Source organism: Actinoplanes siamensis (genome assembly GCF_016862395.1).
Classification (GTDB): Bacteria; Actinomycetota; Actinomycetes; order Mycobacteriales; family Micromonosporaceae; genus Actinoplanes; species Actinoplanes siamensis.
This window is the reverse complement of the sequence record NZ_BOMW01000052.1, coordinates 1-55380: the sequence shown is the minus strand read 5'-3', so window position 1 is coordinate 55380 and position 55380 is coordinate 1. Positions and strand designations below refer to the sequence as shown.

Sequence of the window (55380 nt, the reverse complement as noted above, 5' to 3'; positions counted from 1 at the left end):
GGCTGGGTTCGAGCACGTCCCGGCCGCCCAGGAACGGCTGGAGCGCCTTGGGCACGCGCACCGACCCGTCCGGCTGCTGGTGGTTCTCCAGGATCGGGATCAGCCAGCGGGTGGTGGCCAGCGTGCCGTTCAGCGTGGCCGCGGTCTGCGGCTTGCCGTTCTCGTCCCGGTACCGGATGTTGAGCCGCCGGGCCTGGAACGTGGTGGTGTTCGACGTCGAGGTCACCTCGCGATACCGCCCCTGCGACGGCACCCACGCCTCGCAGTCGAACTTGCGCACCGCGCTGCTCCCGAGGTCACCGGCGGCCACGTCGATCACCCGGTACGGAATCTCGACCTTGGCCAGCATCTCCTCCTCCATCGCGAGCAGGCGCTGGTGCTCCGCCTCGGCGTCCTCCGGCCGGACGAACGAGAACATCTCCACCTTGTCGAACTGGTGGACCCGCAGGATGCCGCGCACGTCCTTGCCGTGCGAGCCGGCCTCGCGCCGGTAGCAGGACGACCAGCCGGCGTACCGCCGCGGCTGCTCCAGATCGATGATCTCGTTCGAGTGGTACGCGGCCAGCGCCACCTCCGACGTGCCGACCAGGTAGAGATCGTCGGCCTCCAGCCGGTAGACCTCGCTGGCGTGGGCGCCGAGATAGCCGGTGCCCTCCATCGACTCCGGCCGGACCAGGGTCGGCGTGATCGACGGGATGAAGCCGTGCTCGACCGCCTGCTGGATGGCCAGCTGCAGCATGCCGAGCTGGAGCAGCGCGCCGACCCCGGTCAGGAAGTAGAACCGCGAGCCGGACACCTTGGCGCCCCGCTCGGTGTCGATCGCGCGCAGCGCCTCGCCGATTTCCAGGTGATCCTTCGCGTTCGCGATCTCGGGGATCGTCCCGACCTCACGCAGCACCACGAAGTCGTCCTCGCCGCCGGGCGGCGCGCCCTGCACCACGTTCGGCACGGCCAGGTGCGCGCGCTTGAGCGCCTGCTCGGCCTCGCCCGCCGCGGCCTCGGCGGCCTTCACCTCGGCGGCCAGCTCCTTGGTGCGCGCGAGCAGGGCGGCCCGCTCGTCCCCGGACGCCTTCGCGACCTCCTTGCCGATGGACCGCTGCTCGGCCCGGACCGTCTCGAACCGCTGCACGGCGGAACGGCGCTCCTCGTCGGCGCGCAGCAGATCGTCCACCAGCTCGGTGGACTCGCCGCGCAGTCGCTGGCTGGCGCGGATCAGCTCGGGGTCGTCACGAAGCAGACGCAGGTCAATCACGGTTGTGGAGCCTACCGGTATCAGCGTGCCTCATCGGAGGGGTATATCCCGGTTGTCGGGAGTGAAAACGAACGGCTCGGCCGGTGTGATGCTCAGCTCGAGCGGCTCCGCCATCTCCGGATCGGCCGGCTCCGCAGGTTTCGCCGGCCGCTCCCGGGCCGAGCCGGACAGCCAGAGCGCGATCATCGCGGCGGCCACCCCGGCCAGCGCGCACCACAGGCCACGCCCCAGCGCCACCCGCAGGTGCTCGGCGTCCACCTCGATCGTGTAGAAGCGGGAGATCAGCCGGCTCTGCTCGCCGAGCAGCTGGATCATGGCCAGGAGGAGTGCGAACAGCACCCCACCGGCGCTCAGGCCGGAGAGTCGCGCGTACCGCCGGCCGGCCCGCGGCCCGGAGACCGCCAGCACCACCGTGACGGCCAGCACGAGCAGTCCGCCCACATACGCCGCGCCGCCGCCCCCGAGGTCGAACAGGTCGGCCGGCAGCATCTTGGTCTCGCCCACCTCGTCGGCCCCGTAGACCAGACCGTCGACCGTGGTCACCTGCCACTCCGAGATCAGCGACACGAACGCGGCCACCCCACCGAGCCCGGCGATCAGCGGGGCGACCCGGCGATCCGTCCACAGATCGCGGAGGAATCCACGCGACTGACCGAACTCGACCACGGACCCCGACCCCGTCTCCGACATGCGACCCATCATGGCCCTTGGGTCGTCGGCGCATCCACCGAGCCCCGGATGGGCTAGCGTTTTGTCCATGCCTATTCGTTCTGCCACGGCCCGTTGGGAAGGGAACCTCACCGAGGGTTCCGGCACGGTAAAGACTGGTAAGGGTGGCCTGCAGGGGAACTACTCCTTCAAGTCACGTTTCGAGGAGGGCGAGGGGACCAACCCCGAGGAGCTCATCGCGGCCGCGCACTCCGGCTGCTTCTCGATGGCGTTCTCGAAGGGTCTCGCCGACGCGGGCTTCACGCCCACCTCGGTCGAGACCGTCGCCAAGGTGCACATGGACAAGACCGACGCCGGTTTCGGCGTCTCCCGGATCGACCTCGAGACCGTCGGGGAGGTGCCCGGCATCGACGAGGCCACGTTCCAGAAGATCGCGGCCGACGCCAAGGAGAACTGTCCGATCTCGCGTCTGCTCAGCCCGGGCGCGGCGATCAGCCTCTCCGCCAAGCTGGCCTGATCCGCTTTTCCGCTAGTTCTCCCGTGCCCCGGCGTGGTCCGTCCTTTCCGCGCCGGGGCGCGGTTGGCGGGCGGCCCGCGCCGGTGGCCTTCCTGGTCTCCGGCGCGGTCCGTTCTTTCCGTGGTCTGTTCTTGCCGCGGGCGGCGGTCCGCTCTTTCCGCGCCTCGGTTGCTCTGCCGGCGGATCACGCCCGGCGGCACAATGGTCGGTGTGTCGGTGGAGATGAGTCGGGAGCGCTTCGAAGAACTCGTCGGTGACGCCCTCGACGAGGTCCCGGTCGAACTGCTGTCCCTGATGAACAACGTGGTGTTCCTCGTCGAGGACGCCCCGCCGGACGGCGGCGACGACCTGCTCGGCGTCTACGAGGGCACGGCGCTGACCGACCGCGGCTGGGACTACGCCGGCGTCCTGCCCGACCGGATCACCATCTACCGGCTGCCCACGCTGCGCATCTGCGACTCCGAGGACGACGTGGTCGAGGAGGTGGCGATCACCGTGGTGCACGAGATCGCCCATCACTTCGGCATCGACGACAAACGCCTGCACGACCTCGGCTGGGCCTGACCCGATTCAAAACCCCGCTGTCGTACGCCCGGTCCGGCCCCAGCTGCGCCTCGCGGTCCTGGAAGGACTTCTCAAGCCCGACCGCGCCGTCTCGGCCAGCTCCCAGGAGCGTCTCGCGGTCCTGGGGGCGGGGTTCAGCCGGCTTGGCCGGCGCGGAGGCGGGCCAGCCACGCGGCGGAGTCGGCGAAGTCGGCGTCGGACAAGCCGGCCGGGGCCTGGACCGGGGACTCCGGCTGGAGCCGGTGCCGCGCGTAACTGCCCAGGAACCGGACCTCGGCGCAGATCCGGCGCAGCCCCTGCAACGCCTCGCCCAGGCGGGCCTCGGCGACGTGCCCGGTGCAGTCGAGGAAGAAGAAATACGTCCCGAGTTGCTCCCCGGTCGGCCGGGACTCGATCCGGGACAGGTTGACGCCGCGCGTCGCGAGCTCGGTGAGCACCGCCAGCAGCGCGCCGACCTGGTCGTGCCGGATCGACACGGCCAGCGAGGTGACGTCGTCCCCGGTCGGCGACGGGGGCGGCGCGGGTCGGGTGAGCAGCGCGAAGCGGGTCACCGCCTCGGCCCGGTCGGCCACCTTCTCGGCCAGCACGGTGAGCCGGTTGCGGGAGACGCCGATCGGGGCGCACAGGGCCGCGTCGTACTCCCCGGCCGCCGCGCTGATCGCCGCCGCCGCGTTGGACAGGACGTCGACCACTACCGCGTCCGGCACGTTGGCCTGCAGCCAGTGCCGGCACTGCGCGGAGGCCTGCGGGTGCGCCGCGATGGTCCGCAACTCGGCGAGCGGCTTCGACGTGTCGGCCGCCAGCAGGAACTCGACAGGCAGCAGCACCTCCCGCGCGATCATCAGCGGGCCGCCGGTGACCAACTCGTCCAGCGTGACCGGAATCGCACCGCCGACCGAGTTCTCCAGCGGCACCAGGGCGGCGTCGGCCTCGCCGGACCGCACGGCCTCGAGCGCCTCGGGCACGCTGCGGGACGGGGTGCGCAGCCCCTGCTCGGCGGCCGGGATGGTGCGCAGGGCTGCCTCGGTGAAGGTGCCTTCCGGGCCGAGGTAGGTGAAGCGGGTGGGCGGCGTACCGGGCATTCCGACAGTCTAGGCACGGACAACACCGCTCGGTCCGGTTGCGTCACGCCGGGTGCGGCGCGCGCAGGCACGGGCGACGCAGGCGGGTGCGGCGCGCGCAGGCACGGGCGGGCGCGGAGCGCGCAGGTGCGGGCGGGGTGCGGGGCGTGCAGGCGGGCGCGGGGCGCGGAAGGCGCGGGGCGTGCAGACGGGTGCGGAGCGCGGAGACCTCAGAAGCCGCAGGCGAGCACGCGAATACCGGCCGGAGAACTGGCCTGCACCGTGGCGTTGCAGACGTCGGACCCCGCCGCGACGAGCGCGAGCGTGCTCCCCTGCCCGGTGGCCACCACCATCAGGGGCTCCTGCTGGTCCGCGTTCGTCCCGGCCAGCTTCACCGTGGTGAACGACCACGTGCCGGAGCAGTACGGCCCGCCCTGTACCTGCAGCGTCTTACTCGGAATGCCGGGCTTGCCCTTGATCAGCGTGAGGATCTCCGCCCCGGTGGGCCGGCCGGTGCACTTCGGCGCGTGCGCCGGGGTCGGCGTGGGCGACTTGGTGAGCGGGGCCTGGGTGGAGGTCGGCGCCGTCGTCGTCGGGTACGCGAACGTGGGCGGATACGCATATGTCGGCGGGGCGTACGTCGTCCCCGGGCCGGGGATGCCGGGGGAGAACGGCACATACGTCGGCGGCGGCAGTGCGACCGAGGGCTGTGCGTCGACCGCGGACGGCGGCGGGGCGCTCACCGGCAGCGACGCGGGCGGTGCCGGCGGCGACCCGCAGGCCGCCGTGAGCGCCGTCAGCAGCAGCGCGCCCACGGCCAGGGGGAGGTGGCGGCTGTGCGGGGACACCGGCCAATCGTAGGAGCCGAGCCCGCACCGTGCCAGATCGTCAGCCCGCGATTCGGTGGCCGGCCGCGGTCAGCGTGTTGACCGCCTCGGTCAGGCGCACCGTCGGGACCAGCAGGTAGTCCGTGTCGTAGGTGGAGAACGTGACGATGTTGACCCGGGCGTCGGCGAGTGGCCCGACCAGTGAGGCGAGCACCCCGGTCATCGCCGTGGTCAGGCCGGCCACGCGCAGACATCGCCACGCGGTGTCGGCCTCGGCGTCGGCCGGCGCCCGGCCGGACGGGCAGATGATCGAGATCTCGTCGAGGCCCCAGGTCACCGAGATGACGCTCTTGTCGTCCGGACCCGTGGTCAGGGAGGGGGGCAGGGACGACCCGGCCGACAGGCGGCACACCGCGTACTCCCCTGGTAACAGGTCTAGATCGAGCATGACGGCAGACTACGTTACGGATCGGTAACACCCAATGGTTACCTGATGCGGCGAACACCACACCGCCACGGAGAAACCGGACGTCAGTAGTGCACCGGGGAGAGAAAGGTCAGCGATCCGGCCACCCGCTCGCCCGCCAGCAGCGGCGTGGAGATCGCGTCGACCGTCACCGGCGGCCGGTCGTTGCCCGGCACGACCCGCATCAGACCGCGGGCCAGGCGCTCGCTGCGGACCGCGAGCAACGGCGGGATCTTGTCCGCCTCCGGGTCCTCCAGCGGGCCGGCGCCGGCCGTGAAGTCGACAAGCTCCAGCGTCGTGGTCAGCCGCTTGCCGATCGCGTCGACCGGCTTGCCCAGCCCGAGCAACTCGCTGCAGGACGGCGAGACGGCCATGATCGCACCGCCCGCGTCGACGATCAGGCAGGGCTCGTCGGCCACCGACACGGTGCCCGCCCAACGCTCGATGCTGGTGACGAACTCGGCCTCGGCCGGTGTGCGTGCCTGGGGGACGAACGCTCCCGAGAGGGAGAGCTCAACATGCGCCACCCGCTCCTCCTCGCTTCTGTCGCGTCGAGCGGGGCGCCCCGGAGGCCGGGGCGCCGCCCTCGACGGCGTCGCAAGGAACGTTACCGGCGGGTCGGCCGCTTGTCAGCGGCCGTCTGTCCGTTGCTGTACCACCGGTAGTCGCCGGCCGGCCGGTACGGTGCGTTCGACCAGGTGGCGGGATTCTCGGCGACAGCTGAGAGTTTGCTCGCGGTGGCCGCGGAGATGCGGGCCCCGCCGGCGAGCAGCAGCCGGTCGAGCTCCTTGTCGGTGGCGACCAGACAGTCCTTCGGCAGGCCGTGCACGCTGATCACGCCGGAGCCGACGAAGGTCAGGACCGGGGTGACCGGCACGTTCAGCCCGACCGCGGCGGACAGCGCCTTGGCGGCACGGCGGGCGTCGCGGCGGGCCTCGGCCACGTACTGCGGGCGCTTGCCGTTGATCTGAACGACGTCCCCGGCGATCAGCACACGGGAGCGGCCGTGATCGGCCACGGTCACCGCGTACACGCCACCGGGGCCGATGGCGAGGAACCCGGCCCGCTCGTCGGCGGGGTCGGGCTCGTAGTACGACTGGGAGAGGTCCGTCCGCGGCCAGTCCACGATGTGCCAGGCCGAACCGAGACGGTCGAGCCGGGTGAGGGCACGGGCGCCGGCCGCCTCCATGCGGCGGGCGTCCCGGTCGGCACGGCGGCGACGGGCCCACTCGACCGGCGTCAGACGGGGCTCCAGGGTCTGAGGCGGCGTCGTATGGCCGACCGGCGTGAGTGCCCGGTTGGACGGGGCGGGCAGAGCGGGGCGGGCGGGGAAGACAGTCACTGCGACCTCCGGCAAAAGGTCTATCGGGCTGGCTCTCTGTTTCCAACTACCGTACGTGCTCAAGTCCTCACGGAGAAGGGCGACGGAGTGGAAAGAAAGAGAAAGAAGTGTGGATGAATACCGCATTCACGGACAACGTCTTCTTGCGGATGGTGCATCTCGGCACCTGCGGTCGGCGGTTTCGTCGCACCCTGCCAAGTTATCGCCGTCCTCTGATCGGTGCATGCTCGTCTCAGGATCTAGATCAGAACGTGACCGGGCGATAGCGTTCGGTACGGGCTAACGTCGGACTGGTGTACGTCGACAGTGAAGTCAGCCGCCTCCGCACCGTTCTGCTGCACCGCCCCGCAAAAGAGCTGGCCAGGCTCACTCCGCGGAACAGCGGCTCGCTGCTGTTCGACGGCATCCCCTGGGTCGGCCGGGCGCAGGACGAGCATGATCAGTTCGCCGAGGCGCTGCGTTCCCGAGGTGTCGAGGTTCTCCATCTCGACCGCCTGCTCGCCGAGACGCTCGCCGTCCCGGCGGCCCGCGAGGAGCTGACCGCCGGGGTCCTCGCCGACGCCCGGCTGGGTGACGGACTGCGCGCCGGGGTGGCGGACTACCTCGCCGACCAGACGCCCGAGCGGCTCGCCGAGGTGCTCGTCGCGGGCCTCTCCCACGAGGAGGTCAAGCCGGGCGGCGGCAGCCTGGTCTACGAGATGCTGCAGCCCAACGACTTCGTGATCGACCCGCTGCCGAACCTGCTCTTCACCCGGGACTCGTCGGTCTGGGTGCGCGACCGGGTCGCGGTGACCAGCCTGGCGATGCCGGCCCGGCGCCGGGAGACCACGCTCACCCACGCGATCTACCGCTTCCATCCGCGCTTCTCGGGGACCGAGCTGTTGTACGAGCCGGCGCTGGAGCACGTGGAGGGCGGCGACGTCCTCGTGCTGGCCCCCGACGTGCTGGCGATCGGCGTCGGCGAGCGCACCACCCCGGCCGGCGCCGAGCGGCTGGCCCGCCGGGTGCTGGCGGCCGGCCTGGCGCACACCGTGCTCGCCGTGCCGATCGCCCAGGAGCGGGCCACCATGCACCTGGACACGGTCTGCACGATGGTCGACACCGACGCGGTGGTGATGTATCCGTACGTGGCCGACAACCTGCAGGCGTGGACCATGGCCACCGATTCGGCCGGCGAGCTGGCCGTCCGCCCGCTCCGCCCGTTCCTGGAGGCCGCGGCCGAGGCGATGGGCATCGACCGGCTGCGTGTCATCGACACCGGCCTGGACCCGGTCACCGCCGAACGGGAGCAGTGGGACGACGGCAACAACACCCTGGCCATCGCCCCACGTCTCTGTGTCGCCTATGAGCGGAACGTGGAGACCAACGCGCAGCTGGAGCACGCCGGCATCGAGGTGGTCCGGATCCCGGGCTCGGAGCTGGGCAGCGGCCGCGGCGGCCCGCGCTGCATGAGCTGCCCGGTGGTCCGGGACCCGCTGCCGGCCTGAGCCCGGGACGGGGCTCAGCGAAGGTTCGGCCGGCAGCCGGTCACACCCTGCTCAGCGCAGCGTCAGCTGGCGACCGGTCACGCCCACTCAGCGCAGCGTCAGCTGGCGACCGATCAGGCCCTGCTTCGCCCGGCGTCCGGCGGTGTCGAGCGGCTCGGTGATCGCCAGCGTGTCCTGGTAACGCTTGGCGAAATCGGACAGCGGGGCCTCCCAGTCGCTCGCCTCCGGCTCGCCCGGGACGTCCCAGACCGGGACCAGCAGGCCGTGCGCGCGGAACATCCCGGCGAACTTGGTGTCCTCGCGCAGCACCAGCTCGCCGGCGGCGGAGAGCCGGGCCAGCGCGTCCAGCGCCCGGTCCTCGGTGTCGCCGAGCACCCAGCGGACGTGACCCTTGTCCGGCGTGATCCGGCACCAGTAGGCCGCCCTCGCCGAGGTCAGGCGCACGGTCGGGTAGATCGAGGCGTTCGCCCGCTCCAGCGACGCCTTGACGCTGGCATCCTGCAGCTGGTCGTTGTCCAGCCAGTACTCGAAGCCGTCCTGCATGGTGATCTCGAGTGGGCCGTCGACCAGCACGTCCTGCAGGCGCGGGCCTTCGCCGGGCAGCGCCGGCACCGAGACCGGGTCGCCGGGGGCGGTGCGCAGCGCGGAGAGGATCGCGACGGCCAGGTCGCGCGAGACGTCACCGGACTGCACGTGCCGCTGGAGACCGATGAAGACCTGCCCGTCCTGACGCGACATGGCCGGCCAGGCCATCGGCAGGACCGTGGAGAGGGTCACGGGGCGGTTCCCGTACTCCTCGATGATCTCGGGTTTCAGGGTCAGCGGCGCGGAGGCGGCCGGGACCAGCTCGCGCAGCGCGACCCACTCGGGTTCGTCGGCGAGACCCTCGAACGGGCGGGCGACGAAGATGTCGCGCACCTTGGCCTTGGGCTCGGACTGGGATTTACGACGCTTGCTCACGAGGGACCAGCGTAGGGGGTGGCCCCCGGATTGCCGTGACGCGGGCCACCCCAGGCGCGGCGCAGGCGGACCTCGACGTCCGCGTGCCGTCACCCTCCCGCGGCCGCAGCGGGACGGCCCTAGGCCCGGCGCAGGCGGACCTCGGCGACCGTGCCGCCACCCTCGCGCGGCCGCAGCGATACCCAACCGTGCTGGCGCTCCACCATCCGCCGGACCAGGTAGAGGCCCAGGCCGGCGCCCGGGTGCTGGTGCCGGTCGCCGCCGTCGGCCTGCCAGTAGCGCTCGAACGCCCGCTCCACGTGCTCGGGCGCGATCCCGGCGCCCCGGTCGGAGACGCGGAAGCGCAGCGTGTCGTCGTCGATGCCGGCGCAGAGTTCGACGACGCTGTCCGGCGGGGAGTACTTCTCCGCGTTCGTGGTCAGCTCGGTGAGGATGGTGGCGATGGACTCGCGGTTCCCGTACGCCTCGGGCAGGTCACCCGGCAGGTGCGCGAGCTTGAGCCGGCGCCGCAGGTCCGCGGGCAGCTCGCCGACCGCCTCGCGGAGCGCCTCCACCAGGTCGAACGGCCCCGCCGGAGCGGACCCGAGCACCCCGTCGCTGGCTGCCGAGAGCAACCGGTCGACCAGCCGGGCCAGCTCGCCGGCGCGATTGCCGATCACCCGGACGGCCTCCTTGCGGCCGGCCTCGCCGAGCGTCTCCCAGTGGTTGGTGAGCGTGTCCGCGTACCCTTTGATCACGGTGACCGGGGTGCGCAGCTCGTGGCTGGTGACCGCCACCCAGAGATCGCGGTCGGCCTGCGCCGGCGCGGCCACCGGGTGCACCGGCAGCCCGTCGCCCAGCCCGTAGAGCCGGCCGATCTGACCGGCCAGCAGCTCCAGCACCGCGTGGTGCTCGGCGCCCGGCTCACCGGCGTCGGCCCCGAAGTAGACGTGCAACGAGCCGGCGAACGTGTCCCCGGCCTCGCACCGGGCGCCCAGCATGTGCCGCAGGTCGCCACCCTCGATCTGCCTGGCGAACTCGTCGTTCACCGAGTCGAGCAGGACCAGCAGGGTGCGACCCGTGCTCTCCAGGCGGCGCTCCACCCGGCGGCCGATGGCCGGCTCGCACACCCCGGTGGCCGCGATGATCCGGCCGTGGCCGCCGGCGTACTCCGCGAAGCCGGCGCCGCGGGCGCCGAGCACCTCCTGGGCCAGCCGGACCAGCTGCTGGAGCACGGGCAGGCCGGACTCACCGGCGTTGACGCGGTCGAGGACCGCGATCTGACCCCGGGTCAGCGCTGGGTAGTCGGGACCGTCCGGCATGTCTGCGAGTCTGCCTCGCCCTTCACGTTTGGTGCATCTGTGTCACCGGTCACATTGTGGCCAGGCGATCGAGGACGAACCGGGGCCGGTCCGTGATCACGCCGTCCACCTGGTGTCCCAGCACCAGCTCCAGGTCGTCCGGTTCGTTCACGGTCCAGACGTACGTCCGGTGGCCGGCTTCCCGCATCGCGGACAGCAGGGCGGGACGGCTGCGGACCAGATCGACGCCGGGCCCGGCGATCCGCGAGCCGAACGGCAGCCGCCCCTTGCCGACCATCGGAGGCAGCAGCTCCAGCAGATAGACGGTGGGCACGCCGGGCGCCTGGGCGCGGATGCGGCGCAGCGCGAGCGCCGCGAAGGACATCACCGTCACCTGTACGGCGTCGTCCGGTTTCGGCTCGGCCAACCCGAACCGGCGGAGCATCTTCACCAGCCGGCGCTCCACCTCGGCGCCGTACCTCGAAGGGTGTTTGGTCTCGATCAGCAGGCGTACCGGCCGGCCGCATTCCCGCACCGCCGCCAGCAGCCGCTCCAGGGTGAGCAGCCGGCTCAGGTCGGGCAGCTCCTCGTCGGCCGGATAGCCCGGGTGCCAGGAGCCGTAGTTGAACTCGTCGAGTTGGGCCAGCGTGCGCCGGCTGACCAGCCCCTTGCCGTTGCTGGTCCGGCTCAGGCGGCGGTCGTGGAAACAGACCAGGTGCCCGTCGCGGGTGAGCCGGACATCGCACTCCAGGCCGTCGACGCCCTCCTCCAGGGCGCGGAAGTACGCCCCGAGCGTGTGCTCGGGCAGCGCGTCCGCGCCCCCGCGGTGCGCGAAGACGAGGGGCCGGTACCCGGTCACAACACCCGGGCCGGCTGCCCGTCCTCGCTGACCATCTCCCGGCCGGCCGCCGCCCACGACTTCATCCCGCCGTCGAGGTTGCGCACGTTGTCCCAGCCGTTGTTCATCAGGTAGTTCACCACCTGGGCGGAGCGCCCGCCGGCCCGGCAGAGCACCACGACCTCGCCGTCGGTGGGCACCTCGGCCATCCGGGCCGGCACCTCCATCATCGGAAGGTGGTGGGCGCCGGGCGCGTGGCCGGCGGTCCACTCGTCCGGCTCGCGGACGTCGAGAAGGTAGGCATCGGAGTCGACCTGATCCGGGGTCACGCTGGGTATCTGAGGTCCGAACACGGGCACCAGCCTACGACTCCGGGCGGGTCAGGACTTCTCGACCGGGTTGGCCGCCATCCACTCCGCCATCTTGTCCGCGGACATCGCCTGGAACAGCGCCAGCGCCTTCTCCCGGTCGGAGACCACCACGGACTGCCCGGCGATCGTCTCGCTGCCCTTGTTCGGGCTGGTCAGGAACGTCAGGTTGTCCCCGCGCAGGCTGCGGAACTGCAGCACCATGTCCTTGAGCGAGAAGTCCTGGTCGACCGTGACGGCCTTGGCCACCGCGTCGAGGAACGAGTCCAGTTTGCCGGGGTTGGTCAGCGTGCCGCTGCTCGACGCCTTGTCCATCAGCGCCTTGAGGAAGTCCTGCTGGTGCTGCATACGGGCGAAGTCGCCGCGGGAGAACTGCTTGCGCTGGCGCACCCAGTCCAGGGCCTGGGCGCCGTCCATGTGCATCATGCCCTTCTTGAACACCCGGTACGGCCGGTGGATCGAGGTGACCGTCTGCTCCACCTTCAGGTCGACGCCGCCGAGCGCGTCGGTGACCTCCTTGAAGCCGCCGAAGTCGATGGCCATCACGTGGTCGATGTGCACGTCCGTCAGGCACTCGACGGTGTGCACCGCGCGGGGCAGGCCGCCGAAGGCGAACGATGCGTTGATTTTCGCCCGGGAGCCGTCGCTGCACGCCGCGTCGTTGCTGCGCGGCACGACCACCCACAGGTCACGCGGGATCGAGACGATCTGCGCGCTCTTGTGGTCGGCCGGCACGTGCATGATCATCAACGTGTCCGCGCGCCAGGCGTTGGCCTCGTCGTCCTTGGTGTCCGGATCCCGCGAGTCGCTGCCGACCAGCAGGATGTTGAACGCGCCCTCGACCGTCTTGGCCGGGCGGTCGGCGGAGAGGCCGGAGAACGCGTTCGTGCGCTTGAGATCGTTGTCGATCCCGCTCACGTAGTTGACCGCGAAGATGCCCCCGATCAGAGCGAGCACCAGCACCGCGGCGCCGGCGACCAGGGCGATGCGCCCCCAGCGCGGCCGGATCCGGGGGCGGCCCGGGTAGGTGTGACCCCGGTCGCCCGGTCCCACGGGACGGGGACGGCCCGGCCCGTGCGGCGGGACGGAGGGCCGTCCGGAGGAGTTGCCGCTGGGAGAGATGGTCGCAGACATGCGAACCACATTAGGTCGGAATGACCGTTGATCCCGCCCAGTGCGGCGGTTCGGCACGAACGTGGGAGTTCTTCACCCCGCTGCCCGGACCGGCACGGCGACCGCGCCGGCCCGGCAGCGGGGATCGATCAGTGTGCGCCGTGCCCGGTCAGCGACCGGACCTCGAGCTCGGCGTACTTCTCGGCGTCGTTCTCCTTGCTGAGCACGGTGCCCAGCCAGCCGAAGAAGAAGCCCAGCGGGATCGAGATGATGCCCGGGTTGGACAGCGGGAACCAGTGCCAGTCCTCGTCCGGGAACATCGCGGTGGCCGAACCGGACACCACGGGCGAGAAGAACACCAGCACCACCGCGCTGAGCAGGCCGCCGTAGATCGACCACAGCGCGCCCGAGGTGTTGAACCGGCGCCAGAACAGGCTGTACAGGATGGCCGGCAGGTTCGCCGAGGCCGCCACCGCGAAGGCGAGCGCGACCAGGAACGCCACGTTCAGGCTCTGCGCGAAGATCGACAGCGCGATCGCGATCGCCCCGATCACCAGCGCCGCCACCCGGGCTACGTTCACCTCGTCGCGCTCGGACGCGTTGCCCTTCTTGATCACGTTGGCGTAGAAGTCGTGCGCGGTGCTCGACGACGACGCCAGGGTCAGACCGGCCACCACCGCCAGGATGGTGGCGAACGCGACAGCCGCGATGATCGCCAGCAGCACCGCGCCGCCGGTGTCCCCGCCCAGGTAGTCGATGCCCAGCTTCTGCGCCAGCTGCGGGGCCGCGGTGTTGCCGGCCTTGTCCTGCGCGGTGATCTCCTTGCCGCCCACCAGGGCCGCCGCGCCGAAGCCGAGGGCCAGGGTGAACAGGTAGAAGACGCCGATGATGCCGATCGCCCAGAGCACGCTCTTGCGGGCGATCCGAGCCGTCGGAACGGTGTAGAACCGGGTCAGGATGTGCGGCAGGCCGGCCGTGCCGAGCACCAGCGCGAGACCGAGCGACAGCAGGTCCATCTTGCTGTAGAACGTCTTCGTCGCGTCCCCGGCGGTCTCCACGCCGTACCGCAGGCCCGGTTCGAGGAAGGCGGCGCCCTTGCCGGACCGCGCGGCGGCGTCACCCAGCAGCGTCGACAGGTTGAACTTGTAGTGCGCGAGTACCATGATCGTCATCACCAGGGCGCCGGTCATCAGCATGAACGCCTTGACGATCTGGACGTACGTGGTGCCCTTCATGCCGCCGACCACCACGTAGACGATCATCAGCGCGCCGACCAGGATGATCGTGAACACCTTCGCCGTGGACGCGTCCATGCCCAGGAACTTCTCGTCCGCGGTGATGCCGAGCAGCAGCGAGACCAGCGCGCCGGCGCCGACCATCTGCGCGATCAGGTAGAAGATCGACACCACCACGGTGGAGACCGACGCGGCGGTGCGGACCGGGCGCTGGCGCATCCGGAACGCCAGCACGTCGGCCATCGTGTAGCGGCCCGAGTTGCGCAGGAACTCGGCGACCAGCAGCAGCGCCACCAGCCAGGCGACCAGGAAGCCGATCGAGTAGAGGAAGCCGTCGTAGCCGTAGAGGGCGATCAGGCCGGCGATGCCGAGGAACGACGCGGCGGACATGTAGTCGCCGCCGATCGCCATGCCGTTCTGGAAGCCGGAGAACTGCCGGCCGCCGGCGTAGAAGTCGGTGGCGGTCTTGGTCTGCCGGCTGGCCCAGATCGTGATGCCGAGCGTGATGGCCACGAAGATCAGGAAGAGCGTGATGGTCAGCGTCCGTGAGGTGTCGGACGAGGCCTCTGCGGCGAGCTGCATCAGACCGTCCTCCCCTCGTCCGCGCCGGCCGTGGCCCGGCCCTCGATGTCCTGGTAGATGTCGTCGGCGACGGGGTCCACCTGGCGCGCCGCGAACCGCGCGTAGTACCAGGCGATCAGGAACGTCGAGACGAACTGCAGCAGGCCGAAGAGCAGGGCGACGTTGATGTTGCCGATCAGCTTGACCGCCATGAAGTCCCGCGCGTACGCGGAGAGCAGGACGTACAGGGCGTACCAGAGGATGAACGCGATAGTCGTCGGGAAGATGAACTTGCGAAGGGTCTGGCGCAGTCGACCGAATTCCTCGGAGTTCTGCACCTCGAGATATCTCTCGGGGGTGGCCGGCACGGTGTCACCACCTTCGTTGGCGGGGCGGACTTCTCCGGCACGGTACGAAGGAAAGCCGCCCGCCCCGGGTCACCGGTCGGGGTCTGCGCTGAGTGGCGGTCTGACTGCGCTCAGCGGTCGAGTCCGGCGTAACGGCCCCGGAAGTGCACCAGCGGTTCGGTGGCCGTATCCAACCGGACCGATTCGATGATCGCCTCCACCAGCAGCGCCCAGCCACACGGCCGCTGCGACGAGAGGGTGCAGCCGGCCCATGCCCCGGCGTGCGCGGGCACCGGGCCGTACGGCGTCTCGCGCCAGTCCCCGGAGGCGAACAGCCCACCCGGCGCCGGCATCAGCCCGGCGAACCGGTCGGCCAGCTGCCGGTCGGCCGGCGTCAGCGGGGTCACCGCGAACCGCCCGGCCACCGAGACCGCGTCCCAGAAGTCGCTCTCCTCGTCGATCAGTCCCAGCACCCGTCCCGGGTCGCCGTCGGCCACCAGTGTGGACGAGACGGTCAGCCCGGCCGGTCCGGGCGCGGTCCAGAGCGTGACCGGCGCGGCCAGCCGCCCGCGCAGCCGGCGCACCGGGGACTTGTCCTCGTCGGGGACGGCGAACGGATCGGTGGAGTGGATGGTCATCCGCTTATTGTCCCGATTGCGGATCCTGTACGTCGCTAACGGCTCCAATTGATCAACAGCTATGTTTTTTTGGGGACCTCCGGCGGAAGGGGACGCGCATGCCCCAGGTGGTGTTACGGCCGGGCGACGTCGTTCACGTCGGGGCCGAGGCGAGCGTGCAGTTCTCCGGTGACCGGGCGCTGACCTTCCGGGTCATCCGGGTCGACCCGCGGGTCACCTACGACGGCTGGATCTGGCTGGACGGCTACGTCGTCGGTCCGGCCGGCAACGCGCTGCAGCGGCGGCGGATCTTCGTGCGGCAGGACGGGTTGCGGCCGATCCGGGTCAACCACGTGCCGGCGCCTCGCAACGGCGGTCCGCGGTCGGCCAACCGGCCCTGACCAGCGGGGTGACCGCCCGCCCCGCCCGGCCAGCGGTCCGCCGATCACCCGCGCCCCCCGGTCCGCCGAGCCGGCCGGGGCGGCGGCCCCGGGGGGCGAGACCGGGTCGTCCAGGACCAGCAGGCGCTGAGGCGCCGGGTGTTCCGCGGCGAAAGGGGGTGACGCGGAACACCCGGGCCGGATCAGCCGACCCGCTCGATGACCGCTCGGCGGATCAGGAACTTGCCGGGTTCGCGGACCTGTTCGAAGGCGGCGTTGTTGAGCAGGACGCAGCTGCCCGAGGTGGTCTGCACGGTCACCGTGATGCTCTTGTTGTTGTCCAGGTTCGTCACCTTGAGCCGGGTGCCGACCGGGAACGTCCCGCTGGAGGCGAACGGGTCGCCGGCCTCGCCGGAGAGGGTCACTGTAGAGCCCTTGCAGACGACCTCGCCGGCGCCGGTCCCGTTGTTGTTCGCGGGCGCGGTGGTCGCGGGAGCCGTCGTGGGCTTTCGGGCCGGCGCCGTCGTGGGCTTCCGGGCCGGCGCGGCCGGCGGCGCGGCGATGTTCGCGGTGCAGCCGGCCTGCTGGCGCTGCACGTTGATCAGGTCCACCACGGCCTGCCGGTTCGCCAGGATCGTGTCGGTCTGCGCGTTGGGGTGCGCCCGTTGGTCGGCCATGAAGGAGACGGTGTCGCGCAGCGACTGGTCCAGGCCGTCGCAGGTGGTGGAGGCGCTGCTCATCCCGGTGCCGACGGCCAGCGCGCCACCGGCGAGCGCGGCGATCGCCACCCCGATCGCGACCTTGCGGTTGCGCCCGGTGAGTCCGCTGCCCGGCCGCTTGTACGCACTGCTCCGTGATCTCCGCATGCCCGTCACTACGTGTGCGGGTTTCCGGGGAGTTGAAGCGGTTACCTTAAAGATCCTTAATTCACGACCGCAGCGACTCGGGCGCGTGCAGGCGCAGCATGGTGGCCCCCACGTCGGCCGGCACCCGGCGGCTGGTCAGCAGCGACACCACCACCATGACCAGGAACGCCAGCGGCACGGTCCAGGCCGCCGGCTGCACGACGAACCCGGCGAGCCCGCTCGGCAGATCCGCCCCGAGCACCGTGACCAGCACCGCCAGCACCGCCGACCCGCCGCCGGCCAGGATCCCGGCGGTCGCGCCGGCGTCGGTCAGCCCGCGCCACCAGATGCCGAGCACCAGCAGCGGGCAGAAGCTCGACGCGGCCACCGCGAACGCCAGACCGACCACCCGGGAGACGTCCATGTCGGACACGAACATCGCCATGGCGATCGGCACGGCCGCCGCCAGCACCGTGGCCAGCCGGAAGTCCCGCACCGACCCGGACCGCCCGGAGCGCAGCACATCCGTGAAGATCACCCCGGCCACGCTGGTCAGCAGGCCTGACGAGGTGGACAGGAACGCCGCCAGCGCGCCCGCGGTGACCAGCGCGCCGAGCAGTCGGCCGAGATGCCCGCCGCCGAGCGCGGCCTCCGGGAGCAGCAGCACCACCGCGTCGGTGCGCCCGGTCATCAGCAGCTGCGGCGTGTAGATCCGGCCGAGCACCCCGTAGAGGGTCGGCAACAGGTAGAACAGTCCGACCATGGCCAGCACCACGAGCGTGGTCCGGCGGGCCGAGGCGCCGTCCGGGTTCGTGTAGAACCGCACCAGCACGTGCGGCAGCCCCATGGTGCCCAGAAAGGTCGCCAGGATCAGCGAGTACGTGCCGAACAGGCCGCTCTCCCCGCCGGCCTGCAGCCAGTCCGCGCCGAACCTGGCGTCGACGGTGCTCACCCGTGGCACCGGGTCGCCGGCCGCGAAGCGCACCGTCTCACCGGCGGCCACCGGGCCGATCCCGTCCAGCACCGCGTCGCGCTCGATCACCACGCTGGTCGCCGTGGGGAAGACCGCGCCGGCCGGCGGGGTGACCGCGGGGCGGCCGTCGGACTGCCACTGCAGGATCAGGAAGACGATCGGCACGGCCAGCGCCGTCAACTTGAGCCAGTACTGGAACGCCTGCACGAAGGTGATCGCCCGCATCCCGCCGAACGCCACGTTGCCGGTCACCACCACGCCGATCAGCAGGGCGCCCCAGGCGTACGACCCGCCGGTGACCGTGGCGAACGTCAGCCCCGCGCCCTGCAGCTGGGGCAGCAGGTAGAGAGAGCCGATGAACAGCACGAACGCGGTGGCCAGCCGGCGCAACCGGGTGGACCGCAGGCGCACCTCGCAGAAGTCCGGCAGGGTGAACGCGCCCGAGCGGCGCAGCGGCGCGGCCACGAAGAGCAGCAGGGCCAGGTAGCCCGCGGCGAACCCCACCGGGTACCAGAGCACCTCGACGCCGTACCGCAGGACCAGGCCGGCCACGCCGAGAAAGGACGCCGCGGACAGGTATTCGCCGCTGATCGCGGCGGCGTTCCAGGATGGACTGACGCTGCGCGAGGCGACCAGGAAGTCCGAGGTGGTGCGGGCGAACCGGAGGCCGTAGGCGCCGATCGCGGCGGTCACCAGCAGCACCACGGCCAGACCCGGCACGAGGTACGGATTCACCGCTCCGGCCTGCGGATCACGGCTGTGAAGTCCTGCTCGTTGCGTTCCGCCCAGTGCACGTAGGCGGCGCCGACCAGCACCAGGAACGGGAACGACAGCACCCCGAGCAGCAGCCACGGCAGGTTCATCCCGAAGACGCGCGCGTGGCCGACCGCGGGCGCGACCGCGAACAGCAGCGGCAGCGCCCCGAGCCCGGCCGCGACCACCAGCGACAACCGCAGCGCGAGCGCCAGCTGCGCGCGGACCAGGCCTTTCACCAGCGCCTCGCCGACCGGGGTCTGCTCGGTGAGGTCGGTGCGCGCCGGATCGGCCGGGCGACGCCGGGCCGCGGCGTCGCCCAGCACCACCCTGGTGCGCGGGGGCGGCGGTTCGTCGGCCATGTCCGGCAGTCTCGCCGCCCCCGGGAGAATGTCAATAGCCGAACCGCGATGCCTCGCACTGGTACAGGTTGACCGGCCTCGGGCGGTCGCCGATCAGGTCCCGGGCGGTCGCCCGCCCCAGGTTCCACTCCCGCCACTCGTTCCCGCCCATGCCGAGGCTTATCGTGTTCAGCACGCAGAACCGGTCGTCCGGGTCGTCGATCCCGGTCAGCGCCGGCACCGCGTCCGGGGACAACCCGGACAGGTAGCGGACGTCGACCCGGTCCGCCGGGCGGTCCAGCTGGTTGCGGGCGATCCGCAGGTCCGGGTTCGCCACGGCCAGGCCGATCAGGGCCAGCACGCCCACCGCGATCGCCGCCCGGGGCAGCCACGGCGCGCGGATCCGGATCCCGGCGGCGAGCACCATCAGCAGGACCACCCCGAACCACAACTCGCAGCAGGCGACCAGCAGACGCAGCCGGGTCAGCCCGTAGGTGTCGATGTAAACCTGCATCCGGACCAGCGCCGACGCCACGATGACCAGGGTCAGCAGGGTGAGCGCGCCGAGGACGCAGCGGAACACCGCGCGGTCGCCGGGCGCCTCCCGGGGCGCCCAGCGGGCCGCGCCGGCGAGCACCACCAGGGTCAGGCCGATGACGAAGCAGAGCTGCCAGAAGCCGCCGCGGGCGTATTCGGCGTAGGTCAGTCCGGCCGTGGTCAGCACGTGCCGCTCGCCGCCGAACAGCACGGCGAGCTGCACCGTGACGAACGCGGCGAACAGCAGCGTGAGCAGGCCGAGCGGCACCGCCCACTCCAGGCGGCTGACCTTGCCGCCCTCGGTCTGATCCAGATCGGCCAGGTGCGGCGGCGCGACGCGCAGGTAGAGGGCGCCGGCCAGCACCGGGGTGGCGAGCACGGCCAGGAAGATCCAGCGGAACGCGCTGCCCACTCCGATCTCCGGGATCAGGCTCTCGGACAGCCTCGCGAACGCCGGATCGGCCGAGGCGAACAGCAGCCCGAAGACCGCCAGCAGGACGACCGAGGCCGCCGCGGTGCCGGCGATCCGGATCGGCGCCGGGCCGTCGCCGCTCTTGCGCCGGATCCGGGTCAGGCCGCGGCCCAGCCAGGGCAGGGCATACAGAACCGCGAAGAAACTGATGGCGTACGTCGTGAGCACGGCGCGCATGGAGCGGCCGCCTCCCAGCGCCAGCGCGGACGTCAGCGCGGCGGTCGCCACGCACAGGGCGAAGAGCCAGCCGGCCGCGCGGAACGTGCCCACGCCGAGCAGCGCGATCGTGGCGGCGCCCCAGGCGTACTGGTCCCAGCGTGTCCCCGGGGCCGGCCGGGTGACCAGCGGCGGAGGGCCACCGGTCACGGGGCGGGCGACGAGCAGGGCGATAGCCGCGGCCACCACGCTGACCAGCCAGCCGACGCCGGGCCGGTCCAGCGGCAGGCTTTCCGCGATCACCAGCACGGCGCCCACGAGCGCGGCGACGGTGGGCGTCGAGGCCGGCCGGCCCGGCCCGGGCAGGCGTCCGTTCCACGCCCGGAGATCCGGCCAGGGGCCGTACAACGGGCCGTTTATGACGAATTGTCCCTGTCGAGGAGCTGGGGGTGCCGTGGGCATGGCGTCTCTCGCCTTCTTTGCCGTTTACAGAGGGAGGCGTACGTGGATGTGGCAGCCGCGCCGGTCGGCCGGCTCGACCACCGCGATCGTTCCGTCGTGGAGCTGCACCACCCAGCGGGCGATCGCCAGGCCCAGGCCGGTGCCGCCGCCGGTGGGGCGCTCGCCCCGGGTGAAGCGCTCGAAGACCCGCTCCCGGTCCGCTGCCGGGATGCCGTCGCCCTCGTCGGTGACCGCGATCAGCACCTGCCCGTCGCGGCGCTCGGCGCGCAAGCTGACCAGCCCGCCGGACGGGCTGTGCCGGGTCGCGTTGTCCAGCAGGTTCGCGAGCACCTGGTGCAGCCGCTCCCGGTCGCCGGGCAGCACCAGAGCCGGCGCGGCGACCTCGAAGCGCACGTCCTGGCCGATGCCGTCGGCGTTGACCCTCGCCTCCCGGACCACCTCGTCCAGGAACTCCGGCACATCGATCAGATCGCGGCGCATCGGCACCACGCCGGCGTCCAACCGGGACAGATCCAGCAGGTCACCGACCAGCCGGCTGAGCCGCTCCGTCTGCGCCAGGGCGGTGCGCATGGTCTCCGGGTCGGTGTCGGCCACCCCGTCGACGATGTTCTCCAGCAGGCCCCGCAGAGCGGTGATCGGCGTACGCAACTCGTGCGAGACGTTGGCGATCAGCTCCCGCCGCTGCCGGTCCGCGGCGGCCAGGTCCGCGGCCATCTGATTGAAGGCCTCGGCGAGCTCGCCCACCTCGTCCTGGGAGCGGGTGCGGATCCGGCGGGTGTAGTCGCCGCGGGCCATCGCCCGCGCCGCGACCGTCATCTCGCGCAGCGGAATCGTCGCCCCGTGTGCCATCACCTGCAGTGTGACCAGGCCCAGCGCGGCGGCGATGCCGATCCACAGGACATCCACCCGATAGAAGTCGATGCTCCACAGGAACACCAGCAGGCCCACCCCGCCGGCCAGGCCGAGGGCCAGCGACAGCTTCGCCTTGATCGAGCGCACCGGGTCGAGCGGCCGGGGCAGCCACCGGAACAGCCTGGCGGCCACGTCGTGCGCCACCTGTGGGAGATGGGCGGTCATCTGCCGACTTCCAGGGCGTATCCCACGCCGTGCACCGTGCGGATCAGGTCCGCGCCCAGCTTGCGGCGCAGGCCCTTGATGTGGCTGTCCACGGTGCGGGTGCCGGACGCGTCGGCCCAGCCCCAGACCTCTGCCAGCAGCCGTTCCCGGGGCAGCACCGACCGGGGCGTCCGGGCGAGGTGCACGAGCAGGTCGAACTCGGTCGGGGTGAGGTGTCGCTCGGTCCCGGCCCGGAGCACCCGCCGCTCGGCCTGGTTGATCTCCAGGTCCCCGAGCCGCAGTGTCGGCGGGCCCGCCTTCGGCGCCGCCGCCACCCTGTGCACGCGGCGCAGCAGGGCGTGCACCCGGGCGGCCAGCTCCCGCATGGAGAACGGCTTGGCCATGTAGTCGTCGGCGCCCACCGCGAGGCCGACCAGCAGGTCGGTCTCCTCGCCGCGGGCGGTCAGCATCAGCACCGGGGTGGGCCGTTCGGCCTGGATGCGGCGGCAGACCTCGAGCCCGTCGAAGCCCGGCAGCATGACGTCGAGCACCACCACGTCCGGCGGGTTGCGCCGGGCGGCCTCGACCGCGCTGGGCCCGTCCCCGGCGATCTGCACCAGGAAGCCCTCCGCACGCAGCCGTGCGGCCACCGCGTCGGCGATGGCCCGCTCGTCCTCGACCACGAGAACTCGCCGCTCGGCTGTCGTCTCCATCCCCGCCACCCCCTTCCGCCGGCCGACCGTACCCGCGGCGCCGGCCGGTGCGCCCCCGTGACTCACCGGCCGTGTCGCGTGGCCAGCAGCTTATTGATCGGTCGGGGAGGGCTGGGGGCGGAGTTGTGAACGATCTGTGGAGATGACACCGGGGCGCGGTCCCCGACCGAACCCGGCAGCGCCGGCCCGCGCCGCGCCGGCCCGCGCCGGCCCGCCCACGTTGCGCCGTGCCGCACCGGCCCGCCCACGTTGCGCCGCGCCGCACCGGCCCGCCCACGTTGCGCCGCGCCGGCCCGCGCCGTGCCGCACCGCCTTGCGCCGCGCCGCCTTGCTTCGTGCAGCGCCGCGCGGGCCCCGCGCCGCTGTGCCTCGCGCCTCGCGCCACCCGCGCCCCCGCGCCGCCCCGCCCCGCGCGCCCCCGCGCCGCCCCGCCCCGCGCGCCCCCGCGCCGCCCCGCGCCGCGCGCCCCCGCGCCGCCCCGCCCCGCGCGGCCCAGGCCGCACCGGGAGCGAGGCGGGCACCGCCCGCGCCGGGTGGGCCCCGTGGTGCCTGGTGTGATCAGTAAGGGACATCACCACAAGGGTCCGAGGCGAGCCGCCCGCCGGCGTGACCGCCCGTCACCGTTGGCGGCGGCGCCACGGCGTCACAGCAGCCCAGGTGAAAGCCCGATGCAGGCTTAAGACGGGCTTGTGGTCAGCCCCCACCAGCCTGTGGATAACTCTGTGGGAAAGCCTGTGAGGCTGTGGATAGCCGTGTGGATTAGCGGTTCCAATCGTGCTTGGCGGCGCGAATCAGACGATCTTTCAGCTCCCGGGTGTGCCGGCGGCTGACCGGAAGCTCCACGCCGTCGACGGCTACCACATAACCCGAACCGGTCAGCCGCAGCTCGGTCACCAGGCGCAGCTGAACCAGGTAGGAACGGTGGATCCGGACAAAACCGGCGTTCGCCCAGCGCTCGGCAAGCGTCGCCAGCGACACCCGCACCAGGTGGGAGGCATCCGCGGTGTGCAGCCGGGCATAGTCCCCCTGTGCCTCCACCCACCGGACCGAGGACCGCGGCAGCATCCTGGTGGTGCCGGCCAGCTCGACCGGAATGGCCTGCTCGTCGGGGGTCATCGCCGGCGCGGGGGCGGACCGCGACCCGGCCACCCGGCGCAACGACTCGCCGAGGCGCTCGGCCCGTACCGGTTTCCGCACGTAGTCGGTGACACCCAGGTCGAACGCGTCCACCGCGCCGTCGTCGTAGGCGGTGACGAACACGATCGCCGGCGGATGGGCGAACCGGCGCAGTATCCGCGCCAGCTCCATGCCGTCCAGCCCCGGCATCCGGATGTCCAGGAAGACCGCGTCCACCTCGGTGTCGCGCAGCACCCGCAACGCCTCTGTCGCGTCGCCGGCCCGGTGCACGTGCGTCACCCGCCCGTCCGCGTTCAGCAGGTAGGCCAACTCGTCGAGCGCGGGCGGCTCGTCGTCCACAGCGAGCACGACGAGGCTCATGCGCACCTCCCCGCGATCGGACCGGCGCAGCGGGCCCGGCCAGGATCGCCGATGCGCGGCCAGGCCGGGAGAGTGGGCGTCATGCCCGCACCTGGGGATGGAATTTCGGGACTCGCATGCTCACCTTCGTTCCGGCGCCGGGCGCCGTCTCCACGACCAGGCCGTGGTGGTCGCCGAAGACCGAACGCAGGCGCTCGTCCACATTGACCAGGCCGACGTGCTGGCCGTCCTCGGACTCGGCGCCGTCGCGGCCGAAGACCTCCGGGTCGATGCCGACGCCGTCGTCCTCCACCGAGATGTGGCACTCGGCGCCGGCGTCACGTGCTTCGATGCTCACCATACCGACGCCCGGCTTGCGCGACAGGCCGTGCCGGACCGCGTTCTCCACCAGCGGCTGCAGGCACAGGAACGGCAGGCCGACCGGCAGCACCTCGGGCGCGATCTGCAGTCTGACCTGTAGCCGGTCGCCGAACCTGGCCCGCTCGATGGTCAGGTAGCGATCGATCGAGCGCAGTTCCTCGGCGAGCGTGGTGAACTCGCCGTGCGCCCGGAACGAGTACCTGGTGAACTCGGCGAACTCCAGGATCAGCTCGCGCGCCCGCTCCGGGTCGGTACGCACGAACGAGGCGATCGCGGTCAGCGCGTTGTAGATGAAGTGCGGGCTGATCTGCGCCCGCAACGCGCGCACCTCGGCCCGGGCCAGCCGCTCCCGGGACGAGTCGAGCTCGGCCAGCGCGACCTGCGACCCGGCCCACCGGGCGGCCTCCAGCGTGGCCTGCACCAGACCCGGCGCCGGTGGGCTGTCCGCGACCGCGACCAGGGCGGCCACCGGACCGTCCGGGCCCGGCCGGCCCGCGCAGGAGCCGCCGTTACCCGTCCGCGCCGCCGGGGAGCCGGCCGCACCGGGGCGGCCCGCCGCCGAGCCGGTGGGAGCGCCGATCGGGCCGGGCAGCGGCGCCACCACCGCGCCGCGGACCACGCAGTCGACCCGGTCGCACGGCAGGTCGGAGGCGGTCAGGACGATCGATCGGCCGGCGCTGAGCGCGCGTTGCGCGGCAGCCGTCAACTGCTCGGTGTGGTGGGCGCCGCGACCGTCGTACGCCAAGCAGGTGTCGCCGTCGGTGACGCTCAGGCCCACCGCGCCCACCAGCGTGCGCAGATGTCTCGCGGCCTTGGCCGCGGTGCCCGGGGTGAGCCCGGCCCGCAGCGGCTCGGCGGCCAGCGAGGCGGTGTGCAGCACCTCCCAGGTGGCCCGCTGCATGGTCGTCGCGATGCCGCGCCGGGCCCGCAGCCGCAGCACGGCCACGACGGCGGCGGCGAGCGCCGCCAGCACGGCGACGACCGCGAGCACACTTCCGATCTGCCCGGCCACGGCACAGATCCTGACGGGTCCGGGCCCGTGGCGCCATGCCACATCGCCGTCCTGTGGACAACGCCGGCCGCCCGGCAAGAAACATATGGACAGCCGGGAATCCGGATGATCGGCGCAGATGGCCGCCGCAACCACCAAGCTGGTCGGCATCGACGTCCGCGCCGGGGCCGGACCCGTCGCCTAAGGCTTGTCGGAGGGCGGGTTCAGGATCATCTGCGGCCCGGTTCCGCGGGCGGCGAGCCGGTCCCGCGGGTTGATCAGGTGGCAGCGCTGCAGCGACAGGCAGCCGCACCCGATGCAGCCGGTCAGCTGGTCGCGCAGCCGCTCCATCATGGCGATCCGCTCGTCCAGCCGGTGCCGCCAGCGGCTGGACAGCCGGGACCAGTCGGCCTTGGTGGGTGTCCGGTTCTCCGGGAGCTCGGCGAGCGCCTCCCGGATCTCGTCGAGCGACACGCCGACCTGCTGGGCGATTTTGATGAACGCGATCCGGCGCAGGTCGGCTCGTTCGTATCGCCGCTGGTTTCCCCCGGTCCGGGCGGCGTGCAGCAGGCCCTCCCGCTCGTAATAGCGCAGCGCCGACGGCGCCACCCCGCTGCGAGCGGCCATCTCGCCGATCGTCAGCGTCTCCACCAGGCCTCCCGCGGGCTTGAGTTGAAGTGCACTTCAAGTTGCAGCCTATCCGACATGACCACCGCGCGGCGTCGCCTCACCGGTGACGAGAACCACGCGCCGAGGCGTATTCCACTGTGGACGTGCTTCGAGTGGACGCCGACGAGCCGGACCGGGACAGGTTCCCGCTCTCCAAGGCGTACTACGCGGTGCTGGCCGACCAGGGGTTCATCCCCGAGGACTGGCTCGACCGGCTGGGCCGGTGGAACAGCCGGCTCGGCACGCATCCGGACCGGGTGCTCATCCCGGCGTCGAGATCGGCACCGGGTCGCTCGGGCACGGCCGGGGCTGGCCCGGACGGCGGCAGGCTGCGGGTGCTCCGGCGGGGTGGTCCCTGCTACTGGCGGTCGGGCCGATGCTCGCCGCGACCGAGGGGCTGGACGTCACCGTGGTGGGGTACACCAACACGCCGCGGCCGCTGGACGTCGAGGGGCTGCGGCTGCTCACCGGGGGCCGAGGTGATCGTGGCCGGGCCGTACCTCGCGGGAACGTCGGCGAGGCGCTGCGCGGCATCCCGCACCGGGCGTTGCACCTGGGCGTGGGGCGGGCGGAGGTGCGCGGCTACGGGACCTGGGAGGATCATGCCCGGGCGCACGGCCCGGAGGCGGAGGGCCTGCGCCGCTCGCTGAACGAACTCCTAGGCGGCGCCCAGGAACACCTCGCGCAGCGTCGACTCGAAGTGCCACACCGACTCGGTGTCCGGGAACCTCATCCGGAACCGCTCGCGTACCCCGTCCACCGCGGTGGCGGCCATCTCCAGAGCCGGGCGGCTCAGGTCGGGCCGCCAGGTGACGTTGCTCAGATGCCGCAGGTTCGCGTTCAGGTGCAGGCTCAGCCGGTGCAGCAGCGGCGTCTCCCGGATCACCACGAGGCGGCGGCGGGTCAGCAGGAACAGGTGGTCACCGGCGAGCGGCGCCTGCGGCCGCGTGCAGCGGGCCACCAGGAGAGGCTCCTCGTCGGCGTCGACGCAACGCTCCACGATCGGCTGGTGCCGGCTGGGGATGACCACGAACGTACGCGAAATCACGTCCATGACATGTTTAACGGGCTGTGAACTGCGGAGGCAGCGGCTTGAGCTGCTGAATAAGGAATTACAGCGGCCGGGCTGCCATAGTGTCCCCATGCAGTGGCGAGTCAAGCCGGTCCTGCCGGTGACCAAGCTGATGGGCGCCGTGGCCGTGGTGGTGCTGGCGGTGGCGTTCGCCGGCCGGGACCCGGTTCGGTGGGCGCTCGCCGTGCTGGTCGGCTGCGGGCTGGCGGTGTGGGCGCTGCGCGACGTGCTGGTGCCGGTCCGCCTGACGGCGGACCACGAGGGCGTCACGGTGGTCAGCGGCTTCGCCCGGCGGCGGCATCTGCGCTGGTCGGAGATCGAGCGGGTACGTGTGGACCGCACCGTGCGCCGTGGTCTGCGCAGCGAACTGCTGGAGATCGACGCCGGGGATGCCATCTACCTCTTCGGCGCGCACGAGCTCGGCGCTCTCCCGGAGGACGTCGTCACCCACTTGGCCGACCTCCGAACCTGAAGTCCAGCCCCCGACTGCCAGCCGCTGGCCCCCGGATGTCCCTCAGGAGCCTGGCCTCACCCCTGGTTGCCGGCCGCCAGCTCCGGGCCGGCGTTCACAGGTCCCTGCGGGCTCGGCGACATGCGAGCTGCCGGCGTTCGGCCGTTACGGGAGGATCTGGGCGGTCCGCCAGACCGACAGGGCGATCAACGCGGCCAGCAGCAGCGTGCAGCCGACCGCCTGCTTGACCGTCCGGTGCGGCAGCCGGGCGTAGGCCAGGATCACCGTGGTGGCCGCGCCGACCGCGAGACCGCCGAGGTGGCCGGCCTTGGAGATCTGCGGGACCCCGAAGGTGAAGATCAGGTTGGTGATCAGCAGCGGCATCAGCGAGCTGGTGTCCAGCATGAGCCGCCGGTTGACGATGATGACCGCGATGATCAGGCCGAAGGTGGCCGTGGAGGCGCCGGCCGACGGCTGGTTGGGCGCCTGCAGCAGGTAGCACGCGACGTTGCCGCCGAGACCGGCCAGGAAGTACAGCGTGAGGAAGCGCACCGGCCCGAACCGGGACTCCAGATAGCTGCCGATCTGCAACAGCAGGGTCATGTTGAGCAGCAGGTGCACCACGCCGTAGTGCAGGAACATCGCGGTGACCAGCCGGTACCACTCGCCGTCGGCGACACCGTGGACGGTGCCGTCCGGATACACCGCCCAGCCGATCACCTCGCCCGCGTCGGTCACCGGGGTGCCCGAACCCAGCAGGCCGAGGAAACCGCCGGCGCCGGCGATGGCGCGCGGCCCGCCGAGGATCACCGACGCCACCATCACCAGGACGTTGATCCCGATGATGGTGCGCACGGCGTATCCCGCACGGCCAGCGGTGAGGCTCCCGCCGAAGGCGTTGCGCGCTCGCCGCTGGCTCCTGCGGCCGTCCTTGACGCAGTCGGGGCACTGGTAGCCGACGACCGCGTCGTTCATGCACTTGGGGCAGATCGGCCTCTCGCACCGGCTGCACCGGAGCAAGGTCTCCGTGTCCGGATGGCGGTAGCACACCGGCGTGGTGGAGGGGGCCTCACTCATGGCACCAAAGGTACCGTGAGCGCTCAGGAACGCTCGATTTCCACCCGCTCCACGACGACGTCCTCGCGGGGACGGTCGCCGGGGCCGGTGGGGGTGTTCGCGATCGAGTCCACGACCTTCGCCGACTGCTCGTCCGCGACCTGGCCGAAGATGGTGTGCCGACGGTTCAGGTGCGGGGTCGGGCCGACCGTGATGAAGAACTGCGACCCGTTGGTGCCGGGGCCGGCGTTCGCCATGGCCAGCAGGTACGGCCGGTCGAAGGCGAGCTCCGGGTGGAACTCGTCGGCGAACTGGTAGCCCGGGCCGCCCCGGCCGGTGCCGGTCGGGTCACCCAGCTGGATCATGAAGCCGGCGATGACCCGGTGCGAGATGGTGCCGTCGTAGTACGGCCCGCTGCCCGGCTGGCCGGTGCGCGGGTCGGTGTACGCCTTGGTGCCCTCGGCCAGCTCCACGAAGTTCCGGACGGTCGCCGGGGCGTGGTCCGGGAACAGCTGGAGCCGGATCGGACCGTGGTTGGTGTGCAGGGTGGCGTAAATCGTCTCGGCCACGGGTACTCCCCTCTGCGGTGATGGAAGACATTCTCGTCAAGTCGGATCCTCCCCCATGTGTCTGATCCGGCCGCGCGGGGGTACCCGAGAAGGCAACATGAGCTGGGAGAAACCACAGGAGGTGGGCACTGGTGTTCGCAACGATGCGCCGTAAGCGCCGGACCGCGCGGATGCGCAACGAGCTCGGCCAGAGCATGGATCACTTCAAGCGCGCCGCTTCGATCGCCGCGCAGGAGACCAGCGCGACAGTCGGGCCCCGGTTCAACGCCGCGGTCGAGCGTGTCCAGCCGGCCGCCGAGAAGGCGAAGGGCGCGGCGACGCAGAGCTGGGACAGCGCGCTGGCCACGCTGACCCCGCTGGTCGCCGCCGCCACCGACAATGTGCGGAAGGCCGGCAAGACCAGCAAGAAGACCACCAAGAAGGAGCTCAGGGAACAGCGCAAGCAGGCCGAGAGGCTGCAGCGCCGGGCGGAGAAGGCGATGAGCCGCAAGCAGCGCCGCGGCCGGGGCGGCAAGCTCGCCGGGTACGCGCTCCTGGGCACCGCCGTGGGGGTCGGCGCCGCCTGGTACGCCAAGCGCCGCAATCAGGCGCAGTGGGAGGAGTACGACGCCGCGCCCGACACGTCCCCGGTCGCCGCCGCGGACGACGCCGCCTTCGAGCCGCTGGAGCCGACCGTCTACACGACGTCCAACGGCACCTCCACCGAGCAGGCCGGGAAGATCGACCCGGCGAAGTGACGACAGCCGCTCAGCGCCGGCCGGCCAGCTCCCGATCGAGGAGCGGGCCGGCCGGCAGCAGCGCGACCAGCTCGGCCGGCACGGTGACCGGTTCCACGCCGGCGTAGCCGAGCCGGGGCAGCAGGTCGCGGCTCGACAGTGGACAGGCCCGGCCGTCGTCGGTGACGACGTGGGTCACTCCGCTCGTCGCGGTCACCACCGCGCCACGGCCCCGGGGGACCGGGGTCACGCCGGGTGGGAGCGCCGGGTCGAGCCGTACGCTCGCCGGGCCGTCGGCCGGGCGGGTGACGCACGCCCGTACCGCGAAATCGGCGAGCCCGGCCGGCGGCGGACCCGGCGGCGAGAAGAGATCCGGGCCGGCCGGAACAGCGTCGATCCAGGCCGCGGCGACCAGCGCGGGGGAGCGGCCGAACCACTGGACGGCCCGTTCCGCCGGGAGCCGGCGCCGCGCCCCGCCGCCGACCAGGAAGGTGCGGCCCGTCGGGTCGTGGACCAGCAGCGCGCGTTCCCCGGCCGGCGCACCGGGCGGCGCCGCGCCCACCAGCAGCGAGGTCCGCGCCGCGCGGTCGGTGCAGACCGTCCAGGCGTCCCGGATCAGGTTCTCCGCGGGCGGCAGCGCGTCCGGCGCGCCCGGGATGCCGAGCGTCGCGCCCAACGGCACCCGCGCCAGCCTCGCCTGTGACACCGGTTTGACCTCGGGTTGCTCGCCGGCGGCCAGCAGCAGGCCGGAGGTGTAGTTGAGCACCGGGTGCAGGCGCCGGTCCGTCTCCAGGAAGACGTACCGCGCGCCGGATCGCCGGTCGAGCAGGATCACGGACGGATCGGTGGGGTCGGCGAGACCGCCGCCGGTGACCATCCGGTACGCCGCGAGGCCGCCCGCCACCAGCGCGGCGACCAGCGCACCGGTCAGCACGGCGGCCCCGGCGCGGCGCAGCGGCGGACGGCCCGGGTCCGCGTCGTGCCCGATCAGGGCGGCGGTGAGGCGCTGCAGCTGGACGTCCCGCACGCCGCCAGCCTATCGGCGCACGTCGATCATTCGCCTACAGCCAGCCGTTGCGGCGGAACGCCCGGTAGAGCACCACGGTGACCACCGCGAGCAGCGCCATCAGGCCGGGATAGCCGTACCGCCAGTGCGTCTCCGGCATGTACTCGAAGTTCATCCCGTAGACGCCGGCCGCGGCGGTCCAGGCGGTGGCGATGCCGGCCCAGGCCGCGATCTTGCGCATGTCGTTGTTCTGGTCGACGGTGACCTGGGCCAGGCGGGCCTGCAGGATGGAGTTCAGCAGGTCGTCGTAGGAGGAGACCTGCTCGACCGTACGGGTCAGGTGGTCCTGCACGTCCCGGAAGTAGCGCCGGATCTCCTTGGGCACCACACCCTGGCTGGCGATGATCCCGGCCAGCGGCCGCTGTAACGGGACCACCGCCCGGCGGAACTCCACCAGCTCCCGCTTGAGCTGGTAGACCTGCTGGATCGGGGCGCTGCGGTCGCGGGAGAAGACGCCCTCCTCGATCAGGTCCAGGTCCGCCTCGACCTGCTCGGCGACCACGAGGTAGTGGTCGACGACGCGGTCGGTCACCGCGTAGGCCACCGCCCACGGTCCCTGCTGCAGCAGGTTCGCCCGCTGCTTCTCCAGATCGGCCCGGACCGGGGACATCCCGGAGGCGTCGCCGTGCCGGACGGTGATGACGAACCGGTCGCCGATGAAGATCATCATCTGGCCGGTCTCCACCACCTGGGAGCTCTCGGTCAGCTCCTGGTGCGGCACGTACCGCGCGGTCCGCAGGACCAGGAAGTGCACGTCGCCGAACTGCTCCAGCTTGGGTCGCTGCTCGGCCTTGACCGCGTCCTCGACGGCCAGCTCGTGCAGGCCGTAGGTGCGCGCGATGTCTGTCATCTCGGACTCGTCCGGCTGGTGCAGCCCGAGCCAGACGAACGCGTCGTCGCGCCGGCAAACCTCGGCGAACGCCTGGTCCGGGGTGAACGTGCCGGGGATCCGCTCGCCGGCCACGTAGACGCCGCAGTCGACCACCGCGCTGCCGTCCGCACGGGGTTCGCCGGAGTCGTGCCCCGACTCGGCGGCGCCGAGAAAACGATTCATCGCGCGAGCCGCCCAGGCCCTGGACAACGGCCGGTTACGGCTCCACGCACCGTTCTCGCGCTCGCTCATGCCGACCTCCCCCAGGTGACCCGACAAACCAATCGAGGCTACTTCGTCGTGTCCCGGAAAGGTGCGGCCGGGCGGGCTCCCACGGAGTCGGCGGGGGGTCGGACCCGCGGGGCCCACCCGGACGGAGTTGTGGTTCCCACATCCGTCCGGGTGAAAACCCCGGATCAGCCTCGAACTTCGTCGATGGCCGCGGCGAGCCGGCGGACACCCTCGTCGATCTGGTCGACGGTGACCGCGGAGTACGCCAGGCGCACCGAGCTCCGGCCGCCCTCGAGCAGGAAGTCGCTGCCCTTGACGATCGCGACGCCCTTCTTCATGGCGGCCGGGAAGAGCTTGTCCACATCGACGTCGGAGGGCAGGTCGACCCAGAGGAAGTAACCGCCGTCCGGCTCGGTGAAGGTGGCGCCGGGGATGTGCTCGCGGATCGACTCGGCCAGCACCCTGGCCCGCTCGCCGAGCGCGGCGCTGACCTTCCGCACCGACTTGTCGATGTCGCCGGAGACGCAGAACTCGTGCACGATCGCCTCGGAGACCATGCCCGGGGAGATGTAGAGGTTCGTCGCCTTCTTCGCGATCGCGTCGATCAGCGCGGCCGGGCCGACGAGGTAGCCGACGCGGACGCCGGGACAGACCGTCTTGGTGAAGCTGGAGGCGTGCACGACCAGGTTGTTCGTGTCCATCGACAGCATCGAGGGCAGCGGCTCGCCGCGGAACCGGATGTCCACGTACGGATCGTCCTCGAAGATGATGAACTCGTACTGCTCGGCCAGCGCGAGCAGCGCCTGCCGCTTCTGGGCGGAGAGCGTGAGGCCGGCCGGGTTCTGGTAGTTCGGGATGATGTGCGCCAGCTTCGGGCGGACCCCGGACTCCAGCAGAGCGCGCAGCTCGTCGATGTCGATGCCGTCCCGCTGCAGCGTCACCTGGTGCACCTTGGCGCCCAGGTTCTGCAGGTTCAGCAGCGTCCGGTCGTAGGTGGGCCGCTCCACCACGACGTCGTCGCCCGGCCGCACCAGATGACCGAAGAGGAACGCGTCGGCCTGCAGCGAGCCGTTGGTCACGATCACCTGGTCCGGCGAGACACCGTGCTTGTCGGCGATCCACTTGCGCAGCGGCAGATAACCGACGGACGTGCCGTAGGCGGTCACCCCCGCCGGATCGTTGTCGAAGGCACGGGCGGCGGCGGCCTTCAGGCCTTCCACGTCGACGATGTCCAGCGAAGGAGCACCACGGGCGAACGAGATGAGCTGCTCAGCGGTCATGGTGAACAGCTTAGAAGCAGCCCGGTGAGGCGCCTTCCCGGCGGTCCGTGCACGGCAGGAACCCCTCGAAAGGTAAGTATCATCCTAGTGGGTCTTCAAATGGACGAAAGGGAACATTTCATGATCGGTCTCATCCTTGCCGCCGGTGCCGGACGCCGTCTGCGCCCGTACACGGACACGCTGCCCAAGGCGCTGGTCCCGGTGGACGGGGAGACCACGATCATGGACATCGCTCTGCGGAACCTCGCGGCGGCCGGGCTGACCGAGGTGACAGTCGTCGTCGGTTACCGGGCCGAGGCGGTCGAGGAGCGGAGAGAGAAATTCGAGCGGGCGTACGGCGTGAGCATCGCCCTGGTGCACAACGACCGTGCCGAGGAGTGGAACAACGCGTACTCGCTCTGGCTGGCCCGGGACCACTTCGCGCGGGGTGCCCTGCTGGTGAACGGGGACACCGTGCACCCGGCCGGCGTCGAGAAAACTCTGCTCGCCCAGCGCGGGCCCAGCATCCTGCTCGCCGTCGACAGCGTTAAACAGGTGGCCGACGAGGAGATGAAGACGGTCTTCGACGCCAACGGCCGGCTCGCCAAGATCACGAAGCGGATGGATCCCGCCGAGGCGCACGGCGAGTACATCGGAGTCAGCCTGATCGAAGCGTCCGCCGCCACCGCGCTGGCCGACGCCTTGAGGACGACCTGGGAGCAGGACCATGACCGGTACTACGAGGACGGCTTCCAGGAGTTCGCGAATCGCGGCGGCGCCGTCCGCGCGGCACAGATCGGCCGGGTGGAGTGGGTCGAGGTGGACAACCATGACGACTTGGCGAAAGCCCGGGACATCGCATGCCGCTGCTAGCCCGTAGCGTCCAGTCCCCGCTGCACATCGAGGTGCGCCGGGGCGCGGTGGCCGACCTGGGCCGGATCCTCGCCGACGGCCGCATCTCGGCGGGCGGCGACGTGGCGGTGGTGGTCGGCCGGGGCCTGGGCGGGCGGATCGCCGACCTGCTGCGGCCGTCGCTGCGGTCGGCCACGGTCTTCACCACCGGCGGCGGCACCCTGGACGCCGCGCTGGAGCTGGCCGACAAGCTGCGCTCCGGTCACTACGACGCGGTGGTCGGGATCGGCGGCGGCAAGACCGTGGACACCGCGAAGTACGCGGCCAGCCGTTGGGGGCTGCCGATGGTCTCGGTCGCCACCAGCCTGGCCAACGACGGCATCGCCTCGCCGGTGGCCAGCCTGGTCAACGACGGGGTCAAGGGGTCGTACGGGGTGCACATCCCGTTCGGCGTGATCGTCGACCTGGATTTCGTGGAGACCGGCCCCGACCGGGTCAACCGGGCCGGCATCGGCGACGTGATCAGCAACATCAGCGCGCTGGCCGACTGGGAGCTGGCCCGCGTGGTCCGGGGCGAGCCGGTGGACGGCCTGGCCGCCTCGCTGGCCCGGATGGGCGCCGAGGCGATGCTGACCATGCCGGGCGACATGGGCGACGACGCGTTCGTCACGGTGCTCGCCGAGTCGCTGATCTCCAGCGGCCTGGCGATGGCCGTGTGCGGCAGCAGCCGGCCGTCCAGCGGCGGCTGCCACGAGATCATGCACGCCATCGACTGGCTCCACCCGGCCACCGCCTCGCACGGCGAGCTGGCCGGGCTGGGCGCGCTGTTCTGCACGTTCCTGCGAGGTGACGAGCGACGGTTCGGTCAGATCGCCGACTGCCTGGACCGGCACCAGCTTCCCCGGACGCCCTCCGACGTTGGACTGACCACCGAGCAGTTCGTGCGGGCTGTCGAGTTCGCGCCGCGGACCCGCCCGGACCGCTACACCATCCTCGAACATCTGGCGATGACGCCGGAGGAGACCCGCCAGAGGTTGAGCGAGTATGAGAACGCCCTTGCGCACCGCTGAGCCGCCGACCCCGCCCACCGCGGCCGACTACTACGCGGTCAACCGAGGTGGCGGGCTGTTCAGCGAGGCGCTCAGCCAGAAGATCGGCTCACGGATCGCGGTCCACGCCCGCCGGTACGGCCTCAGCCCGACCGTGCTGACCATCTGCAACCTCGGCCTCGGCCTGCTCACCTCGTTCGTGGTGATCGCCGGCGCCGGCCCGGTGGCCCACGGCCAGGGCTGGGGGTGGCTGGTCGGCCTGCTCGCGCTGGCCGGCTGGCAACTGGCGTACGCGTTCGACTGCGCCGACGGCCAGCTCGCCCGGGTCACCGGCCGCAGCAGCGCCGCCGGCGGCCGGCTCGACGTGCTGTGCGACGTGGCCGTGCAGTCCGCGCTGGTGGCCGCGATCTCGGCGACCGCCAAGGCGCAGCAGCCGCACACCCCGGCGTGGCTGCTCTCCGCGTTCGCGGCGACCTGGATGGTCAATCTGGTCACCTCGGTGATGCAGGGCGGCGGCCAGGCGGCGAGCATGGTGACCAGCCGGTCGCTGCCGATCCGCGCGGTGAAGCTGGTCCGCGACTACGGCGCGGTGATCGCCCTGGCCGGCGTGCTGCTCACCGTGGCGCCGCACTGGGCGGTCTGGTTCGTCGCACTGTTCACTCTGGTCAACGGTGGTTTCCTGGCGGCCAGCATCGCCTTCACCGGCCGTACCGCGCTGCGCAGCTAGACCCCTGTCGTGCGCCTGGACCCGCACCGGGATCGCGGAGGAGGAGCCGAGCTGCCCATCCACCTTGGACACCACGCCACGCGAGTAGTCGCGGTTCCCGGTGATCCCGGCGCCGTTGTCGAAGACGCTGTGTCCGCCGTCCCGGCACCGCCGGAAGTCGTGCCGCCAGGAGAACCCGGTCCGTTCGTCGACAGTGGAATGCGAGCGTCTGCCGCCGATCCGCCAGCTCACCTCGCCGGTCTCCCGGTGGACCCGGTGGACGGTCCGGGTGTGCCGGGCGGAGAGCGGCGGGTGGCCGTCGGCCGGTGCCGCCGATGGTGCCCTCCCACCAGGTCAGGACCGGTTTGTCGCGGTTCTGCCGCGCATTGAGGTCGATCGCGACGGTGGCCGGGCTCGGGGACCTTCCGGAACCAGACCGGGGAGCCGGTCCCGTCGACGATCAGCGGAGGTGGGAAGTCACGCACGCCGACTTCCCGCCTCCGCCGGAAAACTACCTGGACGTACGCTGTGAATCCGCGACCATGCCCGCGTAGACCTCGATCAGCCGCTTCGTGAGCACGTCCGGGTGGAAGTGGCTCAGATAGCGCTCGCGGGCCTCGGGCGCCTTCCGTGCCGCGCCGTCGCGCGCCAGCGGCAGGATCGCGGCCAGCGCCGCCGGGTCCGGCTCGGCCAGCCAGCCGGCGTCCCCGACCAGGTAGGGCACGCCGCCCACCGCCGTGCCGAGCACCGGCCGCCCGGCCGCCATCGCCTCCAGGATCACCGTGGGCAGCACGTCTTCCCAGGTCGGCACGGCCACCACGACCGCCGCGGCCCGCCGCGCCGCGGTCATCCCCGCCCGGTCCAGCGGACCCAGGTAGGTGACGTCGGCGCGCTCGGCGGCCGCCCGCTCGGCCAGCTGCCGCAGCTCGCCGTCGCCAGCGATGCGCAGCGGCCCGAGCGACCCGTCCGGGTGCCGGCGCCACGCGTCGAGCAGCAGGCCCAGGCCCTTCTCCGGGGAGAGGCGGGCGCCGTAGAGGAAGCCCTCGCCGATGGGGTCCGGCAACCCCGGGTCGGGCAGGCCGTTCGGCTTGATCACGATGCGCTCGGCCGGAATGCCGTAGTCGCCCAGGTGCGCGGCGATCTTGTCGGTGAGCGCGATGTAGCGGTCCACCGAGCGCCAGGTCGGGCGGTGCACGGCCAGGGTGGTCGCCATGATCGCGCTCTGTGCGGCGGAACCGCGGTAGCACCGGTGCTTGATCGCCGGCCAGCCGAGCACCTTGCCCCGGCAGTCGCGGCAGTTGTGCCCGTCGCGGAAGTAGAGGCCGGAGGAGCAGACCTGGCGGTAGTTGTGCACGGTCTGGATCACCGGGACGCCGTGCGCGTGCGCGGTCCGGATCACCCGCGGCGACAGCAGCGGATATGGGTTATGGAGATGCAGAATGTCTGGTTTCTCGTTTTCGATGAGCGACGCGAGATCGCGTTGCGCCTCGATGCCGAGGACCGGTGCGACCGGCAGCAACGCCTTCTGCACCGGCGAGAGGGAACCGATCGAGTCGGAGCTCCGCTGGAACGGGAGCACCTCCAGCCCTGCCGCCCGGAGCTGCTCGATCTCGGTGTCCACGATGACGTTCTCCCCGGACGGGATCGCCTCGCGGTACCGGTTGTGTGCGACCACCACCTTCACGGGTCAGAACGCTACCGTGGACCTGTGCCCGAACTCCCCGAGGTCGAGGCGCTCGCTGCTTACCTGCGGGAGCGTGCGGTCGGCCACACCGTGCAGCGCTTCGAGGTCTCCTCGTTCAGCGCGCTGAAGACGTACGATCCCGCTCCGTCCGCCCTGACCGGCCTGCCGATCACCTCCGCCGGCCGGCACGGCAAGTTCCTGGACGTCGGCATCGGCCCCGAGGTGCACCTGGTGGTCCATCTCGCCCGGGCCGGCTGGCTGCACTACCGGGACGCGTTCAAGTCGGCGGCCCCGCTCAAGCCGGGCAGTGGCCCGATCGCGATCCGGGTCCGCCTCGACGACGGGTCCGGTTTCGACCTCACCGAGGCCGGCACGCAGAAGTCGCTGGCGGCCTACCTGGTGCGCGACCCGGGAACCGAGGTGCCGGGCGTGTCGCGGCTCGGCCCGGACGCGCTGGCCGTCACCCGCGACGAGTTCGCCGCCGCCGTCCGCAGCCGGAACGGCCAGGTCAAAGGCGTGCTCGTCGACCAGGAGGTGCTGGCCGGGATCGGCAACGCCTACTCCGACGAGATCCTGCACGTGGCCAGGATGTCGCCGTTCGCGCTCACCGGGAAGCTCACCGACGAGCAGATCACCACGTTGTACGAGGCGATGCGCGAAGTGGAGACCGACGCCGTGCGGCGATCGGTCGGACAACGGGCGGCCGAGCTCAAGGGCGAGAAACGAGCCGGCATGCGGGTGCACGCCCGCACCGGCCTGCCGTGCCCGGTCTGCGGGGACACCGTGCGGGAGGTCGCCTTCGCCGACAAGAGCCTGCAATACTGCGCCACCTGCCAGACCGGAGGGAAGCCGCTCGCCGACCGCCGCCTGTCCAAGTTGGTCCGGTGACGACTGCCATCGTCCGGTCACGCATCGTGCCGGTAAGGATTGCTACCACAACGTCACCTTCTCTCCGGCCGATCCATCGGTATAGTGGCCCGGTCCCTGGACACCGTTGTGACGCGAACGGGTATCGGCGGACCCGCCGACGGTCCCGAGGCCGTGGCGGTGCGTAATCTTTTTCCGGATGCGGGAGGACGTAGGCGGAGTGACGACTAGCCTGCATCGCCCAACGACCGACAGCAGCCGGAGTACGCCCGTGCGGTACGACAGCTTCGAGTGGCCGCAGCAGCAACAGCAGCCACCGAGCAACGGTGTCCCCCGATCGGCGTGGACCCGACAGCACCGCAGGCTCTCCCGCTGGCACCGGCCGTACACCGCGGTCCTGATTCTCCTCGACCTCCTCTCCACCCTGGCCGCCAGCTGGATCGCCGACTTCTCGCTGGAGAAGTCGCGGAGCGGCTTCCAGGGCAAGAGCTGGTGGTTCCTGGAGGGCGGCGACCTCTTCAGCTTCTTCGCCTACGTCGTGCTCCCGCTCGGCTGGCTGCTCCTGCTCTGGACCAACGGCACCTACGACCGCCGTTACCTGGGCCTGGGCAGCGAGGAGTTCAAGCGGATCGTGCGCACCTCGGTCACCGTGGTGGCCGCCGTGTCGCTGCTCGCGTTCGCCACCAAGACCGGCCTGTCCCGTGGCACGGTCGCCGCGGTGTCGCTCAGCGCGCTCGCGTTCATCCTGATCGGCCGGGTCACCGCACGTCAGGTGCTGCACGTCGCCCGCAGCCGCACCGGGCACGGCGCGCACCGGATGATCCTGGTCGGCACGCTGCCCGAGGCGCTCGAGGTCTACACCGCTGTCACCCGCAGCCCGGCCGCCGGCCTGATCCCGGTCGCCATCCACATCACCGACGGTTACGCGGCCGCCCGCGGCATCGAGACGCCGGTCCCGGTCTACACCGGCCGCGACGTGCTCTCGCTGGTCCGCGAGGTGGGTGCGGACACCATCGCGGTCTGCGGCTCGGCCAGCGCCGAGCCCGGCGAGCTGCGCCGGCTCGCCTGGCAGCTGGAGGGCACCGGAGTCGACCTGGTGGTCGCCCCGCAGCTCACCGACATCGCCGGCCCGCGGGTGCACATCCGCCCGATCGAGGGCCTGCCGCTGCTGCACGTCGAGGAGCCCACGCTCTCCGGCCCCGGCTGGCTGGTCAAGAACCTGCTGGACCGGGTCGCCGCAGGCATCGGCCTGCTGCTGATCAGCCCGATCCTGGCGATCATCGCGCTCGGCATCCGGCTTTCCGACCCGGGCCCGGTCTTCTTCCGGCAGACCCGCGTCGGTCACGACGGCCGCACGTTCAAGGTGTGGAAGTTCCGCACGATGTACGTGGACGCCGAGGAGCGCAAAGCCACGCTGGAGGAGCTCAACGAGTCCGACGGCATGCTCTTCAAGATGAAGCACGACCCGCGTATCTTCGCCTTCGGGCAGAAGTTGCGGGCCACGTCGCTGGACGAGCTGCCCCAGCTGATCAATGTGCTGAAGGGCGAGATGTCGCTGGTCGGCCCGCGCCCGCTGCCCGCCGACGACGGCGACTACCTGGGCGACGTCCGGCGGCGGCTGCTGGTCCGGCCGGGGATCACCGGCCTCTGGCAGGTGTCCGGCCGCTCGGATCTGTCCTGGGACGAGGCGGTCCGGCTGGACCTCTACTACGTCGACAACTGGTCGCTGACGTACGACCTGAGCATCCTGTGGCGGACGATCTGGGTGGTGCTGCGGCGCAAGGGCGCCTACTGACAAGCCTCCCGACGACGGCCTGCGACTCGTGTCGCAGGCCGTTTCGCTTCGTGCGGCTGCGAGGCACCGGGCCGGGTCCGCCGGCCGACCGGCGCAGCGCCGCGTCAAGGGGGCGCTCTCGTCGTTCCTGATCCACTTCCCCCGCCAGCCGGCGCCCGGTCGGCTCGGCCAGCAGTTGAACAGCACCGTGGTAGCGGGCGCGCCCGGGCAGTGCCCTTGCGGGATCGGGCCGGGCCGGTCGTCAGGAGAGCGGAGCGGCGTACTTCGAGACCGGCTGGTGGTATCCCGGCTGATCCTGCCGTGATGACCGCGCAGGACTCGAAGCGGCTGGCGTGGTCGGCCAGGCGCTGGACGTGCGGCGCTCGGGAGGCGCCTTCCCGGCCGGCGGGCGAGGACCGCGAGACGATGGGAGCAAATCCTCACGTGCGCCGGATCCGCCGAGATGCCCCCCATGCCCGGGTCGGCGTGGGCGCTGACCTGGGACGGAGGTGGCGGAGGGCGTGGGATTCGAACCCACGAAGAGTTACCCCTTACCGGTTTTCAAGACCGGCGCCATCGGCCACTAGGCGAGCCCTCCCCGCAGTGCGGGCTCCAGTCTGCCAGATGCCCGCTCGATGCTGTCGCTTGTGTCGTACCCGTGAGGCATTGTCGGGGGATGCACGCGATCGTGATCGAGGACAAGCAGCTGCACTGGACCGAGGTTCCCGAGCCGGAGGCGGGCGAGGGCGAGGTCGTCATCGACGTCGCCGCCGCCGGGGTGAACCGGGCCGACCTGCTGCAACGTGAGGGAAACTATCCGCCGCCGCCGGGCGCGCCGGCCTATCCGGGGCTGGAGTGCTCCGGCGTGATCAGCGCCCTCGGTCCGGGCGTCGACGGCCACCACGTCGGCGAGCGGGTCTGTGCGCTGCTGGCCGGCGGGGGTTACGCGGAGCGCGTCGCGGTGCCGGCCGGCCAGCTGCTGCCGGTGCCGGCCGGGCTGTCGGTGGTGGAGGCGGCCGCGCTGCCCGAGGCGGCCTGCACGGTGTGGTCCAACGTGGTGTCCCACGACAAGCTGCGCGCCGGGGAGACGTTCCTGGTGCACGGCGGCGGCAGCGGCATCGGCACGTTCGCCGTGCAGCTGGGCCGGGCGCTGGGCGCGACGGTGCTGGTCACCGCGCGGGCGGCGAAACACGAGCGGCTGCGTGCGCTCGGCGCCGACCTGACCATCGACTATTCCGAGCAGGATTTCGTACGGGCGGTGCACGACGCCACCGATGGCCGCGGAGCCGACGTCGTGCTGGACATCATCGGCGCGAAGTACCTGTCCCGCAACGTCGAGGCGCTCGCGCCGAACGGCCGGATCTCGGTGATCGGCTTCCAGGGCGGTACCCGCGCCGAGCTGGACCTGGGCGCCCTGATGACCAAGCGCGGCACGATCTCCTCCACGTCGTTGCGGGCCCGCCCGCCGGCGGAGAAGGCCCGGATCGTCACCGGAGTCCGCGACCAGGTCTGGCCGTTGGTCTCCGCGGGCCTGGTGAAGCCCGTGATCCACACCACCTTCCCGTTGGCGCAGGCGGCGGAGGCCCAGCGCGTGATGGAGTCCAGCGACCACCTCGGCAAGATCGTTCTGCTCCGCTGATCACCCGATCGGGGGAACATCACTGTAAGGCTATAACCGATAAAGTCTTTTTTGCGGCGAGTCGCGATGGTATGTCGCCTCGGCGAACCCAGCATGGACGGACAACGCGTCCGGCATCCGGGCGCGTCCCGGACTGCTAGCTGGGGGTCACCGTGACGTACACACCGCACCGTTCCACGCCTGTTCGGGCGATCGACCCGGACGACGACGGTGTGGACGAGTGGGCGCTGCGCTGGCGGGCCCGGATCTGGGTGGGCGGCGGCGTCCTCGTCGCCTTGGCCCTGGTGACCTTCGGGGTCTGGGCGGTGGCGACCGCCGACCGGCCCGCCGGCGGCCCCGCGGTGATCCGCGGCCTGCCGCCGGCAGATCCGGTCGACCCCGCACCCGGCGGATTCGGTTTCCGGGTGACGAGCGTGCGCTGCGGCGTCACCGCGGTCGGCCCGGAGGGACTGGAAGAACGCGCCCACGGACAGTTCTGTCTGCTCGATGTCCGGGTAACCAACAACGGCACCGAGCCGGAACTGTTCGACAGCTCCGCGCAACGTGTCCACGATACCGAGGGCGCAGTCTACGCGGTCGCCACCGAAGCGGCGGTATTTCTCAACGACGGCAGTCCGACACTTCTCGGCGAGATCCGTCCGGGCGCCTCGGTGAACGGCGTCCTGCCGTTCGACGTACCGAAGGATTCCCAGCTCACCGAGGTTTCGCTGCGCGGCTCGGGATCCACTCCAGGGATCCGGATGGCGTTGCCCGACGCCGAGTAGTCTGCGGCGTTTATCTTTTCGAGATCCGAGGACCAATTATCTGAATCCGGCCACGCCGTAATTCAAGGTGTGTTGGCATGGTCCACGGAATGCGCAAAGTTGTCCGGGTTCCCATTGCCTTCCTGCTACGGGGGCAATAGTGCGGCGCCACAGCACCGGCCGCGCTGAGATGGGATTCGCGTGAGTGCCCCGGGCCTATTTCGGAGGCAACACTGCACGGTACGTCCGCCCGCCGGGTGCTGACCGCCGGCGCCTTGGCGCTGGCCGTCATCGCACCGGCCGTAGACTCCGCCGAGCCCGCCGCGGAGGCCCGCCAAGCCCCGCCGGCCTCGCCGGCCAATCCGGAGACCACCGGGAACGACGTTGCCGGGCTGACCGCCCGCGCCGTCCCGGACGGTTTCGACGAGCGCCTCTACCAGCAGCGCCAGTCCGCCGCGGCGCGCGCCACCCGGGCTACGCAGCGCCGGGCGGCGGCGACCCGGCCCGCTCCGCTCGCCCCGGTGCGGGTCCGCCCCGCCGCGGCGTCACCGCCGCGCCGTCCGGCGGCGCCGGCCCGGCGGTCGGTCCCGCGCGGTGCGGCCCCGCACCGTGTTGTGGAGAAGACGTCGCTGCGCCGCACCGCGCAGCGGCGGACGATCGTCCAGCGGCGTACCACCGTGTCGCACCGCGGCCTGGTCCGTACCAGCGTGCGCCGCACCGTGGAGCGACCGCTGCGCACCTCCCGCGGGCGGATGGGCGCGGTGCTCGCCTATGCCCGCTCGCAGCTCGGCAGGCGGTACGTCAGCGGCGGCGAGGGTCGCAGCGGTTTCGACTGCTCGGGGCTGACCCGGCAGGCGTACGCCCGGGCCGGGGTGCGGCTGCCGCACTCGTCGCGCGGGCAGGCCGCGCGCGCCCGCACCGTGCCACGCGGGCAGGCCCGTCCCGGGGACCTGGTGGTCGGGCGCGGCCACGTGGGCATCTACATGGGTCGCGGCATGATGATCGACGCGGGGAACCACCGCACCGGCGTGGTGTACCGCAAGGTCTACCGTGGTCTCAAGGTCAAGCGGCTCCACTGATCGCCGGCTGCGCGGCAGACCCGCGGACGTCGAGGGGCCCGAAAACGGCAGGTGGCGCGTCGTCGTCTTCGGACCCCTCGACGTCTGCCGCCGGAGGCGGCGCCGGTACGCGCACCTGTCGCATACCGATCGCAACCGGGCACGGGGATCTCGGCCGCACGCACCCGGTCGGATGTCGGACAGAAGCATCACCCGACATCACCATGCGGGTGCGCACCACCTGTGCGTTTACTCGGAAGAGTGACCTGGGCCGGCAATGTCGGGGAAAGCCGGGCGACACCTGCGGCGGTTACTCTCGGCTCATCGCGGGAAACCCAGACGAGCTATGCCACTTCGCCGGAGGACCCCATGAGTCTTGACCGAGCTCTGGCCCCCGATCCGTACGATCTTCTCCCGCAGGTCCCGTCCTTCACGGTGACCAGCGCTGATGTGACGGACGGGCAGCCGCTCGACGAGTTGTTCGCGCACACCAGCGTCGGCGGGAAGAATCTCTCGCCCCAGTTGGCCTGGTCGGGCTTCCCCGAGGAGACCGGCGGCTTCGCGGTCACCTGCTTCGACCCGGACGCCCCGACCGGAAGTGGCTTCTGGCACTGGGTGCTGGTGAACCTGCCGGTCGCGGTGACCGCTCTTGATCGTGGTACGGATTCACTGCCCGAGGGCGCCTTCTGCGTCCGCAACGACTACGGCGATCTCAGCTACGGCGGCGCCGCGCCGCCGCCCGGCGACCGGCCGCACCGTTACGTGTTCGCGGTGCACGCCATCGACGTCGACGCGCTCGAGGTGACCCCGGGCGCGACGCCCGCCTACGTCGGCTTCAACCTGACCTTCCACACCCTGGCCCGGGCCACGATCCGGCCCACGTTCCAGGTCCGCGGCTGAGGTTCCGCCGCATCGCCCCGCTGCTTCGCTCGGGGGCCGGAGGCAGACCGCCGCCGAGCTGGCCGACGGCCCGGCGGATTGCTCCGGTACGACGATTGTTCCGGGCACAACGCCGGCGTGGCGCCCACGTCAGGGGTCGTCGCGCCGGGGACAGCACGGCGTCAGCGCTCCGGTGTGAGCGCGACGGTGGACCGGTGGCCAGGGCGGCCGCGTCGCTACAGGTCAGCGGCCTCAGCGCTCGAGGGACGCGATGTTGGACCCGTGGCCAGGGCGGCCGCGTCGCTACAGGTCAGCGGCCTCAGCGCTCGAGGGACGCGATGCCGGACCCATAGCCACGGCAGGGTCGGCGTGACAGGTCAGCGGCGTGTGTCGGACCAGGGGTCAGAGCCCTGTCGACCGTGCCGGTCGGCGCCGCGCCGGGACGAACGGTCGGCGCCGCGCCGACCGCACCGGCCAGCACGGCGCCACGGGGTCAGTGCGGGGTGCGCGCCACCGCGAAGACCGACTGCCCGAACGGCGGCCGGACGATCCGCTCGGCCGCCTTGGTCACCGGCAGCACCAGGGAGTCGTACACCTTCACCATCGGCCCCTCCTTCGGGGCCATCTTGAAGATGCTGGTCGCGCCGTAGTAGCCGATCAGACCCAGGGCGTTGGCGTAGTGGATCTTCTCCATCTGCAGGCCGGCCTCGGCGAACGCGGCGCCCAGGGTCTTCTTCGTGTACCGCCGGATGTGGCCGGTGGCGATGTCGACCTGGCTCATCGCGAACATGAACGCCGGCACGATGATGATCACGCGGCCACCCGGGCGGACCAGGTCGCTCATGCTGCGCAGCGCGCCCACGTGGTCCTCGATGTGCTCGAGCACGTTGTAGGAGACGGCGGCGCTGTACTCCCCGGCGGCGTCCTGCGCGGGCAGCAGCATCTGCCGCACCTCGATGCTCGGGTGGCCGGCCATCCGCTCCTTGAGCTGGATCAACCGGTCGGGGTCGGCCTCGGTCGCGGTGAACCGGGGAAGGTGCTCGGCCCACTCGATGGCGTAGTCCCCGAGCCCGCTGCCGATCTCGATGGGGTTGTCCCCAAGGTATGGGAGAGCGAGCTCGACGAACCACCGCCGGTGGTTCACGGCCGTGGCCAGGCCTTCGAGCACTTCGGACTGGATCCGCTGGTCTCCAGTGATGTCTGCCATAGGTGGAGGTTCCCTCATCTTGCCCATCGAGCTGACAGCAGGACCGGTGAAGTTAACCATCTGGCGCGGCTATCCGAAAGTTGACCGCCGGACCGGGCCGATTTTTTGGCCTGATTGAGACATAGGCGGGTCAGGTATGCCGATGGGTTACCCGTCGCGGGTGAGGTTGGTCTCCGCTTGATCCGAGGACACGCGGAAAACACGCCTACATATCGGCTCTATCACGCTGCGGGCGCTCATCGTGGAACTCTTCCCCGCCTCGGTTAGGCTCGCCAACGCTATGACGATTACGGGTATTGAGTCGGCGGACCAGTCGGCCGGCGAGAACGTTCTGCCGTCGCGCCCCGAGACCGCTGCCGACGACCTGGACGCCGAGCTGCGCGCACTCGAGGGCGACGTCACGACGCTCGCCCCGATCCGGACCGCGCCCGCCGGGGAAAAGGCCGATGAGCAGGCCACCGAGCCTGCCCCGCGCCGTCCCTTGTGGCGCCTGGTGACCTGGCGTGACGTCCTCGCCATAGTGAGTTTCCTGGCCGTTGCGCTCTTCGTCACGGCACCGTTGTGGCTCAATCTTGATCATGAGTTACGCGATGATCCGCAGGATCAGGCTTTCTTCGAGTGGATGCTGGCGCACGGTGCCCGCGTGCTCACGGATGGCGTATATCCGTTCTTCTCCGATCGCATGAATTACCCCGATGGGGTGAACATGATGGCCAACACCTCGGTGTTGGCCGTTTCGTTGCCACTGACGCCCGTCACTCTTGTGTTCGGCCCGCATGTGGCGTTCAACGTATTTCTCACCGGCGCATTGGCGTTAACCGGCACGTCGTGGTATTTGGTGCTCTCCCGCAGGCTGGTCACGTCCCGGCTGGCCGCCTGGGTGGGCGCGCTGTTCTGCACGTTCGCGCCGAGCATGGTCTCGCACGCCGCCGGCCACCCGAACATCGTCTCGCAGTTCCTGGTCCCGCTGATCATCTGGCGGACGCTCGAGCTGCGTGTGCCCGGCCGGGCCGTGCGCAACGGCCTGCTCCTCGCCGGCCTGTTGATCTGGCAGGCGTTCATCAACCTCGAGATCCTCTTCATGACCGCGGTGGGCCTCGGCCTGTTCTGCGCGGTGCTCGGGCTGGTCCGGCGCAAGCGTCACCGCGGCGAGGTGCTCGCGTTCCTGCGCGGGTTGAGTGTGGCCGCCGCGGTCACGCTGGCCGCGCTGGCGTACCCGCTGAGCGTGCAGTTCTTCGGCCCGCAGTCGTACCAGGGCCTGTCCGTTTATGTTCGGAGCTTCGGCGCCGATCTCGGGTCGTTCACCGCGTATTCCACGCACTCGGTCGCCGGCAACACGGATGTGCCCCTGAAGCTGGCGCAGAATCCCTCCGAGCAGAACGCGTTCTTCGGCTGGGGCCTGGTGATCCTGTTCTTCGGCCTGATCCTCTGGCTGCGGCGCAGCGCGGCGGTGCTGACCCTCGGCGTTCTGGCGATCCTGTTCGGGGCGATGTCGCTCGGACCGCGAATCTACCTGAACGGGAAGGACACCGGCGTTCCGGGCATCTGGTCCTTCCTGCACCACCTGCCGGTGCTCAACTCGGCAGTCCCGACCCGCTGGGCGATGGCCATCGCGCCGGTCGTCGGCATCCTCCTGGCGCTCGGCTGCCAGCGCGCCGCCGACCTGGTCCGCACCCAGCCGCACACCCGCGGCCCGATCCGCGTGGCGATGATCACCGCGGTGGCGATGGCGTTGGTGCCGCTCGTGCCGGTCCAACTGGACACGGTCCGGATGGACCCGGTGCCCCAGTTCGTCACCTCCGGCGAGTGGAGGCAGTTCGTCGACGACGAGCACACCGTGGTCACCTTGCCGCTGCCGGACAGCAGCTACCCGGACCCGCTGCGCTGGAGCGCCTACACCGGCCAGGACATGCGGATCGCCGGCGCCTACGCGCTGCTGCCTACCCAGAACCCGCAGGACCCGGCCGACCGGACCGCCGCGTTCCAGCCCCCGTGGCGCCCGACCAGCGGCCTGATCTCCTCGGTCCGGCAGGGCAATCCGACGCCCGAGGTGACAGACGCGCGGCGCGAGATGACGCTGGCCGACCTGCGGTACTGGAAGGCCGCGGTGGTCGTGCTCACCCCGCAGACCCGCGACATCGAGATGCTGCGGACCATGTCCGACTTGCTGGGCTTCCGCCCCACCTGGACCGACGGCGTCTGGATGTGGGACGTCCGGCACCTGGTCGACGACCCGGACGCGGTGCTCACCGCCGAGGCGAAGAGCTGACCTGAGCCCGTCGGCGGGCCGGCACGCGCGGGCCGGACCGGGCCGCGGCCGCCGCAATCCCGGCGGCTGGACGAGAGCACGCGGTGGTGGGAAGCGTGACGGCGGAAAATTGGTGGCGGGCCGGGAGCGGGCGGCACCAGGATCTGATCCATGCTCGGGGTCTTCGCCGACGGCGTGCCGGTGGGCATGGCGGCGTTGCGGGCACGGGACTTCCCTGTCGTGCGGGAGGTGAGCACCTGGTCCTGGCTCGGGTTGCCGCACCACGGTCAGGGTCTCGGCACCGCGGCACGGGTCGGGTTGCTGAGCCTGGCCTTCGACCATCTGGGCGCCCGGTACGCCCGCAGCGAGGTCTTCCAGGACAACCACGCTTCGCAGGCGATCTCCCGCCGACTCGGCTACGAACCGGACGGCATCTCTGTCGACGCCCGCGGCGCGCAGTCCCTGATCTCGGATCGTCTGCGGCTCACCCGCGAGTCCTGGCTCCAGCAGGACCGTCCGGCCGTCACGGTCTCCGGTTTGGCCCGGTGCCTGCCCCTCTTCGGCCTGCCGGCCTCCGACTGACGGCCGCGCGCTTCGGCCGTACACCAGCAATTGGATCTTGATCGGCCGCCTGCGGCCGGGACCTCGCCGGCGATCGGCCGGAACGCCGCGGAATCGCGTGCTCCGAGGGAATGCCGGATTGCGGAGAGGTGCGGCGGTAATTCGATAAAGCGAAAACGGGCCGCGGGAGCGAGAGGGTCAGCGCTTGATGCAGCAGCCGGGGCAGAGCTTCGGCTTCGGCAGCGTGAACGCCAGGCAGCAGGTCCTGCGCTGCACGTCGAGCCGGCCGTTCGCGGCCGGGACCAGATCGATCAGATCGCGGATGTCCAGCGCCCCCAACAGCCGGTCGACCGACTCGGCCGGGGAGCCCGCGGCGGCGTCCGCGGAACGCAGCACGCCGTACGCGATGCCGGAGGCCAGCGAGCCGAGCAGCGGCCGTTTGCCCAGGCGGACATGGGTGTGGATGGCGTCCAGCAGCGGCGTCAGGTGTTCGTCGAGGACCGCGCGGCGGAACTCCGCGAGCAGCGTCTCCTCGTCCGGGACGACGACCGCGTCCGGGTGGTTCGTCAGCGCGAGGGAGTCGGTCGGCAGGACCGCCACCGGCGTTCCCGGCCGGATACCCAACGTGATCAACACGTTCGGGTTGTCGAAGCTCATCAGGACGTTACTGGCGGTGATCAACGGGACCCGGCGGGCCGAGGTCCAGCCGAGGACCGCGGGGAGCGCCATCCAGTAGGTGTACGCCTTCCAGGCGAGCGCCGCGGCGGCGTGCGGCTGCGCGTTCCAGCGGCGGCCGGCGTCCGCCAGGAAGGCGCTCAGGGCGGGGCCGGCGAGCTCCGCGGCGGGCCGCCAGCCCGCCTGGTGCGGCACGGTCAGGCCGGGCGCCAGCGACGGCACGTCGATGCCGCCGAACATGGAGCGCAAAGCCGCGGTCACCGGCGCCAGCGGACGCGAGCCGGTGAGTTCCAGCGTGATGCTCACTTGCTCACCAGCTCTTCCACCCCACCGCTCCCTTGCAGTGCCTCAAGGCGACCGAGAGTACTCGGTTAAGGGTAGCCTAACCAACTATTCGACAGGCATCTTTCGGACTAATACCCAATGCAAGGGTTACCTAACGTAGCGTGGCAAGGCTGTCGGATTTGTCAAGGTACCTGTCGGCAACGCGCTACTAGCCCCATCCGGATACCCGGTGCCGTGACACTGAGGGTGCCGTCGCGAAGGGGACATCCGTGATGACCACCTCGCCCATTGAACGGGCCGCAGACCAGTTCGTCACGGCGCTTGCGCAATGGCGGGTCGAGCGTGGAATGACGAAGAAGCAGCTCGCCGCGCGCATGGGCTTCGATCCGTCCTACGTCAGCCACGTGGAGGGACGCCGGCACAAGCCGACAGAGGACTTCGCCCGCCGGGCCGAGGCGGTGCTGGGCGCCGGCGGCGCGATCTGGCAGCGCTTCCAGGAGTACGACGAACTCCGGCACGCCCGTGGCTCCGGTCCGCACCGCGACCCGCCGGTGCCGGCCCAGTGGCTGCCCCCGGGCACCGGCCTGGTGGTGGAGCGCGAGATCGCCGAACTGGCGTACATCGGCGGCGCCTACCGCTGCCGGGTGGTGCGGGCGCTCTACAACGCCGGCGTCGAGCCGGTCACCCGGTACCTCGTGAAGATCGCCGTCGACCGCTACCCGAACGACCCGGCCGGCTCCAACCGGCACCACCGGGAGAACCCGCTGACGTTCGAGGAGATGGACGTCCACGCGATGGCCGGTGAGGGGGACGCCGCCGAGCCGATGCAGTGGCGGGTCAAGCTCGACCGGGACGCGGCCAAGGAGATCTGGCTGCTCTTCGCCAACGAGCGCGGGCAGTTCCCGCTCTATCCCGGCGAGCGCACCACCATCGAGTACGCGTACACGGTCGGCGAGGAGAAGTGGGGCCAGTGGTTCCAGCGCGCCGTGCGGCTGCCGACCCGCTCGCTCACCGTGCGTCTGGACTTCCCGGAGCGCTTCGAGCCCCAGGTCTGGGGCGTCGAGGTCTCCCTGAACGCGGAAGTCCCGGTGCGCAGCCCGCTGGAACGCCGCAACGAGGGAGGTCGCGCCATCTTCGAGTGGTCCACCGATCAGCCTCTGTTGAACGCCCGGTACCGGCTGGAATGGCGGTTCCGCGGCGCCGACGCACCCGTCCACGACGAACTGGCGCCGGCCGAGCCGATGCTGCCGCGCGCCTCGCACCGGATGCGCGGCATCGGCATCGTGCAGCGCGGCTCGGACCTGCTCCGGCAGCGCGCCCGGCACTTCCAGCTGCCCCGGGAGGGCGCGTCCGCCCGGGAGACCGTCACCCGTCTGCTCACCTCGCTGGCCCAGCTGGAGGACCTGCACGAGTTCAGCAAAGGGGTGGGCCTGGCCGCGACCCAGGTCGGGGTGCCGGTGGCGGCCGCCGTGGTCCGCCCGCCGGAGCGTGAGCTGGAGCCCGTCGTGCTGCTCAACCCGCGGGTGGTCGGCGAGTCGCCGGAGACCGACGAGCAGTACGAGGGCTGCCTGTCCTTCTTCGACTACCGGGGGCTGGTGCGCCGGCCGCTGCGCGTGGACGTGGAACACGCGCGCTTCGACGGCACCCGGGTGGTGACCACGTTCGAGCGGGCGCTGGCGCGACTGGTCGGTCACGAGATCGATCACCTGGAGGGCCGGTTGTACGTGGACCGGATGGCGCACGACGCGAAGCTGGTCCCGGTGGCGCAATACCAGCAGACCGGCCGCCCCTGGGACTACTAGCCATTGAAGCTGTCGTACTTGATCCGGACCGACGGCACCTGCAGCTCGGCCAGCTTCCGCAGCGTCGCCCGGACCATGGCGCCGGAGCCGGAGACGAAGAAGTCGTGCTCGTTCCACGGGCCGTACCGGGCCACCACCTCCGAGATGTCGCCGCGCTCGCCGGCGAAGGTCGGGTCGTCGCTGCACGCGGTCACCACCGACAGCCAGGGATAACGTGCGGCCAGGCGATTCAGCTCGGCCAGGTCGTAGAGGTCCTCGCGGGTCCGCGCGCCGAAGAAGACGTGCACCCAGCGGGTCCGGTTGTACCTGGTCAGCTCCTCCAGCAGGGACTTGATGGGAGCCAGGCCGGTGCCGCCGGCCACGAACACGGCGTCCCGGGTCGATCTTCGGTCCAGGGTCATCGAGCCCATCGGCGCGGCCATCTTGATCATGTCACCCACCCGCAGCCTGCGGACCAGGACGCTGGACACCCAGCCGGCGCCCAGCGCGCGGACGTGGAACTCCAGAGTGTTGTCCCGGCGCGGGGCGTTCGCCGGTGAGTAGGTGCGCCACAGCCGCGGTTGGTACGCGGTTGCCTCCAGGCTCAAGTACTGCCCGGCGCGGTACTCCAGCGGCTGCATCGGCAGCACGGTGAAGACCGCGATGTCCTGCGAGCGGCGTTCGTGCTGGACCACCTCCCCGTACCAGTAAGGCGGATTCTGATCAGCGTTGGCGCCGGCCAGCATCCTGGCCGCGATCATGGCGTACGCGTCGGCCCAGGCCTGGTCGTACTCGATGCACCACTGCTCGCCCGCGTGCGCGCGCATCGCCTCGATCAAGGAGCCGCCCACCACCTCGTAATGCTCCGGCGCGACGTGGAACTTCCGGTGGTCCCGGCCAAGCGCGCGCAGATAGTCGTCGAAGCGCTCGGGGTCCTCCAGGGTCTGCACCGCTGTGACGATCGCGCTCAGCAGCCGGGTGCGCTGCACGTCCATCTGCACCGGGAAGAGCTCGCGCAGGTCCGGGTGCGAGAGGAACATACGGGCGTAGAAGTAGCCGGCGACCTTGTCCTGATGTTCCTCGACGAGACTCCAGCTCTCCTTGAGCAAGCGTGCGAGGTCTCCCATGCATTCAGCGTGGTCAGCACAGTCGGGAAGACGACGTACTTGAAGTGCGACTGGTCACGGGTCCCGGCGCGCCTCTGGCCCAAATGACCGAATTTGTGCCCTCGTACAGTTGGCTCCGTGACCCTCGAGCGACAGCAGTCCACCCGATCGGCGTACCCTGCCGAGATAGCCGTCGTCCTGCTGCTGTCCCTCGGGCAGTCGGCGATCTGGTCGGTGGTCTCGCTGACCGCCAAGCTCACCGCGGGCCGACCGCTGGCCAGCCAGACCGCCACGCTGAACCCCACCACCTCGGCCCGGCCGTATCTGGATCTCACCAACCAGGTGCTGGGCATCCTCTTCGACCTGGTTCCCGTCGCGTTGGCGTGGTACCTGCTGCGCCGCGACGGCATGCGGCCGGGCCGGGACCTCGGCATCGACTTCCGCCGGCCCGGCTTCGACACCGGCTGGGGCGCCGGCCTCGCGGCCGGCATCGGCATTCCCGGACTGCTTCTGGTGTACGCCGCGCTCCACCTCGGACTCAGCGCGCAGATCGTCCCGTCCGGGCTGAACGCGTACTGGTGGACGGTCCCGGTGCTGATCCTCGCCGCGATCCAGAACGCGGTGCTGGAGGAGGTGCTGGTGGTCGGCTACCTGATCACCCGGTTGCGGCAGATCGGCCGCCTCCCGGTTCCGATGATCATTGTGTGCTCCGCCGCGCTGCGCGGGTCGTACCACCTCTACCAGGGCTTCGGCGGCTTCCTCGGCAACGTCGTGATGGGTGTGGTGTTCGCGCTGTTCTACCTGCGGACGAAACGGGTGATGCCGCTGATCGTGGCGCACAGCCTCCTCGACATCACCGCGTTCGTCGGCTACGAGCTGCTGCCCGACTCCTGGCTCGACTGGCTGGCGTACCACCCGTAGCGGCGCTCGGCCCGGGTGGCGACCGCCTCCGTCGTGTTGCGGCCGCCCAGCACGGCGCTGAGCAGGCCGGTGCCGGGCAGGTAGCGGTCCGCCAGCCGCAGCCCGGCCCAGGCCGCGCCGCGGCGGTAATCCGGCAGCAGCACCAGGATCTCCGCCGCCCGGTCCGGGTGGGTCGGATCGAGGCCGTACGCCGCGGCCAGGTGCAACACCAGCTCGGCGTGCGTGAGCGCGGCCGTGGCGACAAGAGCGATCGGGGCGTACGTCCCGGACAGCGCGCTCAGCACACCGCGCCGCTCCGCAGCGCGGGTGAACTGGGCGGTGGCGAGCCGGGCCAGGGCCTTCCGGCTGGCGGCCGGGTAGGTGGCGCGGGTGTGGGCGGCCCAGGCGGCGGCTCGCGGGCCGAGGGTCCGGACCGCGGTGTCGGCGAGGAGCCCGAGGGCGTTGCGAGGGTCGGCCAGCAGGCGGGGCCAGAGGTCGAGCAGGAGTTGGTCCGGGGCGGGGGCTGTGGGGTCCCGCTCCTTCTCCGGCTCTGCCGTGCTCACCGGCCCGAGGGCGGTTACCGGCTCGGCCGCGGGGATTTCGGCCTGGGCCTTCGCGGGTGCGCTCTTGCGTGGGCGTTTTGTGGGGATGGCCGGTTTTGTCGAGTCCGTGGATGTGGCTTTGGTGGCGGCGCCGGCGCGCGGGGCCGCCTTCGCCGCGGTTTTCCTGGCGCGCGGCCGTGCCGGCGGTGGGGCAGTGATCTCCGGGCTGTCCGCCGGTGTGGCCGTGCTCACCGGGGTGGACTCGGGCTCCTCGCCGGAGCGGGCCGACCGGGCCGCCGGTTTCGGCACTCGCGGGGCTCGCTTGGCCGCCGGGCGGGACGCCGGTGGGGTGGGGGACGGGTCCTCCGGCGTACCGGAAAGCGGTTTCGAAGAGTGACCTTCAGCACTCGCCCCGGGGCGCGGTGGCTGGAAGGTGACCGACGGCGGCGCCTCACGACGCGACGGCCGCGAGGCCGGCTGCTCCGACTCCGGTGCGCTGAAGGGCGTGCGCGGGTTTCGGGCGCGCGGCGTCTGCTTCTCCTCCATCCTGAGCAGCCTAGTCGCAACCGCGACGTTTCGCCTGTTCGGAGCCGTCGAGGCAGATCTTCGGGAGGTTTGGGGCCGACCTCTTTGTGCGGCCCCGGAGCGGTCCGGTATTCTCAGACCTCGGTGACTCTCACGGGTCACCGGGGAGACTTCGCCTAGTCTGGTCTATGGCGCCGCACTGCTAATGCGGTTGGGGTTTTAAAGCCCCTCCCGGGTTCGAATCCCGGAGTCTCCGCGCGAAAGCCGGGTGTGTATGCTGGCTGAGCACTGAGAGAGCGCCCGTAGCTCAATGGATAGAGCATCTGACTACGGATCAGAAGGTTAGGGGTTCGAGTCCCTTCGGGCGCACAAGATTTAGATGGGCCTGAGCTGCAGAAATGCGGTTCGGGCCCTTCTTGCTGTCCGACCTTGTTGGACGGTGGTGGGTGTCAGTTGGCTGCCACATGGGTGTCATCACTGTCCGTGACGCAGGGAGTTTCGGCGGGCGCGTGACCTGCGGCTTCGCTTCTTAGCGGCGGGTCGCTTCTCCGAAGGTGTTGTTTTTCTTCGCGGCCTGCGGGCCGGTTCTTCGCGGCTTTTCCTTGATGCGTTTGCGGGTGTGCCGGGCCGCGGCCAGGGCCAAGGCGGCGGTCGCGTCGGCGCAGCGGCGCTGGGAGTCGGGTAGCACGCTGGTGTAGGTGTCGGTGGTGACCACGATGCTGGAACGGCCCAGCAGATCCTGAAGCGTCTTCAGATCCGCCCCGGCCTCGTGGACGAGGGAAGCGGCGCCGTGCCGGAGGTCGTGCAGCCGCACCGGTGGCAGCCCGGCGCGGTTCGGGGGTAGCCCGGCGCGGACAGCATGCTTTCGTGGGCCTGTAGGCGCAGTGGCCCCCGCCGGGGCGAATCGGGGATCACCAGTGACCACAACTGCGCTCGGTTTCCTGACGAAGCATCGGGATGCCGTGGTTGCCGAGCTGGCGGAGTGGGTCCGGATTCCGTCGGTCGCCGGGATTCCGGAGCATCTGGTTGATCTGCGGCGGTCGGCGACCTGGCTGGCGGCGGCGTTGCGTGAGACGGGCTTTCCGTCGGTGGAGGTGTGGGACACCCAAGGCGGTCCGGAGGTGTACGCCGAGTGGTGCGCTGAGCCGGGCGCCCCCACAGTCCTGATCTACAGCCACCATGACGTGCGCGCCGCGAAGGACGAGGAGTGGGACGAGACCGCGCGGCGGCCCGGTCGAGAAAGCCACGATCAGCCGCCCAGAAAATCTCGTCTCCGGAGACTAGACATTCTCGGTGGGC

56 protein-coding genes, 3 tRNA genes and 2 pseudogenes (1 of these 61 only partly in view) are annotated in these 55380 nt (G+C 71.3%); 24 read left to right on the top strand and 37 right to left on the bottom strand.

Going from position 1 to position 55380, the window contains the following annotated elements; genetic code table 11:
- Positions 1–1252: the 5' portion of a serine--tRNA ligase gene (serS, locus tag Asi03nite_RS25830; RefSeq protein WP_203683054.1), read on the bottom strand. 5 nt of this gene lie to the left of the window's left edge; the window shows 1252 of its 1257 coding nt (coding positions 1–1252); the start codon lies at positions 1250–1252; its stop codon lies off the left edge, out of view.
- 30 nt (positions 1253–1282) lie between these two features.
- Complete coding sequence (locus Asi03nite_RS25825) at positions 1283–1942, bottom strand: hypothetical protein (RefSeq protein ID WP_203683053.1); 660 nt, start codon at positions 1940–1942, stop codon at positions 1283–1285.
- 67 nt (positions 1943–2009) lie between these two features.
- On the opposite strand from Asi03nite_RS25825, the gene Asi03nite_RS25820 reads away from it, so the two are divergent.
- Positions 2010–2438, top strand: a complete 429-nt coding sequence (locus Asi03nite_RS25820) for an OsmC family protein (RefSeq protein WP_203683052.1) — start codon at positions 2010–2012, stop codon at positions 2436–2438.
- Between the two features lie 216 nt (positions 2439–2654).
- A complete protein-coding gene (locus tag Asi03nite_RS25815; RefSeq protein WP_203683051.1) occupies positions 2655–3002 on the top strand; it encodes a metallopeptidase family protein in 348 nt (115 codons plus the stop codon).
- Positions 3003–3136: 134 nt separating this feature from the next.
- Here Asi03nite_RS25815 and pheA read toward each other — a convergent pair whose 3' ends face one another.
- The 5 genes from pheA to Asi03nite_RS25790 all read right to left on the bottom strand — a co-directional run bounded on the left by pheA (position 3137) and on the right by Asi03nite_RS25790 (position 6698).
- A complete protein-coding gene (gene pheA / locus Asi03nite_RS25810) occupies positions 3137–4084 on the bottom strand; it encodes a prephenate dehydratase (RefSeq protein WP_203683050.1) in 948 nt (315 codons plus the stop codon).
- Positions 4085–4293: 209 nt separating this feature from the next.
- Positions 4294–4911, bottom strand: coding sequence for a hypothetical protein (locus Asi03nite_RS25805; protein ID WP_203683049.1), 618 nt, complete (start codon positions 4909–4911; stop codon positions 4294–4296).
- A 40-nt stretch (positions 4912–4951) separates the two neighbouring features.
- Positions 4952–5338 (bottom strand): ACT domain-containing protein, encoded by a 387-nt coding sequence (locus Asi03nite_RS25800; RefSeq protein WP_203683048.1) that lies wholly within the window; start codon positions 5336–5338, stop codon positions 4952–4954.
- Between the two features lie 83 nt (positions 5339–5421).
- Entirely contained in the window at positions 5422–5883 is a 462-nt protein-coding gene (locus tag Asi03nite_RS25795; RefSeq protein ID WP_203683047.1) for a hypothetical protein, read from the bottom strand.
- A gap of 80 nt (positions 5884–5963) precedes the next feature.
- Positions 5964–6698 (bottom strand): hypothetical protein, encoded by a 735-nt coding sequence (locus Asi03nite_RS25790; protein WP_203683046.1) that lies wholly within the window; start codon positions 6696–6698, stop codon positions 5964–5966.
- A 293-nt stretch (positions 6699–6991) separates the two neighbouring features.
- Here Asi03nite_RS25790 and Asi03nite_RS25785 point away from each other — a divergent pair, with 293 nt between their 5' ends.
- Positions 6992–8185: an arginine deiminase gene (locus tag Asi03nite_RS25785; protein WP_203683045.1), complete on the top strand. Its 1194-nt coding sequence runs from the start codon at positions 6992–6994 to the stop codon at positions 8183–8185.
- A gap of 87 nt (positions 8186–8272) precedes the next feature.
- Here the strand turns inward: Asi03nite_RS25785 and Asi03nite_RS25780 are convergent, their stop codons facing one another.
- From Asi03nite_RS25780 to Asi03nite_RS25745, 8 genes are all read right to left on the bottom strand, one after another.
- On the bottom strand, positions 8273–9145 hold the full coding sequence (locus tag Asi03nite_RS25780; protein ID WP_203683044.1) for a DUF5926 family protein: 873 nt from the start codon (positions 9143–9145) through the stop codon (positions 8273–8275).
- A 119-nt stretch (positions 9146–9264) separates the two neighbouring features.
- Positions 9265–10446 carry a sensor histidine kinase gene (locus Asi03nite_RS25775; RefSeq protein WP_203683043.1) on the bottom strand — a complete coding sequence of 394 codons (1182 nt, stop codon included), beginning with the start codon at positions 10444–10446 and terminating at the stop codon, positions 9265–9267.
- Between the two features lie 49 nt (positions 10447–10495).
- The gene (locus Asi03nite_RS25770) at positions 10496–11284 is read right to left on the bottom strand and encodes a glycerophosphodiester phosphodiesterase (RefSeq protein ID WP_203683042.1); all 789 of its coding nucleotides are present in this window, start codon (positions 11282–11284) and stop codon (positions 10496–10498) included.
- The gene (locus tag Asi03nite_RS25765; RefSeq protein ID WP_203683041.1) at positions 11281–11616 is read right to left on the bottom strand and encodes a rhodanese-like domain-containing protein; all 336 of its coding nucleotides are present in this window, start codon (positions 11614–11616) and stop codon (positions 11281–11283) included. The genes Asi03nite_RS25770 and Asi03nite_RS25765 overlap by 4 nt, the downstream gene beginning before the upstream one ends.
- A 27-nt stretch (positions 11617–11643) precedes the next feature.
- Positions 11644–12765, bottom strand: a complete 1122-nt coding sequence (locus Asi03nite_RS25760; protein WP_203683040.1) for an LCP family protein — start codon at positions 12763–12765, stop codon at positions 11644–11646.
- Between the two features lie 128 nt (positions 12766–12893).
- Positions 12894–14561, bottom strand: coding sequence for a monocarboxylic acid transporter (locus Asi03nite_RS25755; protein ID WP_203683039.1), 1668 nt, complete (start codon positions 14559–14561; stop codon positions 12894–12896).
- Complete coding sequence (locus Asi03nite_RS25750) at positions 14561–14908, bottom strand: DUF485 domain-containing protein (RefSeq protein WP_203683038.1); 348 nt, start codon at positions 14906–14908, stop codon at positions 14561–14563. The genes Asi03nite_RS25755 and Asi03nite_RS25750 overlap by 1 nt, the downstream gene beginning before the upstream one ends.
- Positions 14909–15018: 110 nt before the next feature.
- Positions 15019–15525 (bottom strand): flavin reductase family protein, encoded by a 507-nt coding sequence (locus tag Asi03nite_RS25745; protein ID WP_203683037.1) that lies wholly within the window; start codon positions 15523–15525, stop codon positions 15019–15021.
- Positions 15526–15623: 98 nt separating this feature from the next.
- On the opposite strand from Asi03nite_RS25745, the gene Asi03nite_RS25740 reads away from it, so the two are divergent.
- Complete coding sequence (locus Asi03nite_RS25740; RefSeq protein WP_203683036.1) at positions 15624–15905, top strand: hypothetical protein; 282 nt, start codon at positions 15624–15626, stop codon at positions 15903–15905.
- Positions 15906–16087: 182 nt separating this feature from the next.
- Here Asi03nite_RS25740 and Asi03nite_RS25735 read toward each other — a convergent pair whose 3' ends face one another.
- The 9 genes from Asi03nite_RS25735 to soxR form a co-directional block, all read right to left on the bottom strand.
- Positions 16088–16750, bottom strand: a complete 663-nt coding sequence (locus tag Asi03nite_RS25735) for an SCO2207 family protein (protein WP_203683035.1) — start codon at positions 16748–16750, stop codon at positions 16088–16090.
- 61 nt (positions 16751–16811) lie between these two features.
- Complete coding sequence (locus Asi03nite_RS25730) at positions 16812–18437, bottom strand: sodium/solute symporter (protein WP_203683034.1); 1626 nt, start codon at positions 18435–18437, stop codon at positions 16812–16814.
- Entirely contained in the window at positions 18434–18817 is a 384-nt protein-coding gene (locus tag Asi03nite_RS25725; protein ID WP_203683033.1) for a DUF485 domain-containing protein, read from the bottom strand. The genes Asi03nite_RS25730 and Asi03nite_RS25725 overlap by 4 nt, the downstream gene beginning before the upstream one ends.
- A 31-nt stretch (positions 18818–18848) precedes the next feature.
- Positions 18849–20369, bottom strand: coding sequence for a DUF4153 domain-containing protein (locus Asi03nite_RS25720; RefSeq protein ID WP_239102919.1), 1521 nt, complete (start codon positions 20367–20369; stop codon positions 18849–18851).
- 78 nt (positions 20370–20447) lie between these two features.
- A complete protein-coding gene (locus Asi03nite_RS25715; RefSeq protein ID WP_203683031.1) occupies positions 20448–21500 on the bottom strand; it encodes a HAMP domain-containing sensor histidine kinase in 1053 nt (350 codons plus the stop codon).
- The gene (locus tag Asi03nite_RS25710) at positions 21497–22192 is read right to left on the bottom strand and encodes a response regulator transcription factor (RefSeq protein WP_203683030.1); all 696 of its coding nucleotides are present in this window, start codon (positions 22190–22192) and stop codon (positions 21497–21499) included. The genes Asi03nite_RS25715 and Asi03nite_RS25710 overlap by 4 nt, the downstream gene beginning before the upstream one ends.
- A gap of 759 nt (positions 22193–22951) precedes the next feature.
- On the bottom strand, positions 22952–23689 hold the full coding sequence (locus tag Asi03nite_RS25705) for a LytR/AlgR family response regulator transcription factor (RefSeq protein WP_373872163.1): 738 nt from the start codon (positions 23687–23689) through the stop codon (positions 22952–22954).
- 79 nt (positions 23690–23768) lie between these two features.
- Positions 23769–25061: a sensor histidine kinase gene (locus Asi03nite_RS25700; RefSeq protein ID WP_203683028.1), complete on the bottom strand. Its 1293-nt coding sequence runs from the start codon at positions 25059–25061 to the stop codon at positions 23769–23771.
- 180 nt (positions 25062–25241) lie between these two features.
- Positions 25242–25691 (bottom strand): redox-sensitive transcriptional activator SoxR, encoded by a 450-nt coding sequence (gene soxR / locus Asi03nite_RS25695; RefSeq protein ID WP_203683027.1) that lies wholly within the window; start codon positions 25689–25691, stop codon positions 25242–25244.
- Positions 25692–25777: 86 nt separating this feature from the next.
- On the opposite strand from soxR, the pseudogene Asi03nite_RS25690 reads away from it, so the two are divergent.
- Positions 25778–26019: pseudogene (locus Asi03nite_RS25690) on the top strand (transketolase); the annotation flags it as partial.
- Positions 26020–26367: 348 nt separating this feature from the next.
- Here Asi03nite_RS25690 and Asi03nite_RS25685 read toward each other — a convergent pair.
- A complete protein-coding gene (locus Asi03nite_RS25685) occupies positions 26368–26763 on the bottom strand; it encodes a hypothetical protein (protein ID WP_203683026.1) in 396 nt (131 codons plus the stop codon).
- 88 nt (positions 26764–26851) lie between these two features.
- Between Asi03nite_RS25685 and Asi03nite_RS25680 the strand changes: the two genes are divergently transcribed.
- Positions 26852–27253 (top strand): PH domain-containing protein, encoded by a 402-nt coding sequence (locus Asi03nite_RS25680; RefSeq protein WP_203683025.1) that lies wholly within the window; start codon positions 26852–26854, stop codon positions 27251–27253.
- 144 nt (positions 27254–27397) lie between these two features.
- Here the strand turns inward: Asi03nite_RS25680 and Asi03nite_RS25675 are convergent, their stop codons facing one another.
- Together Asi03nite_RS25675 and Asi03nite_RS25670 are read right to left on the bottom strand one after the other, a co-directional pair.
- Positions 27398–28309 carry a rhomboid family intramembrane serine protease gene (locus Asi03nite_RS25675; protein WP_203683024.1) on the bottom strand — a complete coding sequence of 304 codons (912 nt, stop codon included), beginning with the start codon at positions 28307–28309 and terminating at the stop codon, positions 27398–27400.
- A 23-nt stretch (positions 28310–28332) separates the two neighbouring features.
- Positions 28333–28857 carry a peptidylprolyl isomerase gene (locus tag Asi03nite_RS25670; protein WP_203683023.1) on the bottom strand — a complete coding sequence of 175 codons (525 nt, stop codon included), beginning with the start codon at positions 28855–28857 and terminating at the stop codon, positions 28333–28335.
- A 131-nt stretch (positions 28858–28988) separates the two neighbouring features.
- Here Asi03nite_RS25670 and Asi03nite_RS25665 point away from each other — a divergent pair, with 131 nt between their 5' ends.
- Positions 28989–29594: a hypothetical protein gene (locus tag Asi03nite_RS25665; RefSeq protein ID WP_239102918.1), complete on the top strand. Its 606-nt coding sequence runs from the start codon at positions 28989–28991 to the stop codon at positions 29592–29594.
- 10 nt (positions 29595–29604) lie between these two features.
- Here the strand turns inward: Asi03nite_RS25665 and Asi03nite_RS25660 are convergent, their stop codons facing one another.
- From Asi03nite_RS25660 to Asi03nite_RS25650, 3 genes are all read right to left on the bottom strand, one after another.
- On the bottom strand, positions 29605–30600 hold the full coding sequence (locus Asi03nite_RS25660; protein WP_203683022.1) for a type VII secretion protein EccB: 996 nt from the start codon (positions 30598–30600) through the stop codon (positions 29605–29607).
- 34 nt (positions 30601–30634) lie between these two features.
- On the bottom strand, positions 30635–31762 hold the full coding sequence (corA, locus tag Asi03nite_RS25655) for a magnesium/cobalt transporter CorA (protein WP_203683021.1): 1128 nt from the start codon (positions 31760–31762) through the stop codon (positions 30635–30637).
- A 164-nt stretch (positions 31763–31926) separates the two neighbouring features.
- The gene (locus tag Asi03nite_RS25650) at positions 31927–33021 is read right to left on the bottom strand and encodes an aminotransferase-like domain-containing protein (RefSeq protein WP_203683020.1); all 1095 of its coding nucleotides are present in this window, start codon (positions 33019–33021) and stop codon (positions 31927–31929) included.
- A 120-nt stretch (positions 33022–33141) separates the two neighbouring features.
- Here Asi03nite_RS25650 and Asi03nite_RS25645 point away from each other — a divergent pair, with 120 nt between their 5' ends.
- Genes Asi03nite_RS25645 through Asi03nite_RS25635 form a run of 3 tightly spaced genes read left to right on the top strand, consistent with a single transcriptional unit; the run spans position 33142 to position 35628 of the window.
- On the top strand, positions 33142–33873 hold the full coding sequence (locus Asi03nite_RS25645; protein ID WP_203683019.1) for a phosphocholine cytidylyltransferase family protein: 732 nt from the start codon (positions 33142–33144) through the stop codon (positions 33871–33873).
- Complete coding sequence (locus Asi03nite_RS25640) at positions 33861–34922, top strand: iron-containing alcohol dehydrogenase family protein (RefSeq protein ID WP_203683018.1); 1062 nt, start codon at positions 33861–33863, stop codon at positions 34920–34922. The genes Asi03nite_RS25645 and Asi03nite_RS25640 overlap by 13 nt, the downstream gene beginning before the upstream one ends.
- Positions 34897–35628: a CDP-alcohol phosphatidyltransferase family protein gene (locus Asi03nite_RS25635; RefSeq protein WP_203683017.1), complete on the top strand. Its 732-nt coding sequence runs from the start codon at positions 34897–34899 to the stop codon at positions 35626–35628. Before Asi03nite_RS25640 ends, Asi03nite_RS25635 begins: the two co-directional genes overlap by 26 nt.
- Before the next feature lie 490 nt (positions 35629–36118).
- On the opposite strand, the gene Asi03nite_RS25630 is transcribed toward Asi03nite_RS25635, so the two are convergent.
- Entirely contained in the window at positions 36119–37291 is a 1173-nt protein-coding gene (locus Asi03nite_RS25630) for a glycosyltransferase family 4 protein (RefSeq protein WP_203683016.1), read from the bottom strand.
- A 24-nt stretch (positions 37292–37315) separates the two neighbouring features.
- Between Asi03nite_RS25630 and Asi03nite_RS25625 the strand changes: the two genes are divergently transcribed.
- A complete protein-coding gene (locus tag Asi03nite_RS25625) occupies positions 37316–38179 on the top strand; it encodes an Fpg/Nei family DNA glycosylase (protein WP_203683015.1) in 864 nt (287 codons plus the stop codon).
- Positions 38180–38357: 178 nt separating this feature from the next.
- Positions 38358–39953 (top strand): sugar transferase, encoded by a 1596-nt coding sequence (locus Asi03nite_RS25620; protein WP_203683014.1) that lies wholly within the window; start codon positions 38358–38360, stop codon positions 39951–39953.
- A gap of 489 nt (positions 39954–40442) precedes the next feature.
- On the opposite strand, the gene Asi03nite_RS25615 is transcribed toward Asi03nite_RS25620, so the two are convergent.
- A tRNA-Ser gene (locus Asi03nite_RS25615) sits at positions 40443–40530 on the bottom strand.
- A 78-nt stretch (positions 40531–40608) separates the two neighbouring features.
- Between Asi03nite_RS25615 and Asi03nite_RS25610 the strand changes: the two genes are divergently transcribed.
- The 4 genes from Asi03nite_RS25610 (at position 40609) to Asi03nite_RS25595 (ending at position 44272) form a co-directional block, all read left to right on the top strand.
- The gene (locus tag Asi03nite_RS25610; RefSeq protein WP_203683013.1) at positions 40609–41571 is read left to right on the top strand and encodes an NAD(P)H-quinone oxidoreductase; all 963 of its coding nucleotides are present in this window, start codon (positions 40609–40611) and stop codon (positions 41569–41571) included.
- Positions 41572–41723: 152 nt separating this feature from the next.
- Positions 41724–42335, top strand: a complete 612-nt coding sequence (locus Asi03nite_RS25605) for a DUF4352 domain-containing protein (RefSeq protein WP_203683012.1) — start codon at positions 41724–41726, stop codon at positions 42333–42335.
- Positions 42336–42571: 236 nt separating this feature from the next.
- A complete protein-coding gene (locus Asi03nite_RS38045; RefSeq protein WP_239102917.1) occupies positions 42572–43393 on the top strand; it encodes a C40 family peptidase in 822 nt (273 codons plus the stop codon).
- Between the two features lie 348 nt (positions 43394–43741).
- Positions 43742–44272, top strand: coding sequence for a YbhB/YbcL family Raf kinase inhibitor-like protein (locus Asi03nite_RS25595; protein WP_203683011.1), 531 nt, complete (start codon positions 43742–43744; stop codon positions 44270–44272).
- Between the two features lie 472 nt (positions 44273–44744).
- Here the strand turns inward: Asi03nite_RS25595 and Asi03nite_RS25590 are convergent, their stop codons facing one another.
- Positions 44745–45458 (bottom strand): class I SAM-dependent methyltransferase, encoded by a 714-nt coding sequence (locus Asi03nite_RS25590; protein ID WP_203683010.1) that lies wholly within the window; start codon positions 45456–45458, stop codon positions 44745–44747.
- Between the two features lie 415 nt (positions 45459–45873).
- Between Asi03nite_RS25590 and Asi03nite_RS25585 the strand changes: the two genes are divergently transcribed.
- Both Asi03nite_RS25585 and Asi03nite_RS25580 read left to right on the top strand, forming a co-directional pair.
- Positions 45874–47727, top strand: coding sequence for a DUF6311 domain-containing protein (locus tag Asi03nite_RS25585; protein WP_373872165.1), 1854 nt, complete (start codon positions 45874–45876; stop codon positions 47725–47727).
- Positions 47728–47877: 150 nt separating this feature from the next.
- Positions 47878–48288: a GNAT family N-acetyltransferase gene (locus tag Asi03nite_RS25580; RefSeq protein ID WP_203683008.1), complete on the top strand. Its 411-nt coding sequence runs from the start codon at positions 47878–47880 to the stop codon at positions 48286–48288.
- Between the two features lie 177 nt (positions 48289–48465).
- Here Asi03nite_RS25580 and Asi03nite_RS25575 read toward each other — a convergent pair whose 3' ends face one another.
- On the bottom strand, positions 48466–49182 hold the full coding sequence (locus Asi03nite_RS25575; protein ID WP_203683091.1) for a hypothetical protein: 717 nt from the start codon (positions 49180–49182) through the stop codon (positions 48466–48468).
- 317 nt (positions 49183–49499) lie between these two features.
- Between Asi03nite_RS25575 and Asi03nite_RS25570 the strand changes: the two genes are divergently transcribed.
- Positions 49500–51029, top strand: coding sequence for a peptide deformylase (locus Asi03nite_RS25570; protein WP_203683007.1), 1530 nt, complete (start codon positions 49500–49502; stop codon positions 51027–51029).
- On the opposite strand, the gene Asi03nite_RS25565 is transcribed toward Asi03nite_RS25570, so the two are convergent.
- A complete protein-coding gene (locus Asi03nite_RS25565; protein WP_203683006.1) occupies positions 51026–52135 on the bottom strand; it encodes a globin domain-containing protein in 1110 nt (369 codons plus the stop codon). The two genes, Asi03nite_RS25570 and Asi03nite_RS25565, sit on opposite strands and share 4 nt — an antisense overlap.
- Before the next feature lie 117 nt (positions 52136–52252).
- On the opposite strand from Asi03nite_RS25565, the gene Asi03nite_RS25560 reads away from it, so the two are divergent.
- Positions 52253–53035, top strand: a complete 783-nt coding sequence (locus Asi03nite_RS25560) for a CPBP family intramembrane glutamic endopeptidase (protein ID WP_203683005.1) — start codon at positions 52253–52255, stop codon at positions 53033–53035.
- On the opposite strand, the gene Asi03nite_RS25555 is transcribed toward Asi03nite_RS25560, so the two are convergent.
- The gene (locus Asi03nite_RS25555; RefSeq protein ID WP_203683004.1) at positions 52984–53577 is read right to left on the bottom strand and encodes a hypothetical protein; all 594 of its coding nucleotides are present in this window, start codon (positions 53575–53577) and stop codon (positions 52984–52986) included. The genes Asi03nite_RS25560 and Asi03nite_RS25555 overlap by 52 nt on opposite strands.
- 106 nt (positions 53578–53683) lie before the next feature.
- Between Asi03nite_RS25555 and Asi03nite_RS25550 the strand changes: the two genes are divergently transcribed.
- The 3 genes from Asi03nite_RS25550 (at position 53684) to Asi03nite_RS25540 (ending at position 54450) form a co-directional block, all read left to right on the top strand.
- Positions 53684–53953: a hypothetical protein gene (locus Asi03nite_RS25550; RefSeq protein ID WP_203683003.1), complete on the top strand. Its 270-nt coding sequence runs from the start codon at positions 53684–53686 to the stop codon at positions 53951–53953.
- 293 nt (positions 53954–54246) lie between these two features.
- Positions 54247–54337, top strand: a tRNA-Ser gene (locus Asi03nite_RS25545).
- A 40-nt stretch (positions 54338–54377) separates the two neighbouring features.
- Positions 54378–54450 (top strand) — tRNA-Arg (locus tag Asi03nite_RS25540).
- Positions 54451–54610: 160 nt separating this feature from the next.
- On the opposite strand, the gene Asi03nite_RS25535 is transcribed toward Asi03nite_RS25540, so the two are convergent.
- Complete coding sequence (locus Asi03nite_RS25535) at positions 54611–54895, bottom strand: tyrosine-type recombinase/integrase (protein WP_203683002.1); 285 nt, start codon at positions 54893–54895, stop codon at positions 54611–54613.
- 103 nt (positions 54896–54998) lie between these two features.
- Here Asi03nite_RS25535 and Asi03nite_RS25530 point away from each other — a divergent pair.
- Positions 54999–55380, top strand: a pseudogene (locus tag Asi03nite_RS25530) (hypothetical protein); the annotation flags it as partial.

Coding starts and splice junctions, on each gene's coding strand:
- Asi03nite_RS25800 (WP_203683048.1), bottom strand. CDS start 5,338: ATGCTCGATCTAGACCTGTTACCAGGGGAGTACGCGGTGTGCCGCCTG.
- Asi03nite_RS25820 (WP_203683052.1), top strand. CDS start 2,010: ATGCCTATTCGTTCTGCCACGGCCCGTTGGGAAGGGAACCTCACCGAG.
- Asi03nite_RS25680 (WP_203683025.1), top strand. CDS start 26,852: ATGCAGTGGCGAGTCAAGCCGGTCCTGCCGGTGACCAAGCTGATGGGC.
- Asi03nite_RS25580 (WP_203683008.1), top strand. CDS start 47,878: ATGCTCGGGGTCTTCGCCGACGGCGTGCCGGTGGGCATGGCGGCGTTG.
- Asi03nite_RS25755 (WP_203683039.1), bottom strand. CDS start 14,561: ATGCAGCTCGCCGCAGAGGCCTCGTCCGACACCTCACGGACGCTGACC.
- Asi03nite_RS25610 (WP_203683013.1), top strand. CDS start 40,609: ATGCACGCGATCGTGATCGAGGACAAGCAGCTGCACTGGACCGAGGTT.
- Asi03nite_RS25705 (WP_373872163.1), bottom strand. CDS start 23,689: ATGAGCCTCGTCGTGCTCGCTGTGGACGACGAGCCGCCCGCGCTCGAC.
- Asi03nite_RS25735 (WP_203683035.1), bottom strand. CDS start 16,750: ATGCGGAGATCACGGAGCAGTGCGTACAAGCGGCCGGGCAGCGGACTC.
- Asi03nite_RS25685 (WP_203683026.1), bottom strand. CDS start 26,763: ATGGACGTGATTTCGCGTACGTTCGTGGTCATCCCCAGCCGGCACCAG.
- Asi03nite_RS25575 (WP_203683091.1), bottom strand. CDS start 49,182: ATGTTCGGCGGCATCGACGTGCCGTCGCTGGCGCCCGGCCTGACCGTG.
- Asi03nite_RS25825 (WP_203683053.1), bottom strand. CDS start 1,942: ATGTCGGAGACGGGGTCGGGGTCCGTGGTCGAGTTCGGTCAGTCGCGT.
- Asi03nite_RS25775 (WP_203683043.1), bottom strand. CDS start 10,446: ATGCCGGACGGTCCCGACTACCCAGCGCTGACCCGGGGTCAGATCGCG.
- Asi03nite_RS25715 (WP_203683031.1), bottom strand. CDS start 21,500: ATGACCGCCCATCTCCCACAGGTGGCGCACGACGTGGCCGCCAGGCTG.
- Asi03nite_RS25565 (WP_203683006.1), bottom strand. CDS start 52,135: ATGGGAGACCTCGCACGCTTGCTCAAGGAGAGCTGGAGTCTCGTCGAG.
- Asi03nite_RS25760 (WP_203683040.1), bottom strand. CDS start 12,765: ATGTCTGCGACCATCTCTCCCAGCGGCAACTCCTCCGGACGGCCCTCC.
- Asi03nite_RS25645 (WP_203683019.1), top strand. CDS start 33,142: ATGATCGGTCTCATCCTTGCCGCCGGTGCCGGACGCCGTCTGCGCCCG.
- corA (WP_203683021.1), bottom strand. CDS start 31,762: ATGAGCGAGCGCGAGAACGGTGCGTGGAGCCGTAACCGGCCGTTGTCC.
- Asi03nite_RS25745 (WP_203683037.1), bottom strand. CDS start 15,525: ATGACCATCCACTCCACCGATCCGTTCGCCGTCCCCGACGAGGACAAG.
- Asi03nite_RS25675 (WP_203683024.1), bottom strand. CDS start 28,309: ATGAGTGAGGCCCCCTCCACCACGCCGGTGTGCTACCGCCATCCGGAC.
- Asi03nite_RS25650 (WP_203683020.1), bottom strand. CDS start 33,021: ATGACCGCTGAGCAGCTCATCTCGTTCGCCCGTGGTGCTCCTTCGCTG.
- Asi03nite_RS25640 (WP_203683018.1), top strand. CDS start 33,861: ATGCCGCTGCTAGCCCGTAGCGTCCAGTCCCCGCTGCACATCGAGGTG.
- Asi03nite_RS25590 (WP_203683010.1), bottom strand. CDS start 45,458: ATGGCAGACATCACTGGAGACCAGCGGATCCAGTCCGAAGTGCTCGAA.
- Asi03nite_RS25620 (WP_203683014.1), top strand. CDS start 38,358: ATGCGGGAGGACGTAGGCGGAGTGACGACTAGCCTGCATCGCCCAACG.
- Asi03nite_RS25595 (WP_203683011.1), top strand. CDS start 43,742: ATGAGTCTTGACCGAGCTCTGGCCCCCGATCCGTACGATCTTCTCCCG.
- pheA (WP_203683050.1), bottom strand. CDS start 4,084: ATGCCCGGTACGCCGCCCACCCGCTTCACCTACCTCGGCCCGGAAGGC.
- Asi03nite_RS25725 (WP_203683033.1), bottom strand. CDS start 18,817: ATGGCCGACGAACCGCCGCCCCCGCGCACCAGGGTGGTGCTGGGCGAC.
- Asi03nite_RS25635 (WP_203683017.1), top strand. CDS start 34,897: ATGAGAACGCCCTTGCGCACCGCTGAGCCGCCGACCCCGCCCACCGCG.
- Asi03nite_RS25740 (WP_203683036.1), top strand. CDS start 15,624: ATGCCCCAGGTGGTGTTACGGCCGGGCGACGTCGTTCACGTCGGGGCC.
- Asi03nite_RS25570 (WP_203683007.1), top strand. CDS start 49,500: ATGACCACCTCGCCCATTGAACGGGCCGCAGACCAGTTCGTCACGGCG.
- Asi03nite_RS25710 (WP_203683030.1), bottom strand. CDS start 22,192: ATGGAGACGACAGCCGAGCGGCGAGTTCTCGTGGTCGAGGACGAGCGG.